Annotated in this window: 59 protein-coding genes (2 of these 59 only partly in view); 17 read left to right on the top strand and 42 right to left on the bottom strand. The window is 45.3% G+C overall.

Going from position 1 to position 57,671, the window contains the following annotated elements; all coding sequences use genetic code 11:
• On the top strand, window positions 1-153 hold the final stretch of the coding sequence (locus CSH93_RS12725; protein ID WP_100643641.1) for a hypothetical protein. The gene continues 1,074 nt to the left of window position 1, outside the view; the window shows 153 of its 1,227 coding nt (coding positions 1,075-1,227); its start codon lies beyond the left edge, outside the window; the stop codon is at window positions 151-153.
• A 125-nt stretch (window positions 154-278) separates the two neighbouring features.
• Here CSH93_RS12725 and CSH93_RS12720 read toward each other — a convergent pair whose 3' ends face one another.
• From CSH93_RS12720 to CSH93_RS12675, 10 genes are all read right to left on the bottom strand, one after another.
• Entirely contained in the window at window positions 279-1,751 is a 1,473-nt protein-coding gene (locus CSH93_RS12720; protein ID WP_164078364.1) for a serine hydrolase domain-containing protein, read from the bottom strand.
• A 34-nt stretch (window positions 1,752-1,785) separates the two neighbouring features.
• Window positions 1,786-2,256 carry a GNAT family N-acetyltransferase gene (locus tag CSH93_RS12715; RefSeq protein ID WP_100643639.1) on the bottom strand — a complete coding sequence of 157 codons (471 nt, stop codon included), beginning with the start codon at window positions 2,254-2,256 and terminating at the stop codon, window positions 1,786-1,788.
• A gap of 51 nt (window positions 2,257-2,307) precedes the next feature.
• Window positions 2,308-2,520 carry a glycine zipper family protein gene (locus tag CSH93_RS12710; RefSeq protein WP_100643638.1) on the bottom strand — a complete coding sequence of 71 codons (213 nt, stop codon included), beginning with the start codon at window positions 2,518-2,520 and terminating at the stop codon, window positions 2,308-2,310.
• A gap of 114 nt (window positions 2,521-2,634) precedes the next feature.
• Entirely contained in the window at window positions 2,635-3,771 is a 1,137-nt protein-coding gene (locus CSH93_RS12705; RefSeq protein WP_205663328.1) for a helix-turn-helix domain-containing protein, read from the bottom strand.
• A gap of 165 nt (window positions 3,772-3,936) precedes the next feature.
• Window positions 3,937-4,536 carry a hypothetical protein gene (locus CSH93_RS12700; RefSeq protein WP_100643636.1) on the bottom strand — a complete coding sequence of 200 codons (600 nt, stop codon included), beginning with the start codon at window positions 4,534-4,536 and terminating at the stop codon, window positions 3,937-3,939.
• 95 nt (window positions 4,537-4,631) lie between these two features.
• Window positions 4,632-5,870 (bottom strand): alpha/beta hydrolase-fold protein, encoded by a 1,239-nt coding sequence (locus tag CSH93_RS12695; protein ID WP_100643635.1) that lies wholly within the window; start codon window positions 5,868-5,870, stop codon window positions 4,632-4,634.
• 49 nt (window positions 5,871-5,919) lie between these two features.
• On the bottom strand, window positions 5,920-6,369 hold the full coding sequence (locus CSH93_RS12690; RefSeq protein WP_100643634.1) for a hypothetical protein: 450 nt from the start codon (window positions 6,367-6,369) through the stop codon (window positions 5,920-5,922).
• Between the two features lie 226 nt (window positions 6,370-6,595).
• Window positions 6,596-7,825: a sensor histidine kinase gene (locus tag CSH93_RS12685; protein WP_100643633.1), complete on the bottom strand. Its 1,230-nt coding sequence runs from the start codon at window positions 7,823-7,825 to the stop codon at window positions 6,596-6,598.
• Window positions 7,815-8,516, bottom strand: coding sequence for a response regulator transcription factor (locus CSH93_RS12680; protein ID WP_100643632.1), 702 nt, complete (start codon window positions 8,514-8,516; stop codon window positions 7,815-7,817). Before CSH93_RS12680 ends, CSH93_RS12685 begins: the two co-directional genes overlap by 11 nt.
• Before the next feature lie 9 nt (window positions 8,517-8,525).
• Window positions 8,526-9,755, bottom strand: a complete 1,230-nt coding sequence (locus CSH93_RS12675) for a serine hydrolase domain-containing protein (protein WP_100643631.1) — start codon at window positions 9,753-9,755, stop codon at window positions 8,526-8,528.
• A 237-nt stretch (window positions 9,756-9,992) separates the two neighbouring features.
• Here CSH93_RS12675 and CSH93_RS12670 point away from each other — a divergent pair, with 237 nt between their 5' ends.
• Window positions 9,993-10,460 (top strand): nuclear transport factor 2 family protein, encoded by a 468-nt coding sequence (locus CSH93_RS12670; protein ID WP_100643630.1) that lies wholly within the window; start codon window positions 9,993-9,995, stop codon window positions 10,458-10,460.
• Window positions 10,461-10,510: 50 nt separating this feature from the next.
• Here CSH93_RS12670 and CSH93_RS12665 read toward each other — a convergent pair whose 3' ends face one another.
• The 5 genes from CSH93_RS12665 to CSH93_RS12645 all read right to left on the bottom strand — a co-directional run bounded on the left by CSH93_RS12665 (window position 10,511) and on the right by CSH93_RS12645 (window position 14,537).
• The gene (locus CSH93_RS12665) at window positions 10,511-11,641 is read right to left on the bottom strand and encodes a serine hydrolase domain-containing protein (RefSeq protein WP_100643629.1); all 1,131 of its coding nucleotides are present in this window, start codon (window positions 11,639-11,641) and stop codon (window positions 10,511-10,513) included.
• Window positions 11,641-12,402, bottom strand: coding sequence for an ABC transporter permease (locus CSH93_RS12660; RefSeq protein WP_100643628.1), 762 nt, complete (start codon window positions 12,400-12,402; stop codon window positions 11,641-11,643). The genes CSH93_RS12665 and CSH93_RS12660 overlap by 1 nt, the downstream gene beginning before the upstream one ends.
• The gene (locus CSH93_RS12655) at window positions 12,399-13,319 is read right to left on the bottom strand and encodes an ABC transporter ATP-binding protein (protein WP_100643627.1); all 921 of its coding nucleotides are present in this window, start codon (window positions 13,317-13,319) and stop codon (window positions 12,399-12,401) included. Before CSH93_RS12655 ends, CSH93_RS12660 begins: the two co-directional genes overlap by 4 nt.
• 160 nt (window positions 13,320-13,479) lie before the next feature.
• Window positions 13,480-13,755: a hypothetical protein gene (locus CSH93_RS12650; RefSeq protein WP_100643626.1), complete on the bottom strand. Its 276-nt coding sequence runs from the start codon at window positions 13,753-13,755 to the stop codon at window positions 13,480-13,482.
• Window positions 13,756-14,048: 293 nt separating this feature from the next.
• Window positions 14,049-14,537, bottom strand: coding sequence for a GNAT family N-acetyltransferase (locus CSH93_RS12645; RefSeq protein ID WP_100643625.1), 489 nt, complete (start codon window positions 14,535-14,537; stop codon window positions 14,049-14,051).
• A gap of 112 nt (window positions 14,538-14,649) precedes the next feature.
• Here CSH93_RS12645 and CSH93_RS12640 point away from each other — a divergent pair, with 112 nt between their 5' ends.
• Both CSH93_RS12640 and CSH93_RS12635 read left to right on the top strand, forming a co-directional pair.
• Window positions 14,650-15,687 (top strand): ligase-associated DNA damage response exonuclease, encoded by a 1,038-nt coding sequence (locus tag CSH93_RS12640; protein WP_100643624.1) that lies wholly within the window; start codon window positions 14,650-14,652, stop codon window positions 15,685-15,687.
• Window positions 15,684-17,276: a cisplatin damage response ATP-dependent DNA ligase gene (locus CSH93_RS12635; RefSeq protein WP_100643623.1), complete on the top strand. Its 1,593-nt coding sequence runs from the start codon at window positions 15,684-15,686 to the stop codon at window positions 17,274-17,276. The genes CSH93_RS12640 and CSH93_RS12635 overlap by 4 nt, the downstream gene beginning before the upstream one ends.
• Before the next feature lie 7 nt (window positions 17,277-17,283).
• Here CSH93_RS12635 and CSH93_RS12630 read toward each other — a convergent pair whose 3' ends face one another.
• Entirely contained in the window at window positions 17,284-17,892 is a 609-nt protein-coding gene (locus CSH93_RS12630) for a glutathione S-transferase family protein (RefSeq protein ID WP_100643622.1), read from the bottom strand.
• A gap of 197 nt (window positions 17,893-18,089) precedes the next feature.
• Between CSH93_RS12630 and CSH93_RS12625 the strand changes: the two genes are divergently transcribed.
• Complete coding sequence (locus CSH93_RS12625) at window positions 18,090-18,869, top strand: thioredoxin family protein (RefSeq protein ID WP_100643621.1); 780 nt, start codon at window positions 18,090-18,092, stop codon at window positions 18,867-18,869.
• A 57-nt stretch (window positions 18,870-18,926) separates the two neighbouring features.
• Here the strand turns inward: CSH93_RS12625 and CSH93_RS12620 are convergent, their stop codons facing one another.
• Window positions 18,927-20,750, bottom strand: coding sequence for a S8 family serine peptidase (locus tag CSH93_RS12620; RefSeq protein WP_100643997.1), 1,824 nt, complete (start codon window positions 20,748-20,750; stop codon window positions 18,927-18,929).
• 402 nt (window positions 20,751-21,152) lie between these two features.
• Window positions 21,153-22,088: a LytR/AlgR family response regulator transcription factor gene (locus CSH93_RS12615; RefSeq protein WP_100643620.1), complete on the bottom strand. Its 936-nt coding sequence runs from the start codon at window positions 22,086-22,088 to the stop codon at window positions 21,153-21,155.
• A 51-nt stretch (window positions 22,089-22,139) separates the two neighbouring features.
• Here CSH93_RS12615 and CSH93_RS12610 point away from each other — a divergent pair, with 51 nt between their 5' ends.
• Entirely contained in the window at window positions 22,140-23,285 is a 1,146-nt protein-coding gene (locus CSH93_RS12610; protein ID WP_100643619.1) for an acyltransferase family protein, read from the top strand.
• Between the two features lie 11 nt (window positions 23,286-23,296).
• On the opposite strand, the gene ubiG is transcribed toward CSH93_RS12610, so the two are convergent.
• Window positions 23,297-24,064 carry a bifunctional 2-polyprenyl-6-hydroxyphenol methylase/3-demethylubiquinol 3-O-methyltransferase UbiG gene (gene ubiG, locus CSH93_RS12605; protein WP_100643996.1) on the bottom strand — a complete coding sequence of 256 codons (768 nt, stop codon included), beginning with the start codon at window positions 24,062-24,064 and terminating at the stop codon, window positions 23,297-23,299.
• A gap of 67 nt (window positions 24,065-24,131) precedes the next feature.
• Here ubiG and CSH93_RS12600 point away from each other — a divergent pair, with 67 nt between their 5' ends.
• From CSH93_RS12600 to CSH93_RS12590, 3 genes are all read left to right on the top strand, one after another.
• Complete coding sequence (locus CSH93_RS12600; RefSeq protein ID WP_100643618.1) at window positions 24,132-24,488, top strand: DUF2237 family protein; 357 nt, start codon at window positions 24,132-24,134, stop codon at window positions 24,486-24,488.
• Window positions 24,489-24,641: 153 nt separating this feature from the next.
• Window positions 24,642-25,022 carry a VOC family protein gene (locus CSH93_RS12595; RefSeq protein ID WP_100643617.1) on the top strand — a complete coding sequence of 127 codons (381 nt, stop codon included), beginning with the start codon at window positions 24,642-24,644 and terminating at the stop codon, window positions 25,020-25,022.
• A 28-nt stretch (window positions 25,023-25,050) separates the two neighbouring features.
• Window positions 25,051-25,512 carry a YqaA family protein gene (locus CSH93_RS12590; protein ID WP_100643616.1) on the top strand — a complete coding sequence of 154 codons (462 nt, stop codon included), beginning with the start codon at window positions 25,051-25,053 and terminating at the stop codon, window positions 25,510-25,512.
• A gap of 39 nt (window positions 25,513-25,551) precedes the next feature.
• On the opposite strand, the gene CSH93_RS12585 is transcribed toward CSH93_RS12590, so the two are convergent.
• On the bottom strand, window positions 25,552-26,991 hold the full coding sequence (locus tag CSH93_RS12585) for an aldehyde dehydrogenase family protein (protein ID WP_100643615.1): 1,440 nt from the start codon (window positions 26,989-26,991) through the stop codon (window positions 25,552-25,554).
• A gap of 9 nt (window positions 26,992-27,000) precedes the next feature.
• Complete coding sequence (locus tag CSH93_RS12580; protein WP_100643614.1) at window positions 27,001-28,641, bottom strand: acetolactate synthase large subunit; 1,641 nt, start codon at window positions 28,639-28,641, stop codon at window positions 27,001-27,003.
• Window positions 28,642-28,894: 253 nt separating this feature from the next.
• Between CSH93_RS12580 and CSH93_RS12575 the strand changes: the two genes are divergently transcribed.
• Together CSH93_RS12575 and CSH93_RS12570 are read left to right on the top strand one after the other, a co-directional pair.
• On the top strand, window positions 28,895-30,289 hold the full coding sequence (locus tag CSH93_RS12575) for a hypothetical protein (protein WP_100643613.1): 1,395 nt from the start codon (window positions 28,895-28,897) through the stop codon (window positions 30,287-30,289).
• A gap of 85 nt (window positions 30,290-30,374) precedes the next feature.
• Entirely contained in the window at window positions 30,375-30,743 is a 369-nt protein-coding gene (locus tag CSH93_RS12570; protein ID WP_100643612.1) for a hypothetical protein, read from the top strand.
• Here the strand turns inward: CSH93_RS12570 and CSH93_RS12565 are convergent.
• From CSH93_RS12565 to CSH93_RS12495, 15 genes are all read right to left on the bottom strand, one after another.
• Window positions 30,740-31,768 carry a hypothetical protein gene (locus tag CSH93_RS12565; protein WP_100643611.1) on the bottom strand — a complete coding sequence of 343 codons (1,029 nt, stop codon included), beginning with the start codon at window positions 31,766-31,768 and terminating at the stop codon, window positions 30,740-30,742. The genes CSH93_RS12570 and CSH93_RS12565 overlap by 4 nt on opposite strands.
• Window positions 31,769-31,886: 118 nt before the next feature.
• Window positions 31,887-33,809: a hypothetical protein gene (locus CSH93_RS12560; RefSeq protein WP_100643610.1), complete on the bottom strand. Its 1,923-nt coding sequence runs from the start codon at window positions 33,807-33,809 to the stop codon at window positions 31,887-31,889.
• A gap of 297 nt (window positions 33,810-34,106) precedes the next feature.
• A complete protein-coding gene (gene glsB / locus CSH93_RS12555) occupies window positions 34,107-35,027 on the bottom strand; it encodes a glutaminase B (protein WP_100643609.1) in 921 nt (306 codons plus the stop codon).
• 12 nt (window positions 35,028-35,039) lie between these two features.
• Entirely contained in the window at window positions 35,040-35,498 is a 459-nt protein-coding gene (locus CSH93_RS12550; RefSeq protein ID WP_240615597.1) for a DUF4112 domain-containing protein, read from the bottom strand.
• Between the two features lie 2 nt (window positions 35,499-35,500).
• On the bottom strand, window positions 35,501-36,580 hold the full coding sequence (gene hemH / locus CSH93_RS12545) for a ferrochelatase (protein ID WP_100643608.1): 1,080 nt from the start codon (window positions 36,578-36,580) through the stop codon (window positions 35,501-35,503).
• A gap of 88 nt (window positions 36,581-36,668) precedes the next feature.
• Entirely contained in the window at window positions 36,669-38,261 is a 1,593-nt protein-coding gene (locus CSH93_RS12540; protein ID WP_100643607.1) for an AbgT family transporter, read from the bottom strand.
• 278 nt (window positions 38,262-38,539) lie between these two features.
• Complete coding sequence (gene hflC / locus CSH93_RS12535; protein ID WP_100643606.1) at window positions 38,540-39,430, bottom strand: protease modulator HflC; 891 nt, start codon at window positions 39,428-39,430, stop codon at window positions 38,540-38,542.
• 2 nt (window positions 39,431-39,432) lie between these two features.
• Window positions 39,433-40,593: an FtsH protease activity modulator HflK gene (gene hflK, locus CSH93_RS12530; RefSeq protein ID WP_100643605.1), complete on the bottom strand. Its 1,161-nt coding sequence runs from the start codon at window positions 40,591-40,593 to the stop codon at window positions 39,433-39,435.
• Between the two features lie 81 nt (window positions 40,594-40,674).
• Window positions 40,675-41,964, bottom strand: coding sequence for a ribosome rescue GTPase HflX (gene hflX / locus CSH93_RS12525; protein ID WP_100643604.1), 1,290 nt, complete (start codon window positions 41,962-41,964; stop codon window positions 40,675-40,677).
• 17 nt (window positions 41,965-41,981) lie between these two features.
• On the bottom strand, window positions 41,982-42,224 hold the full coding sequence (gene hfq, locus CSH93_RS12520; protein WP_100643603.1) for an RNA chaperone Hfq: 243 nt from the start codon (window positions 42,222-42,224) through the stop codon (window positions 41,982-41,984).
• A 98-nt stretch (window positions 42,225-42,322) separates the two neighbouring features.
• Complete coding sequence (gene miaA, locus CSH93_RS12515; RefSeq protein WP_100643602.1) at window positions 42,323-43,255, bottom strand: tRNA (adenosine(37)-N6)-dimethylallyltransferase MiaA; 933 nt, start codon at window positions 43,253-43,255, stop codon at window positions 42,323-42,325.
• Window positions 43,248-44,978 (bottom strand): DNA mismatch repair endonuclease MutL, encoded by a 1,731-nt coding sequence (gene mutL / locus CSH93_RS12510; RefSeq protein WP_100643601.1) that lies wholly within the window; start codon window positions 44,976-44,978, stop codon window positions 43,248-43,250. The genes miaA and mutL overlap by 8 nt, the downstream gene beginning before the upstream one ends.
• Window positions 44,979-44,989: 11 nt before the next feature.
• On the bottom strand, window positions 44,990-46,357 hold the full coding sequence (locus CSH93_RS12505) for an N-acetylmuramoyl-L-alanine amidase (protein ID WP_164078363.1): 1,368 nt from the start codon (window positions 46,355-46,357) through the stop codon (window positions 44,990-44,992).
• A gap of 52 nt (window positions 46,358-46,409) precedes the next feature.
• Complete coding sequence (gene tsaE / locus CSH93_RS12500; RefSeq protein ID WP_100643600.1) at window positions 46,410-46,898, bottom strand: tRNA (adenosine(37)-N6)-threonylcarbamoyltransferase complex ATPase subunit type 1 TsaE; 489 nt, start codon at window positions 46,896-46,898, stop codon at window positions 46,410-46,412.
• Window positions 46,899-46,912: 14 nt separating this feature from the next.
• The gene (locus tag CSH93_RS12495) at window positions 46,913-48,421 is read right to left on the bottom strand and encodes an NAD(P)H-hydrate dehydratase (RefSeq protein WP_100643599.1); all 1,509 of its coding nucleotides are present in this window, start codon (window positions 48,419-48,421) and stop codon (window positions 46,913-46,915) included.
• A 6-nt stretch (window positions 48,422-48,427) separates the two neighbouring features.
• Between CSH93_RS12495 and queG the strand changes: the two genes are divergently transcribed.
• Complete coding sequence (queG, locus tag CSH93_RS12490; protein ID WP_100643598.1) at window positions 48,428-49,573, top strand: tRNA epoxyqueuosine(34) reductase QueG; 1,146 nt, start codon at window positions 48,428-48,430, stop codon at window positions 49,571-49,573.
• On the opposite strand, the gene hemE is transcribed toward queG, so the two are convergent.
• The gene (hemE, locus tag CSH93_RS12485; protein ID WP_100643597.1) at window positions 49,570-50,634 is read right to left on the bottom strand and encodes a uroporphyrinogen decarboxylase; all 1,065 of its coding nucleotides are present in this window, start codon (window positions 50,632-50,634) and stop codon (window positions 49,570-49,572) included. The genes queG and hemE overlap by 4 nt on opposite strands.
• Window positions 50,635-50,848: 214 nt before the next feature.
• Window positions 50,849-51,667 carry an NAD(+) diphosphatase gene (gene nudC, locus CSH93_RS12480; protein ID WP_100643596.1) on the bottom strand — a complete coding sequence of 273 codons (819 nt, stop codon included), beginning with the start codon at window positions 51,665-51,667 and terminating at the stop codon, window positions 50,849-50,851.
• Window positions 51,668-51,765: 98 nt separating this feature from the next.
• On the opposite strand from nudC, the gene rsd reads away from it, so the two are divergent.
• The 5 genes from rsd (at window position 51,766) to CSH93_RS12455 (ending at window position 55,133) form a co-directional block, all read left to right on the top strand.
• Window positions 51,766-52,248 carry a sigma D regulator gene (gene rsd, locus CSH93_RS12475; RefSeq protein ID WP_100643595.1) on the top strand — a complete coding sequence of 161 codons (483 nt, stop codon included), beginning with the start codon at window positions 51,766-51,768 and terminating at the stop codon, window positions 52,246-52,248.
• Window positions 52,249-52,353: 105 nt separating this feature from the next.
• Complete coding sequence (locus CSH93_RS12470) at window positions 52,354-52,794, top strand: transcriptional repressor (RefSeq protein WP_100643594.1); 441 nt, start codon at window positions 52,354-52,356, stop codon at window positions 52,792-52,794.
• An 8-nt stretch (window positions 52,795-52,802) separates the two neighbouring features.
• Complete coding sequence (locus CSH93_RS12465; RefSeq protein ID WP_100643593.1) at window positions 52,803-53,231, top strand: secondary thiamine-phosphate synthase enzyme YjbQ; 429 nt, start codon at window positions 52,803-52,805, stop codon at window positions 53,229-53,231.
• Window positions 53,232-53,301: 70 nt separating this feature from the next.
• Entirely contained in the window at window positions 53,302-54,501 is a 1,200-nt protein-coding gene (locus tag CSH93_RS12460; RefSeq protein WP_240615596.1) for an OmpA family protein, read from the top strand.
• 179 nt (window positions 54,502-54,680) lie between these two features.
• Window positions 54,681-55,133: an RrF2 family transcriptional regulator gene (locus CSH93_RS12455; protein WP_100643592.1), complete on the top strand. Its 453-nt coding sequence runs from the start codon at window positions 54,681-54,683 to the stop codon at window positions 55,131-55,133.
• 49 nt (window positions 55,134-55,182) lie between these two features.
• Here the strand turns inward: CSH93_RS12455 and CSH93_RS12450 are convergent, their stop codons facing one another.
• The 4 genes from CSH93_RS12450 to CSH93_RS12435 form a co-directional block, all read right to left on the bottom strand.
• Window positions 55,183-55,578 (bottom strand): rhodanese-like domain-containing protein, encoded by a 396-nt coding sequence (locus CSH93_RS12450; RefSeq protein ID WP_100643591.1) that lies wholly within the window; start codon window positions 55,576-55,578, stop codon window positions 55,183-55,185.
• An 8-nt stretch (window positions 55,579-55,586) separates the two neighbouring features.
• The gene (locus tag CSH93_RS12445; protein ID WP_100643590.1) at window positions 55,587-56,456 is read right to left on the bottom strand and encodes an MBL fold metallo-hydrolase; all 870 of its coding nucleotides are present in this window, start codon (window positions 56,454-56,456) and stop codon (window positions 55,587-55,589) included.
• A gap of 72 nt (window positions 56,457-56,528) precedes the next feature.
• Window positions 56,529-57,179 carry a peroxiredoxin gene (locus CSH93_RS12440; protein ID WP_100643589.1) on the bottom strand — a complete coding sequence of 217 codons (651 nt, stop codon included), beginning with the start codon at window positions 57,177-57,179 and terminating at the stop codon, window positions 56,529-56,531.
• 243 nt (window positions 57,180-57,422) lie between these two features.
• Window positions 57,423-57,671: the final stretch of a sulfite exporter TauE/SafE family protein gene (locus tag CSH93_RS12435; protein WP_100643588.1), read on the bottom strand. Its footprint extends 558 nt past the window's final position; only the last 249 of its 807 coding nucleotides appear in the window; its start codon lies beyond the right edge, outside the window; it ends in the stop codon at window positions 57,423-57,425.

Raw genomic sequence — 57,671 nt, 5'->3', positions numbered from 1 at the left:
ACTTCCAAAATTGTCGCTGAGAACGGAGCGCCAGGCGATCAATTCGGTTGGAGTGTTGCACTATCAAATGGTGTTGCGGTTATTTCCACGCCAAATCGCGATTCAAATGGTCCAAAGTCAGGGGCGGTATATATTCAACAATTCGTTAAATGAGCAGGCACTGTATTTGAGCCTACAGAACTGCTTTTACAACAATACGAAATATTTAGCAGATGTAATCTTTCACAGGGATTTCACGTTGCTACATCTAACATTCTATTTTCTGAACAACGCCCAGCTTAACTAGCGGGCGTTTTCGAGTGCGTTGGCTTAGTTACTTCTTCCAACTGGCGCAGTGTGTGCTTTATGCGCTCATTATCTTTGTCTATTTTAAGCGCCTCTGCATAGTAGTATTTTGCTTTATTTTTATCCCCGCTGTTTAAGTAAGCCTCGGCCAAGCTATCCAATGCGTTTGAAGAGTCAGGATACTCTTGCACATTTAAGCTAAAGACAGGCAATGCCTGTTCTGCCCCTAAATATTCCATGACCATGTAGCCCAAGGTATTCAGCATCAATTCTGTGCCGGCTAATTGCTCAGCATAATTCGCTTTGAAGTGGGCGTAATGTGCTTTTGCCGTTTCCCACTCTCCAGATTCCAACGCCACTAGCATATTTTCCTTTAGTGCTCTGAGCGGCGTTTGCATTTCTTCTACAATTTCACTTGCCAAAGTATATGAAAAGTCCACAAGGCTAAAACGTCGGAGTATTCCATTGGTTAAGTGAATCACAGTAACCGCCCCCTCCTTTATATCGTCCTTAAAGAAGTGCCTCACGTTTACAGTGTTTGCACCGTGATGTCCAACAACGGAATAGCCATTCATCTCACTTACCTCCCATCCATGTGAGTGGCGTGCCTTTCTTCCGTTTTTAAGGCTTAAAGGAGCCCAGGCTTTCTCGAGTGTTGCTTGGCGTAAAAAGCCGCCGTTCAGTAACGCTGAAAACCACCTAGCCAAGTCACTAGCGCTGCTATTCATGCCATTCGCACCTAAATAATACGCAGGAGGATCATTCCGCATAACACGCTTAATACCCGAAGCAGCTCCTTCATATCGCGTTGCACGTCCATTTATCACATCGAACTCACCACCGAAGTGAGTACTAACAAGCTTGTAAGGCAAAATTGCATTTTCAGTTATAGAGTCTTCAAGGCTCCTTTGGTCAAATTTTTCTACCAACTTTTGTATGTAGTAGAAATTGGTTTGATTGTAACGACTCTGAGTACCGCTGATGAAAGCCATGGGCTCATCAGCAACATGCGCAATTGCTTCTTCACCTGAAAGGTGAGTCATCATATCTTGAGAGTACTCGGGAATGCCGGACATGTGAGAAAGTGCCTGCAATACTGAAACACTCCGCCATTGCTTTGGCATATCAGGGAAATGCTTACCAAGAGTATCACTAAGATCCAGCGCCCCCGTTTCCGCAAGTTGCAAAAGACGGGTCGACACAAACAGTTTTGTTACGGAGTAAATCGAAAAAATGGTGTCGGGTGTAACAGGCACATTAAATTCAATGCTTGCATTGCCAGCGGCATGCAAATACACAAGCTCTCCATGCTTTAAAATGGCAACTGATTGTCCAATAATGCCGTACCGCTTTTGAGCTCGCTGTATATGCTCATTTAGCTTAGTTTCGGTCTGCTTTGATATCCCTTTGCTCAAAGCGAATGGCGAAAACAGCCAGAATAAAAATCCAATATAAACAAACCGCATGAGTTTTCCGTTAGGCCTTGGTTCTCTACTCATCTCAATCAATAACTTTGACCATATTCAGCATCTCAGGCTGAAAACCTAAATTGTCATAGAAGCATCTAGCGTTGGTGTTATTGGCAAAAACCTCCAGATGTATCAAACGACAATCTAACGACTTGGCCCAATCTTCAATCGCTACCATCAACAATTTACCTAATCCTAGGCCTTGTGATTTAGGCGCAATGGCTAACAAAGGTACCGTGATACACACTTCGTCTGACACGCCATCTTTGTGTGTTCGCGCATGGACAAACCCCAACGGGATCTGCTCAACCTCTGCAATCAATGTAATGTTTGGCGTTGACGTTTCAGCGAGCATGTCTCGTATGTAATTATCTTGCATTTGCTGCACTGTCTCTGCGCTGTGCCACTTGAGTTCTGCGACTTCAGCAAGATAGGGGGAAAGCGCAAAGATAAATTCATGATCTCGTGCTTCTGCTTCTCTTATGTTTACTGCTTTTTTCATCTTTTTCTCCAAGTCTCTCTACTGTCTTGCTCGTAAATAAAAAGACCGTAACTATTCAGATTTTACCGCTTCGCTCTTTTTCACAAGCTTCTGCCTGTGATCAAATGCGGCCCCGAGCGCAAGCCCTATTGCGATTCCCAAACCTAAACTGGTGCCCATTTCACCGGATGAAACGCCTACACCAGCGCCTATCGCGCCTCCCAGCACTGCACCAACGCCAATACCAATCTCTTGTCGCTTCGCGCTTTCATTTTTATTTTCCATCTATGTCCACCTAGCGATCGTGTAAAAAGAATTGAGTTGCGCTCAAGCATGCCAGGATGTAATTGCAGTGTCGTTCAAATGGGCCCATTTGAACCCATTTTTCGTGGTCAATGCCTAATGACTTTTAGACAGCGAGTTTCGGTAGGCCGTTGGGCTATGCCCAACCAGTTTTTTGAATGCTGTATTGAATGTCGATTTTGAATTAAAGCCAACATCATAAGCAATAGTTGCTACAAGCTTGTCACTGTCCTGTAGTGCTTTCTTGGCCTCTTCAATGCGAAAGCGATTTACATATTGAAAAAAGTTGGTGTTTAAAAACTGGGACAGCGTTTCTGAAATGTGGTTTTCTGTTTCAGCAATCGATTCTGAAAGCTTATTTAATGACAAGTTGTCGTTCAAAAACAACTGATCATGTGTCATAGCATGCTCTAACTTAGACGCGATCTGTTGCATTCTCTCCTTGCTCAGCAGAACTGTTCTAGTCGCACTGACACGCGGCAATCCTTTTTCAGACGGTTTGAGTATTTTCTGACTCAATGCTTTCTGTATAAAGATTGCCAACGCAATCGACTCTAAAAACGGCAGTAACTTTCCAGATCCGCCCCATACCAACCCCAGCGCGTTGAGGGAAAATTCTATGGCATACATCAACCATACAGCACCCCAGATCACCAAAATCATTCTGAACCAGCCGAACGAACGTTGCTCAATTTCAGAAAAACGTTCCTGGAGCTGTTCCACGTGTGCTCTATGTAACTTGAATGCTAAGAACAAATACACGGTAGTAAATACAATAAAAATGGTTGTGGCAGAGAAACACGTAAACAGGGCTATTTTCCATAACGCAGGATCTTTGGTGGCAGGATCAGCTAGCGCGAGCTTCTCTTCGGGGCTGACCATGAACATAAACGGAATCATTGCCAATACCACCAAAACAGGACCGGATAACGCTAACATCCACAAACGTTTATCAATCCCCTTATCAGGTGACATTGTTGCATGCGCATAAAAATAGAGCGCTGGCCCCAATAACACTCTGAATGGAAACTGAGCACCCGCTAATGCTGGCGCATAAACATATGCCCCCGAGAAGATAAAGAGTTCGCCAAGCAAGTGAACGAGTAGCAGCAGCAAGAGTCCTTGCAGATACACGTTAGGTCTTTCTTTTGGCCTTTTACTCACGTCCAACAAGGCAATTATGGTCATCCCCACCATGCAGGAATATAAAATTGTGGGAATAGGAAAAGCCATAGAATCGCCAAAAGCCTGTTTTCTGTAATAGCCCTCGATCATAGGTTTAAATGACACTGGAGTCCAACCGCCGGCCAGCAGGCCGTATTAGAGTGAAGAACAAGCAACTGGTATCGAGATTCTCCTCTTCAATACCAGCGGCTTCATAGAACGCACTATGCTGGATTAAGCACTTTCAATATGGCTTGTTTTAAGGGTAAAGCCCAAGGCTAAAAAAGACGCTGCTATGACAGCATTGGTGTAGTAGTCCAGCCCAAGGCCTATTTCCATACCTTGTAAAATACCCACCAACAACATAATCCCCCACATTGCCACGGGCACGGTTAATAGTAGCCCTACTTTGCGCTGCGATTGATGCTTTAAAAAAGCAATTGCATTGCTCAAGAAGGATAAGATCATAGACACCATAAACGTTGCTATCAGTAGTAGGAAGCCAACCGGTTGCTGTTCTGGCATGCCTCCACCAACAACAGACATATACAGTATCCATACTACGGCTAACCCCAGTGACAAGCAGGATAGCAAGGCAAAACCAGCTCCCCCCATTGCGAATAGCGGCACATGAGAAGATATGCGCGAGTAAAGCTTAAGTAACCCTAATACACTGAATGTAAACGCTGTTATCGCCGGTATCGCTGGCCATAAGATGGACATTTGCTGTTCTGAATACAAACGTATCCACAGCAACGCCGTATTCAACAGCATAAAAAAACCAGCAATGATAAACAGCCTTGAACCCCAACGACTTGCTTCAAAATTATTCATATTCACAATTCCTACGTCACTTAATCTTACGTAGAGAAAAGTGCCCGAATATGACTTTATTGTCGTCTCAATGGGCCCATTTGAGCGGATTTCTGCTAATTTTCAAATTCAGACATCGCTTTTTCTAGCCTTGCTAAACCCGGGTCCGAACTTTCCTTTGCAATCGCTATCGCTTTCAGCAACTGCTCTTTTGCCTCTTCATATTCCCCCATAGCTAGCAACACTTCACTCATTCCTTCGTGTAAAATAACTTGTTGCGGGTACTTGGCGATTGCCTTTTCAAAGTAAGTTTTAGCGACGTTGAAGTCACCATGCTTGAGGTAGAAACGTCCAAATCGATTTTGCCAATACGCAGAATCATACCGCGCAGTGGTCAATACATCGCTGAAGCTATGCATAAACCGTTTAAAGTACTCGAAGTTATCGCGATTCCACGCCAGCCAAATGAGGTTATTCTTAGTGGAGTCGGATATCCCTGTTGGCATACCAAATCGCTCACCTCGCGCTTTAAAGTATCGTTGTAGGTAGGGCATTCCACCTAATGACACATATTCATCGATACTTCTGAAAGCAAGATATTTGTAGTTGTGGTAGTAGAACTTCAGCCCCTCGTATAACGCCAAATAAGGTAATGATTCATGTGTTTCCTGATTAAACTTTTCGTAACGCCAGGTTAAATTTTTTGGTGTTGATGCGGTCAAAACTTGGGCAAATTGATCACTGTATTTAACGGTAAAAATATCTCGGTCTGAATTTACTAAATAAAGGTATTTTGCTGCCGACAAGGCCTCTGGGACTGCGTCGTGGTATAGCTCACCTCCATTCGACGCAATAACACCAGAAAAAGGTGTATCAGCCTCGAATAGTGAAAATGTGGCGAAAAACGCCCCCGTTTCCCAGCCAAAAAGAACCCGCTCATCGTTAGTCCGGTAGCTAGACTCGATAAACGGGATCAGTTCCTGCTTTAGGGCCTGTTGAAGTAATTCACTCTGAGGTCCAAACCAGGTTCTCCTGATAGGCTCTGGTGATTCAATACCCACGACAATCATTTCAGGCAGTATATCCGGAACTCTGAGAGACTTTTGAATACCGACTGCAGCAGTGAAATGCCATTGACCATCTAATACATACAATACCGGATAGCGAGTTTCCTGCTCTGCATAATCAGCCGGTAAATAAACCTTGAGTTTTAAATCGTGTTGCAACAAATCGGATGTAAGTGTTTGCTCACTACCAATATGAATTGCAATTTCTTTACGCGTACTCTCTGCAGCCTGAAGATGAAAGGCGAATAACAGTAATATCGATAAAAGCCAGTATTTGCTTGAGTTCATTATGGGTTCCTTGTAATCACTTATTCTCTATCGGCCGCCATGCCTGCATTTATCTCTCATGAACTAAAGAAATACCTATAGACTCCTTCCGTTGCAGCCAAACATAAAGTCCCGTCAAAATGGCACATAACAATAAATAGGCGACTTTGGGGTTTATGGTTTGGAAATTAACAAACAGTAAAGCGTACAAGAAAAGAAAAACATATAACGCCTTAGGGCCAAATGCACGTCTACGGAAGCAGCCTATTGCACCGATGACCAGCAAGATCCCCATAGTCCCAAGATAGCTCAGATACATATTAGTAGATAAAGCAAAGATAGCCCTACTTTCTGTTTTACTCATGAAATTGGCGACTTCACCTAACCCTTCTTGCAGATCTGCAAAATTGACAATAGAGAAGCTCTGCATCAATAACAAACCACTTACACCTATCCTTACTGCGCCGTACACTAGAAAGAATGCACTAATCAATACAATACCGCTTTTAATTAAATTCATTTGTCTTCCGTTTAATCAATTATTCAATAACATCAATACAGATTGAGCCTACTGCGCGCTAATTTCACCCTGCAAGCGAGGACCGAAAATATGTGTAAGCTCGCTTAGATATCATAAGATCACTCGTTGAACTAAGTTATAAACGGTCAGTACTTGCAGGGCGAAACTCACGACAGCTGCGTAAGATAGCTTAAGTAGTTCAATGTAAATTGAATGTGAAATAGCACTAATGAATAGTCAGCGTTACAGAGAAAGTGTCTTCGCTAAGAGCCACTCGAAACGCTAAACCGAAACGCTTGGCGAGCTTTTCCATCAGAGTTAACCCTATACCAAACCCCTGCTGATGAGGATCTGGCGCAGAGCTTCTGTCTACACCATTCGAAAACGTCAGGTGTTGATCATATATATCGATAGCCCACTGTAGACTGCCGTTATGAGCTGCTCCGTGGTGGATCACGTTCTGCAATAGATTAAACACCATGAGTTCTAGTACTTCTGTTGGCATTGGCAATGACAAAGGAGCATGCGATGTGATAGTCGTATTCACTTTGTGAGTACGCTGCAATTCATCAAGACTTTGCAGAGTGCTTTCAATAACAGTATGGGCGTCAATGTGCCCGTCAAAGGTGTGGTCTGAAGTTATCCATAATAATCCACTACTGATACGCTTCATACGCGCAACTGAGTTTCGTAAGCGAGCATAGGCTGGTGCTTCTATTACCTTAGGATTAGACACTTCAAGTAGCTCTAACGAGTGCGTCATTACCTGCAATGGTGTGCGTAGCTCGTGTGCCATGCTTTGACTAAACGCTGCCTGTTGCTCCATCACATAGGCTTTTTGCTCCAAAGTAACCAACAATTCCTCTGCGATCTGTTTCACGTCACGCTCCGCAATATCTGAAATAACCGATTGATTGCTATGCGTACCCGATTGGTAATCGGTGAATAATTTGCTGAGCTGTTGAAACGGTTTTAAAGCATGTCTAGAGGTAATGGATGCCACCCAAACCGAAAGCAACAAAGCCGGAATCAAAACCAGAAACAAGAGCCTTGTGATATCGCCTATCGCGCGTGAAACTCGTGGTGTGTCTGTTATATCAAGCACTAGAAAACCACTCTCAATTGCCATGTAGTGATAATGCCGATTAGAAGCACTGAACTCGCCATGCGTCTCGCTTTCACTGACTTCATAATTGAGGTTTGGAATGCTTTTATTCATGTTGTATTGGGACAAATCAGGCGTAAACACGACATTCTCTGGTAAGCTTTTATTTTGCCGATATTCATTCAATGCTACGGTTAGCCGCTCCTTATATACCGCGTCTTCAAATGAATAGACGACAAACATCGTCGTCGCAGAAAACAGCAAGAAAAGTGCTATGGTTAACAAGGCAATACTTTTCTTTAGCCGGCCCGATAATGTTGCTGCACTAAGCGAAAACAAGCTATTTCTCATGTTCCACCTCATCGGCAACAATAAACTTGTACCCAACGCCTTTGACTGTGTGGATAAACGATTGATTGAACATTGCTAGCATTTGCTTGCGCAGCTTGTAGATGTGCGCCCGCAATGGGTCGCTTTCCGGTGTATCTTCCCCCCATAGCGCGCGGTGAATAGACTCAACTTTTACCACTGATGGAGCATGTTGCATTAGTAGCTTTAGGATATCGAAACCCACTTGATGTAGCTGAAGTTCAATGCTGCCGGCTTGAAGCGTCATGCTGTCGTGTAGCAGCGTTACTCCGTTAACCGTAGTATGTTTGGTTGCACTACCTTGCCCTTTGCTTTTGGCTAAATTAGTCTTCACACGTGCAGACAATTCAGCAAACGAATACGGCTTAACCAAATAATCCCATGCTCCTGAATCAAAGCCCGCCAAAATATCTTTTTCTTCTGCACGAGCCGACATTATGATCACCGGCACATGCGTCAGATTCTCAGTCAGTAAAGATCGACAAACATCTAAACCGTCAACAAATGGCAAGTTGAGATCGAGCAGAACGAGGTCGTATTGATTACAATCCAGCAGCGCTAATGCTTGCTTTCCATTATACGCAAAGTCTAATTCATGACTCTGCGCTTCCAGAAATTCAGCAAGTCCTTGTGCAATATCCACATCATCTTCGACGACTAAGATTGTAGCCATAATTGCCGCTTACCCTCTTTCTTTCGATTGATCTTCGAGCATTTTATAGACGTGTGGGATCATCCATTTCTCCATACCAACCCAACCATCTTCTACTTGAAACATAACAACTACTTGCAAGCTTGATTCAGGGTCTGCCCAAAAAATGGTTCCGCCCATACCTCCCCAAAAGAAAGAACCTTGCTTACGCGTGTCGCCGGCTATTTCTTTAACACCCACACCATAGCCAAATCCGACGCCTTTATACACGCGGGGCATGAAGTGCGTATCAAGCCCTTGTGTGTGTGAGCTTATCATTGTCTCAACTAAAGTTTTCGACAATATACGTTTGCCATTAAACTCACCTTTGTTGAGCAACATGCTTACGAAGTTAGCATAATCTTGCGCGGTCGAAACCAAACCACCACCACCAGACAACAATGTCGGTTGTTCCAAGAAGTCTGATTCTTCCGCTGATTCCACGAATAAAATCAGTTCTTTGTCGAACTCATATGCTTTTTCAAACGTGCCTGCATCATACTCATACATATCGACGAAGCGCTGCACTTGGTCACTCGGTACTGCAAAATGCGTATCTTGCATGTTCAGCGGCTTAAACAAGTTTTCTTGAAAGTATTGTTCCAGACTTTGCTGACTCACAGCCTCAACAATCGCGCCTTGAATATCACTGGCAATGCTGTATTCAAAACGTTCGCCCGGCGCAAATTTAAGATCAATACCGGAAAGGTCATCAACCATGTCCTCCAATGTATTGCTGCGTGATAACGGATTGGCTAATAGATAGCGAATGTCGACCCAATTCTTTAGGCCGCCACCATATCCGAACCCCGCGGTATGTGTGAGTAGCTGGTGAACCGTCACAACTTGTTGCTCGCCGTCAAATTCAAACACGTCGAACTCCGGCAAGTAGGTACGAATATCTTCATCCAACTGCACTAAACCTTTATCTACCAGTTGCAGTAACGCAACTGCAGTTAGTGGTTTCGTCATCGAGTAAATTCGAAAAATGCTGTCGGTATTAACGGGCTGACGATCCTCTAAGTTCACTACGCCAAAGGCCTCGTGCATAAGCAGTTCGTCATTATGGCGAATATGAACAACAGCACCGGGCAATTGGTTTTCTGCGAGCAATTGCGATAGGTTGTCGCGGAATGTTTGTAGCGACTCAGATGCTGCAGCAGAGGATGAAACAAATGCCAGTGCTAGGGCGATTGGGCGTATACAATTCAATAAGTTCATGTAGGCTTTCCTTGTTGGCCAAGAATGAATGACACAAGGCTACGCAAAGACAGGTAAATCGAATGTAAATTGGTGCTTTGATACGCGAATGACTTCGCTGCACAATTAGGCCGAAAACTTATCGCGCAAAAGGGCTATGCCTGTAAGTTACATAAATGAAAAAATTCATAAAACTTCAACAAATTGGTTTTAATATGGCCAACTGATAACTCATAATAATTCAAAATGGAATTTACAATGAAAGTACTATTTAGCCTTAGCTGGTTACTAATTGCCTCTTTTTCAGCGTCAGCCAACGATGACGTCGTTGACTTACACACGCTTGCACAAAGTTATTTCGACAAAATGGTTGCTACGCAGGCGCCCAACGCCTCAAAAGAAGATTTGGAGCAATTTTTGTCACTCATGACAGATGACGTTGGCTCAACCCACTTACCTTATGTAACCGATGATGCGCGTTTACCTAGCGGCAAAAATGATATGCGTGAAGGTATGATGTTCTACTTGGGTGCGCACACTGAATACACTGCCGAGGTACTGAACATTTTCACGTTTAATCAAACTGCAATTGCGATTCGTTACAAGAATCACGCGAAGGGAATACACCCGCAAAGCAAACAACCAATCGAGTACACAAGAACTCTGCTTGATGTGCTTGAAGTTGAGAACGGCAAAATAGCGGTTATTCGCAAGTATCACGAATAACCAAAAAGCTTGCCTGATGTTAAATACACAGCATCAGGCAATTCAAATGCTCATTGACTCTGATCATGCTGTACTACCAATTCATACAAACGCTGTATCAACGCTTCAGGGTAATTATCGATGTCGTTAGTCGATACAAATATGAACACATCCAGTGAAGGGTAATAACTGAACTCCGCAAAGGAATAGCCGTTGGAGCCGTTGTGTGTGATCCGCTTCTGCCCATTTTCAGACGTGATTGCCCAACCATACCCATAGTGCCAAGTACCAGAGTCATTCTCGGCGACATGCGGCGTAAACATGCTCTCCCAGCTCTTTTCAGACAAAATAGATTTACGCCGTAAAGCTAGATACCACTTGAACATGTCTTCTTGTGTAGATACAAAGCCACCTGCCCCCTCGAACCATCGCTCACCCTCATTTTCATTTAGATGGGCTAAGGAGTGACCAACCGGCTTACTCTTCGCTTGAATACCAAACATGCGTTGAAACGCATTGGGATCAGCTCCGTAATTAACGGCCAAATGAGACTCGTCGTATTGGGGTATCCGATACCCTGTTTGCCTCAAATCTGCCGGGAGTAAAATCTCTTCACGAATAAATTGCTCCCAATTCTCGCCGGACACTTTTTCAATCACTCTAGCCAACAAACTATAACCAATGTTGGAATACTGATATTGAGTTCCTGGCTCAAACGAGAGTTTCACCTTGAATGCTTCTCTTGCTAGAACATCATGGGGCAAGACTTCATAAAGTTGTTTACCTTTGAAATTGGTTGGAAAACCTGAACTTTGCGAGAGTAGTTGATGCAAGGTTATCGATCGCTTGTCTTCCGGTACATCGTCGAAAAACGCAGGTAAAGTATCTGATAGGGATAGCTTATCTTGCTCCGCAAGTTTTAAAATCGCAGTGGCCACAAACTGCTTGGTAACTGAGCCGATACCGAAAACCGTGCGCTCTGTGTAAGCGGCATTCGTTTCTCGATTTGCAATTCCATACTGCCGCTGAAGCAATATTGTTTCCCCGTCAGCAATGAGCAAATTACCAGAGAAATTTTGCTCAACAAGTTCATTGTGAATGCACGTTAGGTTTATGGACTGTTCTGCATACCCGGCTGGGATCAGTCCTACTATTAAAAAGCATGAGAATATCGGTTTTATTATCAACCTTAGCATTTGCATCAATACTGACCTATTAAGTTACGCTTGCGCGCTAATTGTTCGAAACGAGAAAACGTTAACCACCCGATAGCGAGATAAATACCAGAATTCGCGATCACAATAGCCAGTTGTTCAAGCAGCAACGGCTTGCCGTTTAAAATCACTTCGCGCGCCAGTGATGCGCCTGGCACAAAAGGTAAAAACGTCATCGGATTCACTGGAAACGCATCCATTGCGACGATCCCCATCAAACCTAACGCCAAAAACGCACCTATCGTTTCTACCTTTTTAAAGACTAAGGCAAAAGCGCTAATGAACAGACCTAAACCAATCAACGCGGGCGCACCTATTAGTAAAATTGCATAGAGTGCAAAGAAATTGATACTTAACCAGTTACCGGTTAACCACATCACCACATACGCGAGGACGATCAATACCACAAACCCACTGACCATCTCGGCAAGAGCTCTACTCAGCAACAAGCGAACAATTCCTTGAGGGCATAAAAACAATTGTTCAATATAACCCCGCTGGGTATCTTCAATCAGGCTTTTGGTAATCGCTCCGTACGCATTAGAAGCGAACATCCACAACAAAAAGCCAAACACTAAACCATCCAGCGATTGTGCGTCCTGTGATTCAACAGCGAAACTTTTTACACCATAAAATACACCAATGAACATGGCTGTGATAAAGAGAAGACCTGACACTGTTTCAAACCAATACTGGCGCATTTCCATTAGCTGAAGTCGAAACTCGTTGGCGATTAAATGTAATTTCATACTGCATCCTCTGCCACAAGTGACTGATAAGCTTGTTCCATTGTCATTGGCTGAACACTTAACTCTGAAGGATTAACTTGATGGCTATGCAGGTAGTGCATCGTTGCCAAACACTGCTGAGGCTCGTCGAATTGTACGTTGAGTACATCTTCTTTCAATGCAAACGTGTGTCGTCCTAGCCATAATGGGATCAAGTCGTTTACATCAACAGACGGCGGTAAGCTGACGGCCAGCCTATAGCGAAACAAACGAGACTTTAACGCTTCGATGTTGCCATCAAACAAGCAACGGCCCTGTTCCAATACCACGACACGTGTGCACAAATCATCAATGAAACCCATATCATGGCTCGTGATCAAAAAACCTTGCTCATCATGCTGCGCTTGATAGCGAATGATGTTGCGTAGTTCTTCTACAGTAGTGAAATCAAGTCCGAGGGTGGGTTCATCGAGCAACAAAAGGTCTGGAGAGTAAGACAGAGCGCTCAGCATAGCCGCCTTTTGCTTATTCCCCGTTGAGAGCTTCATCACCTCTTTCTTGCGATGAACATCTAAGCCTAATCGCTTTTCAAGATCGTCAATTTTAGTCCGGACAGCTTTACCTGAGAAACCTCGCAAACGGGCAAAATACTCTGCGTTTTGTGCCGCAGTCAGTCGATAATTCGTATTGCGGCTGCCCCCTAAAACGGCACCAACACTTCTAAGATATTCAGACATGCCGCGCACCGACTCACCATCAAAATGAATATCGCCCGCATCCCAATCTAGCAGGCGGCAAATTGCGTTTATCGTGGTCGTTTTCCCAGAACCATTCGCGCCAAGAAGAGCAACGACTTCACCTCGGGAAACAGAAAAAGAGACATCGATTAAGGCAGGCGAACCCGCGTAGGATTTGGCCAGTCCCTGAACTTCAAGCATTCCGTATTTCCTTATGTACTAAAAGATAATGTGTTCGCTGAAATGAACGAATACCTAATAGTCATGAACTTTGAGTTTTCATTACAAATTACTTGCGATTTTTCGTTTGATTGCTGTTGTGTTGTTATCAATGGAAAAAGAAACCGTGCCGCAAGCGCACTCAATCCGCGTTGCTGCTCTCGTAGTCCACGCCATCACAATAGCGCTGAGTACTGTTTGCATTCGCAAATCCGTTATATTTTTTGTTGTTTCCCGCCATTATAAGGGCAGTGAGAAAGCCGATGAGCGGCAGCAATAGACTGACATATATCAAGGTAGTTTTACGTTTGGCAGACAGTTTGAATGAATCTTTGACTACCAAGCACGCATACAGTGCTAACAGAAAGTGCCCTACTGCGCCTCCGATACCTAACCAAAACATATTCATTTCTAACATTGCCTGCACCTCGTAGATGATGACGCCGTATATGTGGTAGCTGTACAATTCATTCCATGCTCTATCAAAGAGCTGGCTTAGCAAACACTATCAGGCTTTATGTTTACCAGTGCAAGCCCTTAGCAAAAATAACTTGCAGGAAAGAGACCCCAACCTAGTTCGTCCATTCAATTTTAGGGTGACTAAAAGCCAAAAGAGCATGGGAACTACCTGAAAATCTAACGCCAACCGTTAAAAAGCCGGCACAGATACTGACCGGCATTTACCTAATGTCAGGTTGGACTTAAAACACGTTATAACGAATATTCCCAAAATACCGCTGAACCCGACTTCTCATCCAGCGCGTAACCTTTGAAGCCGTACTTTTGGTAAGCAGCTTTGGCGCGCTCATTTCCTTCTAGCACTTCTAGGGTAATTTTACAGCTACCACGCTTTATCGCCTCATCGCGCACAGCGTCAAGTAACTGCTGTCCGACATATTGTCCACGGCACTGCGGCGCGACATAGCAGTCGTGAATGTTCACCAGTGGCTTAGCTTTAAAAGTCGAAAATCCAGTGAAGCAATTCGCTAGTGCTATGGGCTCATCGCTGCCTTCTTCGTAACCTAATATCGAGAATGCTGTAGGCTGCTGCTGAAGTTTCTCTATCAATGTATTTTTAACTTCATCTGCCAGAGGTTCGCCACCTCCCATAGGATCGGTTGCATATGCATTTAGCAACTCAATTACATATTTGGCATCAGTCGGGTTGTGGTAATCAGCAAGCTTAAAGTGAAATGACATAAAAAATTCAGGCCTAAGTTAACGTGCGCCAAGACTATCTTAGATTGGGCTAAACATCCATTTCGCTTCATCTTTCGTAAACAGCAACTTAACGTTTTAAAGGGCTTAGTGAGTGCAAGATAGGTTACATCCTAAACATTGGATTGAGATCCGCGATGAGGGTTTATATTGTAAACCCGCGCATTGCTTTATCGACCCTCATCATCCCGTTGAACGCGCCATCATTACTCATGGTCATGCAGACCACGCTCGGGCTGGCAATCATTGGGTGGTCGCTACCCAAGCCACATTAGATATCATGCACTTACGCTATGCGCCCAATGCATGGTCTGAAGCCATAGCCCTAAACTACGAACACCCCATTTCCATTGGCACTGACCCAAATGATCCTGTAACACTAACATTCAAACCGGCAGGGCATATTTTAGGTTCGGCACAGGCGGTGATCGACTACCGTGGCTATCGCCTAGTGATCTCGGGTGATTATAAACGAAGGGAAGATCCGACATGCCCCCCCTTTGCGGTCACGCCCTGTGATGTATTTATTACTGAAGCCACATTTGGCTTGCCCGTATTCACCCATCCACCCATTGAACACGAAATACAGAAGCTCTTAACATCATTAGCGCAATTTCCAGAACGTTGTCATCTTGTCGGTTCATACGCGCTGGGCAAATGCCAGCGCGTCATTCTGGCACTGCGTTCATTGGGTTATAGCAAGTCGATATATTTGCATGGCGCATTGGTGCGCATGTGTGAGCTCTACCAAAATCATGGTATTGAGTTGGGGCACATCGTTGCGGTAAATGATGTAGAAGACATTCGCTCGCTCGCAGGCGAAATCGTATTAGCACCGCCATCGGCATTGAATGATCGCTGGTCGAGAAAGTTGCCCAATGTTTTAACCGCTATGGCATCGGGCTGGATGCAGATAAGAGCTCGCAGTAAACAACGTAATGCCGAGCTTGCGTTGATTATTTCAGATCACTGCGATTGGCCTGAATTATTGCAAACCATTCAGGAAGTATCCCCTTCCGAAGTTTGGGTTACCCATGGACGTGAGGAAGCTTTGGTTTATCAGGCGCAGCAAATGGGTTATGCCGCAAAGGCGCTGTCATTAGTCGGTTTTGAAGAGGATGATGACGAATGAAGGCATTCTCAGAATTGTTGGAGAAGTTGTATTTTACCAACAGCCAAACCACTAAAGCGTCTCTCATCAAGCAGTACCTTGCAGATACACCGGACCCCGACCGCGGCTGGGCGATCGCCGCTATAGCTGGAACCTTGCGCTTTGACTTATTTAAGCGTGCCCTCACTAAACGCTTGATGCTTGAAAGAGTCGATGAAACATTATTTTCACTCTGTTATGACTATGTGGGTGAGTTGAGTGAAACGGTTGCGCACTTGTGGCCATCGAACGAAACAAATGTGACACAGCTTCCTACGCTTCATGAGGTCGTCAGTCATTTCAAGCAAGCGACAAAAGCCGAAGTTGAACGCTACCTTATTCAGTTATTAGATCAGATGACACCGGCTCAACGCTGGGCCTTGCTGAAACTGGGCACCCGAGGCATGCGAGTGGGCGTTTCTGCACGCTCGATCAAACGCATATTGGCAGACTATGGTGGTAAATCGCTAGCGGATATAGAAGCCCTGTGGCATGGCGTTGAGCCACCCTATACCGATCTTCTGTTATGGCTAGACGGCAAAGCTGATGTGCCGGATATTTCGAATAAAGTAACCTACCAACCCGTCATGTTGTCTCATCCGTTAGATGAAACCAAATTTGAACAACTCGGTAAGGCATACCTGAACCCCGAAGAGTGGCAGGTCGAATGGAAATATGACGGTATTCGTGTGCAATTAGTCAGCACCCCACACGGAAAGGCACTGTTTTCTCGCACCGGGGATGACATCAGTCATAGTTTTCCTGACCTACTCGACAGCGTCGATTTTCACGCCGTCTTTGATGGTGAGCTGCTGATTGTTGAAAACGGCCAAGTAGGGAGTTTCAACCAACTGCAACAACGTTTAAACAAGAAGAAACCGAGCAAGAAACTGTGCAGTGCGATGCCCGCTGGCATCATGCTATACGACGCACTGAGTATAGGATCTTTGTCTTTGATGGATTTGCCACTACAGCAAAGGCGTCTACAACTGGCAGATTGGTATCAACAAATGCAAAGCCCTCGGTTTTTACTCTCTGAGACCCTCCCTGCTAGTTCTATTCAGCAGCTTTGTGCGCTCCGAAAACAGGCCACTGATAATGCCCTCAATGCTATCGAAGGGATCATGCTCAAGCGCCATGACAGCCCCTATATTTCTGGTAGGCCAGCAAACCAATGGCTAAAATGGAAGCGCGATCCCTTTGTTGTGGATGCGATAATGATGTACGCCCAACGCGGTAGCGGTAAACGCTCTTCATATTATTCCGATTTTACTTTTGGCGTGTGGCAAGACGACACGATTGTCCCTATCGGAAAGGCCTATTCAGGATTTACCAACGATGAACTTAAACAACTCGATCGTTGGGTGCGTCAGCACACAGTAGGGCGCTTTGGCCCGGTAAAGGAAGTCGAAAAATCACTGGTACTGGAAGTTGCCTTCGATTCTGCGCATGACAGTAAGCGGCATAAATCTGGCGTTGCGTTGCGCTTTCCCCGGATCAGCCGCATACGCTGGGATAAGCCGGCGCACGAGGCTGATTCAGTTGAAAGCGTTAAACAGTTAATACGATAACGCAATGTTAAGCGGATGCGCTTTCACGCGTACTCACCTCTTCATACCAACGCAACAGAGAGGTGTACTCAGGATCAATGCGCACATTAACAACGCGGGCAAAATCTATCGCACACAGCGCCGTGATGTCGGCGATAGAGAACTCCTCACCGGCAATAAAGCGCGAATCAGCCAAACGTCGGTTGAGTAATTTCAAAAACTTGGAGGCATTGATTCCGGCCTCTTTGCCAAACTCTGGGACGGGCGTCATCCGATCTTTAAAGTAGCCGGTAGAATGTTGGAAGCACATCCCAACTTGCATAAACAATCCGAACTCTACTTGGCGCTGCCACTGCATAATGGTCGCCTTTTCAAGTGCTGTGCGGCCCATTAAGGATGGCTCAGGATGTAAGGTTTCAAAGTACGTACAAATCGCATCTGATTCACTGATACAAGTGCCATCATCCAGTTCCAAAACAGGGATTTTCCCCAACGGGTTTTTGGCCCGCATCTCGGGCGACAAATTTTCGCCTTTTTGCAAATCAACTTGTTTAGTTGGCACTTGAATGCCTTTCTCGGCTAAGAAAATACGCACTCTTCTGGGCGTTGGAGCAGTTTTAGTATCGTACAATAACATGGCAAGTCCTTATTCTTTTCTTACAGCCTAGCGCTGACTCAGCACAAATAGCAAATAGACCAAATCGTTGCATAACTATAGCGAATAATTATCCAACCTCCGCATTATCATTTCTTGAGCGAGCTAAATTAGCTAAAGCGATTGCCCCAGCCATTCAAGGGCGTATGATAACCGCTTCAAAAACAAGGATATTCGTCATGATAAGAGCATTATGTGTTGCCGTTGCACTGAGCACATCACTGGTTTATACCACCACGTCTAAAGCCGAAGAGCAAACCGTAGTGGTTAAACCACAATACAGTTACCAATATTCAGATTACTTAGCCGATCGCGTCACCGCAGCGACCGCGCAAGCCATAGCAGAAGATAAGCTGTTGCTTTTAGTACTCGGAGCCCAGTGGTGTCATGACAGCAGAAGTTTTTCACAACAATTATCCACGGAAAAGCTACACGCTATTGTTGAACAACATTACGTGCCGGTATTTGTAGATGTTGGCTATTATCGCGATGTGCGCTGGTTAACCAAGCAATACGATTACCCGTCATATTTCGCTACACCATCGGTCATGATCATAGATCCAGAATCCAATACCTTGTTGAACATGGAAAGTATGGCAATGTGGAACAGTGCTCACGATGTCAGCAATGAAACCTATCTAAACTATTTCTCACAGCCGGAGGCTTTTGAGAGTGCAAGCCCGATTAATCAAGGGCCAGCGTTTGATGCCATTAGAGAATTTTCACAAACACAATCAGATCGCCTGTTTGCAGGCTTTGCGTTAGTCGGTCCTCTATTGAAATTAGCCAAAGAAGATAAGTTGGATAATTTTGATGAGTTAGAGGCTGTTTCACTTGAAGTGTATGACTTCCGTATGCAGCTACAGCAAGATATCCATCAACTTTATCTGAGTGCTCAAAACGGTAGCAGCGCTGACGAACTCATCTTTCCTAGCTACGGCCCCTTTAGTTGGGAGTAATAAAAAAGCCCGGTATACAAACATGTATGCCGGGCTTTAGCATTTTAAGCCGTTAGCTTAGAAAACAACCTGCGCTGTTGCTGAACAGTTGCTTGATGCCTCTTCACAAACTTGATAGCTGTATACACCGCCACCTTTAACGTTTAAGTTGTCTGTGAAAGCACCGTCGTTTGCTGTTGTCGCAATCAACTGACCGTCACGGTATACATCAACGTTTGTTGTTGCTGCACCTGACCATGAAAGATCAACTACTTGACTACCTTTCACTTTGTAGCCAGACGCGCTTAAAGTGAAATCACCGCCTGGAGGTGGTGGTGGCGGAGGTGGCTCTGAGCCGCCACATGGGTTAGCCGTTAAGTAAGCATCAGCGTCAGCCGCTTGGACGATACCATAACCGAAGTAATCATCTTTACCCGCTGCACCAGAGTCCATTGCGGTCTGCTTAAGTACGTCACGAATCTCTTCGCCAGAACAATCTGGGTGATTAGACCAAACCAATGCTGCAATACCTGCAACAGTTGGTGTTGCCATCGATGTACCGCTTAAGTAACCGTAGTCACTCGCATTAATAGAAATGTCCATGCTTGACGCCGCAAGCAATGAAGCACGATCTTCTAACGCAGCTCCTACCGCAGGGATAGACGTATCATTCGTGTCACCCAACGTACCGTATAACATACCAGCTTCGTTATTGATGACTACCGCACCGATACCGCCAGACTGTTCACAGTTGTTCACTTTGTCATAGAAAGAAATCACACCACGGTCGATTACGCACACTTTGCCGTTTGCGTTTGCGTCTACCGATTCTGCTGTTCCCATGAAATAGGTCGCACCTGCAGCATTACCTGAGTTTTCCATTGCCGAAGAAGCATATGCCGCGCCGTCAGCTGTCAATGCTGAAGACGTTGCTAGACCCGCAGGGAAAGTAGATAGTGTATCGACACCACCCGCCGTAACTTCTACACAGATGGTTTCATCCGTTGAAGCGCGCTTGCCACGGCCTGAAGTACAGCTTGGGAATTGTGAGAATGTTGCGATGTCATTGTTTGCATCGTTTGCACCAATCATCATGACCGCTGGGTAACCCGCTGGGTAAGAACGTACTGAGTTACCATCGTTACCAGCAGCCGCTACAACCAAGCCACCCGCAGCGCGGAACGCTTCAAAAGCATTCTCTTCAGTGCTGTTAGCACCGCCGCCACCTAAGCTCATATTGATAATATTCGCGCCAGCTGCAGAACATAGCTGAGCAGCTTTCGCTAGGTCAGATGAATAGCCCCAACCTTCAGCGTTGAATACTTTAATGATGTGCATATCAACACCCGGCGCCATACCAATTACACCGTAGGTGTTGTCAGCTGCACCGATAGTACCCGCTACGTGAGTACCATGTTCGCCACCAGCTTCAAACCAGTTACCTGTACCTGAATCGTTATCGCCTGTAACGCGATCCCAAAGGAAATCTGGGTTAGACGAATCAAGACCTGAATCGATAACACACACTTTCATACCAGCATTTGCATCAAAGTTTACTTGGTCCGCTTGGGCTTGATAGTAACCATAAGGCGTGATTTGCTGCGCCATTGGGTCGCCCAAATCATCGCTAAACGCCATTGGGCTACGTTTTTGGTCTACTTCAACCAACTTAACGTGAGGGTTGTTTAAGACACCTTTAATTTCGTCTAAAGACTTGTTGGCGAATTCAACTGCGATAAAACCGTTACCTTCGACTTTCAACTCACCGCCAGCCTGACGTGCGAGATTTTTAACAATGCCTTTTCCTGGATTATCCACTTGGATGACAACTCGCTCACTGGCCTGAGCCGCTGTTGCCGATAACGCCAGCAAAGTTGCTGACACGAGTGGCTTTAACTTCATGTTTTTCATAGGGGGGATCCTAACTTCACTTCTTGTTGTTTACGAACAGACTACAGAATCGTCCTTATTCTTCCGTCCTACATCTATTTTTATTATTGTTTTTAATTCACTTTGTTTATAAAGCGACCACTGGACTCTACGCCTGCTGCGATGAAATGACAATATCTAAAGACGAACGACATGATAAATCGTTGAATAAAAACTCGGCATATTCATTTTTTTAACCATTTATTCATACACTTACGATATTGGATAATTTTTTCGAATATAATTCCGAATAAATCGCATTTTTACGAATAAAGAGTTTTTGTATCAGCGCTCAACAATATGTAAAGCAAGCGCCACAAAAAGCCGTATCGAATGAACGGCAGAAATAATTCAGATTACATAATTTCGCGTGTATCAAACCGAAACGGATAATTTCTGTTTAAATTGTTCTTTATAGCGGCGAGACAGCGGCAGTTGCTCTCCGCTGGTCATGGTGATAGTGCCATCACCGCTCGACTGATAGCTAATATGCGCCACGGCATTATGGCTAACCGCAATTGAGCGATGCACCCGCGTGAATTCACTGTCAAAACGCGACGCTATTTCTTTCATCGTGGTACGCAGTGGGTAGATCCGCCCTTTCACATGCAAATTAACGTAATTACCAGAAGACTCTAACCATTCAACATCTGATACTTTTACCAAGAATTCTTTGTCCAATTTCCTCACCAGTAAATGGCTGGGTAAACGGGAGCCACTGTCATCATTTGGCTCATCAATAAAATCAGCTTCTCCCTGAATGCGTTTATACAGCGCCATAAACATGTGATACATCAGGATCAGCACTAAATAGCCCCATACATCTTTGCGGTACTCATAAAAGAATTCGCGCACCCAATCACCAAAATCGTAATTCCCACCGGCTAACCAGTATGCGCCTTCTCTCATCAACACCATACCAACCACATGAAGCAGGGCGTAACACAAACTAATGCACACGTGGATCGCCACTTGTCGACCGGGGTTTGCAAAACGCAACGGGAATCGTTCCCATAAAATAAGAAGCAACGGGATCAGCATTATATTCGTCAACATGCTGCTGTATTCCCACACAAAGGGCTCCCACAGCGAGAGACTTGTGACGCCATCACGGGTCGCTTCCATCCACACCGAGCTGGCAGTGATCGAATTGTTGATGAAGATGTAAATGAAAAACAGCAGGACAAAAAAGCGCTTAGGTCTTTGCTTCGACACGCGTAGCAACCATCCGGTCCAGCCAGAATGGCCATCACGCTGAGCCACCGCTTGTCCCTCAGCACTCACCTCTTGGCTATTTTCGTGTTTATCCATGTCGTTATATACGCAATCTTGATTCCCTGATTACGTTAATTGAGATCATGCATGAAGACAACTACACAACGGCGAAATGACATTGATTGGCTGCGCACCTTGGCGTTTTTTATACTGATTGGCTATCACATTGGCATGTACTACGTACTGGATTGGGGCTGGCACATCAAAAGCCCACACCAATTTCAAGGCTTGCAAGATGTCATGATATTGACCAACCAGTGGCGTATGTCGTTACTGTTTTTCATATCGGCGATGGCCTTTGCGTTGTACGAGCAGCGCTATGGCAATAAAAATATATTGAAAATTAGAAGTAAGCGCTTACTAACACCATTACTCCTCGGCATGCTCATCATTGTGCCACCTCAGCAATATATTGAGCTTCAGCACACGCACGGCCTTACGGCGGGCTATTGGGATTATCTGCTTACCTACTATGGTTTTAGTACTGATATACCCGCAGATATTGCTAAGGACATCTCTCTGACTTGGAATCACCTCTGGTTTCTCCCCTATCTATTTTGCTACACGCTTATCCTTTTAGTCATAGGGCGCGGACTGCGTTGGTGTGCACAACTCGATGCCAAAGCCATTCCCGCATTTGCATTTACGTTGCTTCTGGTACTGGTCATGTCGGTCATCTGGCTTAGCATGCGCCGACACTTTCCGACCACACATGATCTCCTGAATGATTGGTACAGTCACGGCAAGTATTTTTGGGTCTTCGTCGTCGGTTATTTACTCGCCTACATGCCTAAGCTGTGGGATAGAGTCATTCAGCAGCGTTGGTGGTTTTTAGCGTTTGCTGTCGCAGGCTATTCGTTTTTAATCGCGGATAGACATGACGCATTTCCCACATTGGCATCACAATTTGAAGATTCCTTATGGGTACAGTCCATATACAGCTTTATCGTGACCCTAAACCATTGGTGCTGGATCTTAGCGGTGGTTGGGCTTGCTGGCGCCTACCTAAGGTTCAGCAATGTATTTCTACGCTATGCTAGCCAAGCCGTTTTACCTTGGTACATCATGCATCAAACACTGATTGTTGTTGCGGCTGCATTATTACAACCATTTAACTTACCTGTGATGCTGGATTTCATCTTGATCCTGAGTATCACGATTGGCGGATGCTATATCAGCTACGAGCTGGCTAAACGCACAGCGCTGACTCGAACTTTATTTGGCCTTAAATAAACAAGAAGCCACTATGGCTTCTTGTAAATCTGCGCATAATTAACCGATTGATTATGCGTTAGTTCCCAGTGCTTGGTGATGATATTCAGCTTCATGCCGGTACCAGACTCAAGCACCAACCCTTGTTGATTAACCATCGCCTCCAATTCACGTGGCTTAACAAAATAACGCCAGTCATGTGTACCAATAGGTAAGTAACGCATGACATATTCGGCCCCTACAATCGCAATGATGAAGCTTTTGAAAGTTCTGTTTAACGTAGCCAAAATAAGCATGCCACCAGGTTTAACTAGCTGGCAGCATTCTTGGATTAAACGCGCCTGATCAGGCACATGTTCAATCACTTCAGCATTAACCACCACATCAAACTGGCGACCCTCTTCAACCAAAGATGAACTCAATTGATGAGAGTACTCAATTGGCAGGCCACTGTGCTTGGCGTGCCTGCGCGCAACTTCAATGCTGACTGCACTGGCATCGATTCCAGTCACGTTTGCACCTAGACGGGCGAGCCCTTCAGATACTAATCCGCCGCCACAGCCAACATCCAGAACGCTGAGGTCCATTAAGCAATTTGCTGCTTTACTATCGCGTCCAAAATGTTCTGCAATACGCGGAATAAACCACGCTAAACGAGCTTGGTTAAATGCCAATGCAGTTTTGAACTTGCCTTGCGGATCCCACCATTCCTGCGCCATTTGATCAAACTTTGCGATCTCCTGCGGCGACAATGTCGTATTGGTATCAACTGGTTGAGTTAATTGACTCTTATCAAGCATGAAACTATTAACAATCAAATCGGTTTGTTTCATGATTATACGGTCAAATTGAAAGGAAGATTACTTAATGGCAAATGCGCGTAATGTTTTAGGTGGTCCATTGCATCTATGCTGCGGAAACACTGGCTACACTCGCGAAGGTTTCTGCTATGTGCCGGCAAGCGATGTTGGCAATCACAGTGTATGCGCCATCATGAACGATGATTTTCTCGCGTTTTCCAAAGCGCGCGGAAATGATTTGATAACCCCTCAACCACAATATGGTTTTCCTGGCCTAAAAGCAGGCGACCGCTGGTGTTTATGTGCCGCGCGCTGGTTAGAGGCTGAGAAAGCCGGCGTCGCACCCAAAGTACTGTTGGCTGCAGTTAATGAAGCTGCCCTTACGGTAATTCCCTTAACCTTACTTGAAAAGTACGCTGCATAGTCGCATGTAAGCTGTGTGCAACACAGCTTACAATTGATACGCGAAAATAAAGGCGCTATAGCCAATAAAAATAGTTAACTATCAGCATATGTCAGTTCACTGCCGTTATATTCGGCGTTAGCGTTATGCTTCCATTCACACAGGAGAAACACCATGTTTAGTCATATTATGTTAGGTGCAAACGATATAGAGGCATCTAAAGCGTTTTATGATGCGATTTTGGGTGAGCTAGGTATTAAACCTGGCGTCATTGATGAAAAAGGTCGCTGTTTTTACATGACCGAGAAGGGCGTATTAGCGCTTACCAAACCACTTAACGGTGAGCCTGCATGTCATGGCAACGGCATGACCATCGGGTTTGCGGCCACCACTCCAGAAGCGGTTGATGCTTGGCATGCAGCCGGTCTTAAAAACGGTGGAACAGACTGTGAAGATCCACCAGGAATGCGTGAAGGAGCGACGATGAAACTATACCTTGCGTACTTACGCGACCCCTCTGGCAATAAGGTCTGTGCATTGCATCGTCCAAAATAACGCGCTCTCTTGAGGTCTTTGCCTCAGTATGCCTGTATTTATTGAATTAGCCGAGCAACTTTCCCAAATGGGATTGCTCGGCTTATTTTTAACCGCATTACTAGCCGCCACGCTGCTACCGTTTGGTAGCGAAGCTGTGTTTGTGAGTTTATTGGTCAATGGGTTTGGCTATGCCAACGTTATAATTGTTGCGTCGATTGGCAATGTACTAGGCTCTGTGATCAATTACGGTATTGGCCTTTGGGCCAGTGATGCCGTTGCGCACAAGTGGTTACGGATGACAGATGCCGACCTTCAAAAGGCGCGCCATCGTTTCGATAAATACGGTTTGGTGGCGCTTTGCTTTGCATGGGTGCCGATTATCGGCGACCCCATCACCGTTGTAGCGGGCATGTTACGCATACGCTTTGGCTGGTTTGTTGTGTTAGTGGCCTTGGGGAAAACCACCCGCTATGCGGTTCTGGCTTATCTTACTTACGTTGCGGCATAACTGCGCGCAGCCTGATTCGCCACGCGCAAGGTACACGTATCAAGGATTGGGGTTTCTGATCACCATCAAGCGTATTTCAGTCATATCAGCAATGGCGTAGCGGATCCCTTCCCTACCCAATCCAGACTCTTTAACGCCACCATAGGGCATGTTATCCACACGCCAGCTCGGTACATCGCCAATCACGACACCACCAACATGCAATTCATCCCAAGCTTTTTGTGCTTTGTAAATATCACGAGTGAATACACCGGCTTGTAAACCAAACTGACTATCATTTACGCGCTCAAGCGCTTCATCGTAATCACTGAATGAACTGATGATAGACACTGGGCCAAAGGCTTCTTCCGCATTGACCTTAGACGCATGAGGCGCATTCTCCAAAACCGTGGCTTGCAGCATTGCTCCCTCACGCTTTCCGCCACACAACAAGGTAGCTCCACCGTCAACCGCTTCAGAGATCCAATCTTCCAAACGCTTGGCTTCAGATTCTGCAATCATGGGGCCGATAAAGGTGGTTTCATCCAAGGGGTCGCCGTGTACCAAGTTGGCAACTTTTTCGACATAGCGCTGTTTAAACGACTCGTAAATACTGTCATGTACTAATATACGTTGCACACTGATACAGCTTTGCCCTGATTGGTAATAGGCACCAAACACTATGCGCTCAATGGCATCGGTAAGGTCTGCATCTTCATCCACAATACATGCTGCATTGCCGCCCAACTCTAAAATAACCGGCTTTTTACCCGCTCTAGCTTTCAGATCCCAACCCACATCAGGAGAGCCCGTGAAACTGAGTAATTTGAAACGGTCATCCGTCGTGAATAAATCAGCACCGTCACGGGAACAAGGCAGAATTGAAAATGCGCCTTCAGGCAAGCTGGTTTCAGCCAGTACTTCTCCCATTATGATGGCGCCCAGTGGCGTACGAGACGCAGGCTTTAATACAAAAGTACAGCCCGCTGCTATCGCCGGAGCGACTTTGTGAGCCGCCAAATTGAGCGGAAAGTTAAACGGTGAAATAAAAGAACACGGGCCAATCGGCACGTGTTTATACATACCGGTGTAACCCTTTGCGCGTTCTGTAATTTCAAGGTTCATAACCTCCCCATTGATGCGCACAGATTCTTCCGCGGCAATACGAAACGTATCGATTAAGCGCGTGACTTCGCCACGCGCATCTTTGATCGGTTTGCCAGCTTCGATGCACAGCGCATAGGCAAGCTCTTCAAATCGTTCAGTGAAGCGTTTGATGCAATGCTCCAATACTTTTTGACGCTCATACGGACGCATAGCGGTCATGGCGGGCTGGGCTTGCTCAGCTGCCGCTATCGCTTGATCAATCACAGAAGCATCAGCCATTGCGACCGTTGTGGCGACCTCTCCGGTATATTTATTGGTGACTTTCAAGTCTTCATTAGCAAACACGGGTTTGCTGGCTAAGTAATAGGGATAGGCCGATTGTAGACTGGACATAATGACTCCTTATAATTCCCGGCTCAGTTCTTTAATTGTTTTATTCAAGGTTTGATCGTTTAGGCTGTAATCGACAGGTACATCAATTAAATGCACCGCAGGCTCACTCAAGCAGCGAGTCAGTAATGGGCCTAATTCATCAGAAGAAGATATACGCCAGCCTTTTCCACCATAGGCTTCAACGTATTTAACGAAGTCTGGATTGCCATAATCCAACCCGTAATTATCAAAGTTCATGTGGGCTTGTTTCCACTTGATCATGCCATAGGCATCGTCGCGTAATATCAGCACCACAATATGCAAATTCAGGCGCACAGCCGTTTCTAATTCCTGACTGTTCATCATAAAACCGCCATCGCCACATACGGTGATGACAGGTTTGTCTGGATGAACCATTTTAGCGGCCATAGCTGATGGCAGCCCTGCCCCCATCGTTGCCAGTGCGTTATCTAGCAATAGCGTATTCGGGAAATAGGCAGGGTAATTACGTGCAAACCATATTTTGTATACGCCATTGTCGAGCGTCACAATGCCATCTTTGGGCATGGCTTCACGGACAATTTTGACAAAGCGCTCAGGTAAAATAGGGAAGCGTTCATCTTTTTCACTGTCTTGTCGATGGCTCACATACGCGTCATGAACATCTCGGTAAAAGTCCAACTTCCAACTGCTCTGCGGCGCAATTCTCTCGTTGATTTGCCAAATGCTGTTGGCTATGTCACCCACCACCTCTAACTGTGGGAAATACACAGGGTCGACGGCGGCAGAGTCGAAGTTGATATGGATCACTTGCTTGCCATCTTCGTGCATAAAAAACGGAGGCTTTTCTACCACGTCATGGCCTACGTTAATGATGAGATCAGCACGGTTGATCACGCGGTGCACAAAGTCGCCATCGGACAAAGCGGTATTGCCCATGAAAAGAGGATCGGTTTCATCAATAACCCCTTTACCCATTTGCGTAGTAATGAACGGGATACCGGTCTTACTGACAAATTCACGCAACATTTTTGAGGTTAATTTACGGTTTGCGCCAGCGCCAATCATCAATACTGGTGAGGTCGCGGCTTCAATCATTTCTACCGCTCGATTGATCGCTTTATATTCAGCAATAGGACGTCTGGAAACGCTGGGCTTAATCAACGCCGCTTTGGTCGGCTCCGCTGCAATATCTTCTGGTAGCTCAATATGTACCGCACCAGGCCGTTCTTCATGCGCCAAACGGAATGCTTCGCGCACCACTGATGGAATGCGGTCACCACTGACAACTTGTGTAGTGTACTTGGTGATTGGGCGCATCATGTCGACCACATCGATCACTTGGAATCGCCCCTGCTTACTGGTTTTGATGGGCTTCTGACCGGTGATCATCAGCATCGGCATCGCACCGAGTTGAGCATAGGCCGCTGGCGTCACTAAATTGGTGGCACCCGGCCCAAGCGTAGATAAACACACTCCTACTTTGCCGGTAAGTCGACCATATGTGGCGGCCATAAAACCAGCGCCCTGTTCATGACGGGTTAAAATCAGTTTTATCGATGAGTGGCGCAAAGACTCAAGTAAATCGAGATTTTCTTCTCCCGGTATGCCAAATACATACTCTACGCCTTCGGCTTCAAGTGCTTTCACAAATAAATCGGATGCTTTCATCTGCCTACCCTGACTGAAAAGCCTGCCAATTTCATGTGACAGGCTTCATATGCTAAGTGCTATAAAACTAGCAGTTATTTGATCAAAACGAGCGTTTTTTATTGCTATTGCGCAATATAAATCGCGCTTATCCGCGTGATGATGTGGGATGAAAGCGCATCTAAAGAGTTCTTTAAGTGACAAGTGGCATAGACGTATAGTTCTTTCTATACTGATTACTTATCTATTCAGCAAACCAAAAGGGAATTTCGGAATGTTAAGGGCCATCGTTTTAATCTCGTTCGTTACTTTTCACTTCACCGCTACTGCTCAAGAAAAAACGATTGAATATTACTCTGCGCTACTCAATGATACGGCTGATAAGTGCAGCAATTCGAATTGCCAGACGGTATGCAGCAACGCTGCCAGTAGGGTTGCTAATCTTGATGACGTGTTTGGGAATGTGGACAAAATCATTGACGCACAAAAGAACTGTTACCTGGCAATGATGAGCAGCCCGAAAGATATGATGAACCCTCAAGCCGTGAAACTTATGTCAGAATCAACCGAACTACAGTTTCGACCTCCAACAGCTCCATCATCTCAATCTGCAAAACAGAAAAATAAGACATTCACCGAGGTAGATCTCAATTTTCTAGACGCAGATGGTGGCGTAAATATACGCAAGGTAAATGAGTTGTTCACTGTACTGCCAGAATATTGCGACATGTTGCATGCTAGTTCGAGAGAACTGTGTCAAAGAACCTGTGTTGAGGAGGCGAAAAAATTTTCCGATGATGTAGCTAGTTTCAGCGATGAAAATTCAGATGCTAGAATAGTTCGCAAATTAAAACATGGTTATTACTACAACGGCTGTAGTACTTATTTCGCAAATGATGGATTGACGCAGGGTCAAGAATTTGAAGTCTATGAATCATTGAAATCCGCATTGAACCATTTAAAGGATAGCTCTTGGCCGTCAAAGCCTAATTCTGAAGTCGTCGAACCACCACAAAGCGACATTGCTAAAGAGCCTGTCAGCCCACCTTCCGGAAGCTCTAAGACAGTTCCATTTTCTGGACAGGTCAATATAGATTTCGCACAAATGAAACGTGGGCGACAGCTTGACGCCCTTTTTAATGGTAACAGACAACAAAAAGGGGTTCTAAAAGGCGAGCTATATGCACATCTTGCAGGTTACATTCAAAGCGTATCAAGAAACTGTCCAGCATCCTTGCCTGAAAACAAAATTGAAATAAATACCCGTGCCGGGTGTGCAATTGAAACGACGACAAGCAATATGTACGGGTCATATACTCGATGCACCAGCTATCACAATGTGGGTACAGGTATATACGCCGATCCCCTGATTTACTGGGGATATGACATCGCTCTTGAACAAAAAGCCCGGCAGATGATGCTATCTGCTGCCAGTGGTACAGTCGACCTTGCTCTGAAAAGCACAGACATCAATGATGCCTATGAGGCCGACTATAAAAAACTAATAACTACATACGGCTGTGATTCAATGGTAATTGCCAAAGAAAAGCTAATGTCTTACATGAAACAAGCGCTGCCAAACTATGCGAATATTGTTTATTTAGATTCGATAAAAGACCCTCTGCAAAAACAGCAGGCTCTGCTAGATATTTTACGTGGCGGAGGTTAACTTAGGTTAAATGAGCAATATCAGTGGATAAATGTATCGGGAAGAAAAAAGCTTTCTTATTGCGTTGTAAGCTTTCTGGAATAACATGATTACAGTGATTGATGTGGCGTCTAATCTATTGATCGGAATGGCAAAGCTCACTAAAGATATTGGTGAACAAAATGAAGCTATCATGCCACAGATGGCTGAAAATATGTTGATATATGCAAGGCTCGCTCGTACCCTTAGTAAGGATCCTGAGAGTGATTTTGAAGGCGTTCCGGCAATTTCCGCTGCAATCTCATTGTTAAACGTAGCGGCTGACTTTTTGGATAATTTTGCAACGCAACAAACGCACTTACTCTCTACCCTAAATGAAAATGCAGATGTCTATCGCTCGGCAGCAAAGGCTCTAGAAGAAGATCCATACAAAATACTTTCTGAATCCGATGAAGAGCCATTCAAATCGGTTTAGTGCTTGACCATTTTTTTAGCTTTCTCAAACGGTGGCGTTGGTGAAAAGCCAAACAAGCCCGCAATCTTCTCTAAAAAAGTTGGGGGTTTTCTCCATATTAAACCGCTATTAATATCTTGAATTGACCATTCATCCAACTCACCGCTATCTTTACTGTTTATTTCTGATAAGGCTGGGCGAACATCTAATTCGAAATCTGTAATAACCACAAATACACGGCCTTTGCGTATGACTTCACTATTAGACACAAGATCAGGACGTTTAGATAAAGTCTCCAGTACTGATTGTGTGTAACGGCCAAACGGTTTAGACAAGTCCGCCTTTTTCACTGAACGAACATGCTGAGCCAGACTAAATATCTCTGTTATGTCTTTTTTACCTTCACATACGCCACAAATACCGACTTTACCATTCCTGCATTTATTACATTGAACGACCCCCTTGCCTCTGCATTCGCTACAACTGGAATTCATATGCGTGGTCCTTCCTGAATGTCCTGATGTGATGCTGTGACCAACACCTGAACATGCTGGGCAACTTCTATAGGTTCCACTTCCCTCAGCAGCATATACGTACTCGTATCCAGAACCATTACAGACACTACATGTTACCTTCTTGTTTTCGGATGCACCTACCGTATATGAAGCTTTATATTCAGCGGTCCCGTCGCAGGTCGGGCATGCTTTTTTGCCAGTACCACCACAACTATCACATCGACCTTTGCCCGCGCCATTGCAACTTGGACAGCGTTTATGCCGCACTTTAAGCTTCCTAAGCTTAGACATTACTCGTTTATAATCGCTGAGATAGAGGTGATCACTGAAGTAACGCGATGAAGCCAACTTATCATCTGCCCCTGAAACCGCTTCACGCTTCAAGAAATAACTAAACTCACCTTTGCCAATTTCTTCACCTTGGCGGCCAGGCAGCGTTTCAATTGTTTCATCTGTCTCAATTGAAACTGTCGACGTTATTCTTAAGATAATTCTGTAGGTTTGCATTTCGTTCACGTCATTGTCAGGCAATATTTAACGCCTTAGTCTATATGTGTATTTTTCCCGCACTTTCTGAATCCACATATACATACCTTAAATGCTTCGTCTTTATTAACATTACACCGCATCTAATGCGCCTATAAGATACTCATAGCTCAAAAGCAGACTGGCTACTAAAGTTTGCGGATTGCGTTCTGATTTCATTTTCATCAATAAGAATGGAAACATAATCTTCCGATGAATATTTAATTCTGAAATTAAATATTCCCTCCGAAATCGTTCCATTATTGCAGCGATCAAGCTGAGAAGCATCTTGCGACACGCACATCTCCTCAAGCATTGGGCCAATAACATTCGGCCATTTAAGACCAGGTTTCCGGAAATTTGGCGTACTCCACTGACCATTTCTTTGCAGTTCCAAACGCATCATTGCCCAATCGCCCGTGGAGGTTTTATTTACAACTTCACAATTACCTGATTTTATAGATTTATTCCTGATGTATTTTAATCTATTGGGTATGTTAGACAGCAAAGAAACGCGTATTTCCTCGTTACTTTCATTACAAACTGTTATAGCGCCAATTTCGTGATTTATCGAATTACTCCCCTTGTTTGGATCCTCTGCCTCAAGCTTATATAGACCTTCTTCAAAATCAGTAATAACTTTTCTGCTAATTAATCCACAACGATCAAAGTTGTCTTGTAAACGTATACAACCCAGTCCTTCGCTATTGAGCATCAACATCGCACTATTTTCAGCGGTCCCTTGGCTGATACCGACTTGATTAAAGGAACTGCTGGTTTTGAAGTCAGCTGTTACTCTATATACGTTTCCATCATTTCCTGTTGATGCGTTAAGGTTGTTGATACTGCCTTTGACATACCGATTAAACAGCCAACCAATTGAATGATCACTTATCACATCATCCATTAATGTCTTTATGTCCAATTCATGCGGTTTATAAGTAACTTGCTCAAAAGCGCGAGCCTCTGAAAGAGTTTTAAGTTTGTGATGTTGTTTAAGTTTATTCCCTACAACATATGCGTACAGGTTGTCTTCAAACAATTGTAAACTCGGAGCGTCGCAGGCCAGTCCAGAAAACAGTACGTTCATATCTTGTTCCATATTGGCAAAACTAACTAGAGACTCTGTTAAGGCCACATGCATTGGAGTGTTACCAATTTTTGCTCTACCCGATATACTTCTAAATACATCTTCAACTGAATTTGATTTAGGTGCCATCGCAGAGTTTCTTTTAACGGTGTTAAATGCCTCTAGCATTCTTGGCGTTGTAAAAATGCCTGTCCCACCAGATTCAGTGCGATTACAGTATGTGGGGCCTACTTGCACGCCATTGATTTTATATTCTCGATTTTCAACGCACATTTGGCTCTCTATCTGGATAGCGTTATCGGGTAGGTGGTCGTAACAGGTGTTTGAGTACTTCTTGATATAAGTTTCGACCATGCTTGTTAAAATTGGGCTTGCTTCTCCGCGCAAATCTACGCTTTCCTCATCTCCAAGGTATAGAGCTGCAAATTCGGACTTATGAAAAAGACCTTCTGTTGGGAAGCTTTCTATCGCAAGTGACGCAGTACTTGTTTTAGCGAGACCGCTTGAGCTCGATTTTTTATTTCCCTTTTCTTGAGTTGGCGCAATAGCTTCTCCCTGCTTTATGGCTTCTTGAAGTTGAATTAATGCTAGAAAGGACTCAGGTTGAACTTGTGCATTTTGAAAGAGACCAGTACAGTACATAGTGTCATCTGCAAGCTGCTCTCGAGTAAGTGGCCTTGGGTTAGCTAGCATTTCGTCGAACCGATTCGAAAATGCCCCAATTGCGTGCTTACACGTTCTAAGACAAACCGCTTCATTCACCGAATCCGAACATTGACTAACGAGATCTCTCATCAGATCTACAGCTTTATCCTTTGAAATAACATCTCCTTGCATATAGCGCTCAGAGAGGTCGTTAGAAAAAGCGGAAAAAGAAAGGAGCGAGTTAAATAGAAACAATGCAGAAACTAATAAAGTAGTTGAAGCCAACCCTGACTTGCCTGTGCTATGGAGCATAAGTATTCCCTTAAACAAATGACTTCCTAGTTACTTTAGAACATTCAGAAACTGATGTAAAAATTGTAAGGCGTTGTGACCCATAGAGCAGCAACCCATCGGCCGAGAATCCAAGAAAACTCCTTTCAGTTAAGAAAAGGGCCCGCTTCTTTAGAGTTAAGCGTCAAAATCTCCGATGTGTGCCTCAAGGCTATAATTATTTAGCCGCTTTCTAAGTTTCGTGCTTATTCTTAGTCTCGGTATTCGGTATACGAATATTTCGGCAAGACACTCTTCCCTAAGGGCAACGCTCCAGCACTAAAACAACTGCAAAGCCATGCGATCTGCAAACATTTCCAGTGCATGCAAACCTGCAGAGGAATTACCATACTTATTCAGTTTCGGTGACCACACCGCAATACTGAACTGATGAGGCACAAACGCAACAATAGCGCCTCCAACTCCCGACTTACCCGGCATACCGACACGATAGGCAAAATCGCCTGTTGCATCGTATAAGCCGCTAGTGAATAGCAACGAGTTAAGTTGGGAGTTTTGCTTGGCCGAAATGATGATCCCTTGGTCGTGGACTGAACGCCCTTTATTCGCCAGAAAACTGAACGCTTGCGCCAGTTCTTGTGTGTTCATTTCGATGGCGCATATGGAAAAATACGTCTTTAACACATCATCCACAGCGTTCTCGAAATTACCAAATGACTTCATTAGGTAAGCCATTGCTGCATTGCGATAACGGTGCTCATACTCACTGCGAGCCACTTCGTTATTGATAATCAATCGGGGATTGCCCGATAGCTCGCGTAGGGTCTCAAGCATATGATGCGTTGGCGCGGATAAACGTGAGTAAAGCGCATCGCAGGTAACAATTGCGCCCGCATTAATAAACGGATTGCGCGGCACACCTTGCTCAAATTCCAACTGCGTTAGCGAATTAAACGCAGTGCCGGACGGCTCTTTGCCGACTCGCTGCCACAAATCATCACCGTATCGCTGTAGCGCCAGTGTTAACGTCATGATTTTGGAGATCGACTGAATGGTAAAACGATGGCCGATATCACCCACGGCATAATGATTGCCGGCCATGTCACATACGGCCATGGCGAATCCATCACTTGGCGCCGTAGACAATGCCGGAATGTAATTGGCTACAGCACCTTCATAGGCAGCGATGTTGGCTTTAATATCGTCGTGTATTGAGATTAAGACATCTTGTATTGACATGAATGTAAGTACTTACTTCTCAAGCTCTGCCATTTTCTTTTCCCACTCAGCTAACTTCTTAGCAGTGTGGCTGTCTACATCCTTTTTATGAGTCTCTATCCACCAACGTTCTAATAGCTGTACGTTTTTGCGGTTAGCTTTGTAGAAAATGTCAGCAATGTCACCCACGATAGGAATGAAGCCTAGGCCAAAATCAACCAGCACATTGCGCATCATTTTGGATTGAATATGCTCCGGTACGCCAAGCTTTCGGCCTAAATGAACAATGCGCAACGCAGCTAACACCATAGTCGCGTCACCGATACCGGGAATAAGACCAATCAAAAAGTCTAAACCGACAGGCACGCCAATGACCGGAATTTTAACCGCCGTATCAAGCAGATTAGCAATATCCTGCGCTTTTCTGAGCTCTTTGGGTGCGAGTAAGTCCTCTGGCTGTCCGTCGCGTTGGACCATATCTTTTTGCTCCATGACTATTGCTCTGCTCCTAATTGCTTTGCCAATGTTTCGCGCTGCGCATAATCATCACCTACAGACCAGTTGGCTAAATTTCGTTGAATAATCGAAAACAATACGTCGATATGTGCAGGATCACTGTTGAGGGCGGCGATATATTCATAACGCTCCCCGCCAGCTTCGATGAAATAGTCTCTATTCTCGATGCCAATTTCTTCAATTGTTTCCAGACAATCAGCTGAAAAACCGGGGCACACTACTTGAACCGACTTAACTCCTTCGGACGGTAGTGCTTGAAGAGTATGGTCGGTATACGGTTTTAACCACTCTTCTCGACCAAATCGCGATTGGAACGTTGTCATGTAGTCGTCTTTGTTCAGGCCTAACTTCTCTGCTATCAGTCGCGACGTTTTATAACACTCACAATGGTACGGATCGCCGTTTAGCAAATAACGCTTGGGAATGCCGTGATAGGAGAATATAAGCTTGTCTGCGCGCGGGTGCGTTTGCCAATGCGTTTTAATTTTTTCAGCCAATGCATCGATGTAACGTTCATCATCATGATAATGACTCACAAAGCGGAAATCTGGCATCCAGCGAGTACGCTGGAAATACTGACTGATGGCATCAAACGTAGAGCCCGTTGTGGATGCACAGTACTGTGGATACAAAGGCAATACCAACAATTTACGAACACCTTGCTGCTGCATGCGTTCGATAGTGCCAGCAATCGACGGTTGTCCATAGCGCATGGCAAAATCAACAATGACATCTTCACCAAAGGCTGCTTTACATTTTTCGCTTAGCGCCTGAGCTTGATCTTCAGTGTGCATCATTAACGGTGAACCACGTTCGGTCCATACCGTACTGTAGGCATGGGCAGACCGTTTAGGACGAATATTCAAAATGATACCGTTTAGCACAAACCACCAAATCAAACGTGGCACTTCTACGACGCGGGGATCAGACAGAAATTCCTTTAAGTAAGGTTTAAGTGCTTGCTTAGTAGGTGCCTCGGGCGTACCTAAATTCGTTAGCAAGACACCAATTTTATCTGATTGGCGGTGTGTAAATCCGGTATTTGATTGATACTTCATAATGTCTTATCTAGTAAAAAGGGTTAACCACAATACGCAGCTAACCCTCATTTAGACCTAAATTGCCTAGCAACTCAATGTGAAATTGTTAGGGATTGTAATAGGTAGCCGCTCCCGGCCCTACAGGCATACCAAACAGGAATACCCAAATATAGAATAACAAGGTCCAACCCACGATAAATACCATGGAGTAAGGCAGCATCGTAGCTATCAGCGTCCCCATGCCTAAATCTTTCTTGTAACGCGCAGCTATCGCCAAGATCAGACCAAAATAACTCATCATCGGAGAAATCACGTTAGTAACAGAATCGCCGATACGGTAGGCCGCTTGAATAACCTCTGGGGCAAAACCTATCAACATAAGCATGGGTACGAAAATTGGTGCCGTAACCGCCCATTGCGCCGACGCACTGCCAAGTGACAAGTTCACGATGCCACACATAATGATGAACAATATAAATACTTCAGGCCCATCAAGACCTAGCGTTTGCAGTAAGGTTGCGCCCTTAACCGCCAATACAGTACCCAAGTTAGTCCACTTGAAGAATGCAACGAATTGCGCGGCAAAAAAGACTAGCGTGATATACAAACCCATTGAACCCATGCTCTTGGACATCGCATTGATCACATCTCGGTCATTTTTCATGGTGCCCGCCACGCGACCATAGACAAAACCCGGTACGGCAAACGTAATGAATATAAATGCCACTATGCCTTTAAGGAACGGAGAACCGGCTACAGCGCCCGTTTCTGGATGACGCAAAATGCCGTTCTCAGGCACGATGGTAAATGCTAATAGGGCACACAGCGCAACGAAAGAAACACCCGCCCAACGCAGAGCTTTGCGTTCCTGCGCGGTTGGCGCGTCCATTTTCTGTTCACCCAGATCAATCGACGCTTCTGAAGGATCATACTTGCCCAACCTTGGTTCAACGATCTTTTCGGTAACAAACGCGCCCATAAATGCCACAGCAAATGTGCTGATAAACATAAAGTACCAGTTCACTTCAGGACCAACGACGTACTGGGGATCTAGCATGTGCGATGCAGCTTCGGTAATACCTGACAGCAACGGATCAACTGTACCCAATAGCAAGTTGGCACTATAACCACCCGATACACCCGCAAATGCAGCTGCCAACCCAGCTAATGGATGTCGTCCAAGCGAATGGAATATCATCGCCGCCAGAGGGATAAGGACAACGTAACCCAACTCTGATGCAGTATTAGAAATAATACCGGCAAATACCACAGTGACCGTTACCGCGCGCTTTGAGGCATTCATGACCAATGCACGCATTGCAGTAGACAGCAAGCCAGAATGCTCAGCTACCGATACGCCCAGCAACGCAACCAATACCGTGCCTAAAGGCGCAAAACCTGTAAAATTAGTCACTAAGTTAGTAACAATACGCTGTAAACCTTCAGCGTTTAGTAGTGAGATGACTTCAATGATGCCATCTGGATCCCGTCCCACAGCGTCCAAGGGACGTGGGTCGGCAACGCCGTAATCAAAAAAGCCTAAAAGTCCGCTCAACAACACTATCGAAAATGCGAGTATTGCAAATAACGTGATGGGGTGCGGAAGTAAGTTTCCTAACCACTCAACAGTGGCCAAAAAGCGATTAAACCAACCACCCGATTTCGCAGGTGTTGATTGAGAAAGATCTTGAGAAGTCAAACGCTATCCTCTATCTGTCGACTTGAACCGATGTAGGTGTCGGTTGCAGATTTATAATAATTATTCGATTTTGGCCACAGTTTACCTAATTTACGCGAAGATGTGCAGAGTTAAAGCATATTCCAACGCGTTGCACCGGTAAGTCATGGTATCGCTGCCCATGTAAGCAGGGTGAAGAGCTCTCTGGCGAATATTGCGTCGCCTACTTTGACCTTTGTTCTGCCTAACAAACATATAAAAAAAGCGCCCTGAGGCGCTTTTTTAACATTAACTAATATTTAGTCTTTGTTCTGACCTGATTGTTGATTCAAATAACGGAAGAAATCGTTATTCGGCTCTACCACCAAAATGTCTTGTTTGCTATTAAAGCTCGAACGATAAGCGTCCATACTGCGTAAGAAGCTGTAAAACTCAGGGTTCTTCGAGTATGTTGAGGCATAAATTTGTGCAGCTAAGGCATCACCTTCACCGCGCAATTGACGCGCATTACGTTCTGCATCTGCCAACATAACTTCCACTTTTGCATCAATGTCGGCGCGCAACACCTCAGCCTGCTCTTGACCTTCCGAACGGTGTTCACGAGCCACACCGGCGCGCTCAGCACGCATGCGTTGGAAGATTGAAGCACTGACTTCCGTCGGTAGGTTGATCTGCTTCACACGCACATCAACAATAGCAATGCCCAGCTCATCAGAGCTGCTTGATGCTTGCTCCATGGCTTGGTCCATCAACGCTGAACGTTCACCTGATACGATCTGAGAAATCGTGCGGGCACCAAACTCTGAGCGCAAACCGTTATTCACTTTTTGCTTCAATAGCGCTTCGGCTTGAAGCTTATTACCGCCAGTCGACAAGTAATAACGCTCAAAATCATTAATGCGCCATTTCACGTATGAATCAACGATTAAGTCTTTCTTTTCTGAGGTTACAAAACGATCCGGCGCATCATCCAGGGTTTGTACACGCGCGTCCAACGAGCGCACGGTATCAATAAATGGGATTTTAAAATGCAGGCCAGGAGCGAACACTTTCGCAAGTCCTGTTTCACTGTCCTTTTGGACTTTACCAAACTGAATAACAATCGCTTTGTTGCCTTCTTTAACCACGAAAAGAGAGCTAAAACCTAAGACAACAAACAGGGCTAGAATTATACCGCCAAGATTTTTCATAATTAATCTCTCCCTCTGTTAAAACGATCAGGGCGCGTAGATTGACGCGGTGATGTATTGACCGTCTGGTCAGGCGTTGCCGCATTGCGTAGCGAATCTAACGCACTGCGCGATACATCGTTTGAATAAGTCGTCGTATTTTGACGCTCCATGATCTTATCCAATGGCAAATACATCATGTTGTTACCACCACCTTCGCTGTCGATCATAATTTTGGTCGTACTGCTGAAGACTTGCTCCATCGTTTCAAGGTAGATACGCTGACGAGTAACTTCTGGCGCGGCTTCATACTGAGGCAAAAGTTCCTCGAAGCGTGCAACTTCACCCTGCGCTTGCAGAGTCACACGCTCTTTATACGCTTGCGCTTCTTCGTTCATTCGGTTTACTTGACCACGTGCACGCGGTTCAATTTCACGCGCGTAGGCTTCGGCTTCGCGAATAAAACGCTGTTCGTCTTCCTGTGCAGCAATTGCATCGTCAAATGCATCTTTCACTTCTTCTGGTGGACGGGCATCACGGAAGTTCATATCAACAATTTGAACTCCCATATTGTAGGGTTCAATAATCGCTTGCAGCTCTTCCCATACACGTTGGCGCGTTACTTCACGACCATCGGTTAACACGTCATCCATTTTTGAATGACCAACAACATAGCGAATGGCACTGTCGAGTGCTTGACTGAGGCTCACTTCAGGATCAACAACCGCGAATGTCCAACGGTAAGGATCAACAACGCGGAATTGCATTTCCATTTGCACGCTGACCAAGTTTTCGTCTTCAGTCAGCATAGAGCCTGATGAAGATTGGTCACGAATAGACTGAATGTCTACTGGGATTACGCTATCAATAAAAGTTGGTTTCCATTGTAAGCCTGGTTCAACTTGGGTGTGATACTCCCCGAATCGCAGTACTACTCCACGCTCAGCTTCACGAATAGTGTAAAACCCGCTGATAACCCATACCACAATCAACAAGGCCGCAATGATACCGGCACCGATACCACCGACGTTTTTGCCTGTTCCATTGCCTGAACCACCTGTACTTTTGGAGAACTTGCCAAACAGGTTTTTAAATACATCGTCTAAATCAGGGGGCCCCTGATCACGTCCGCCCTTGTTCTTCCAAGGGTCATTGTTATTTCCACCCGGCTCATTCCAGGCCATAAGCATACTCCGTAAACTTCAAATTAAAATCTGATACGACAACGCACGCGTTTCAGATTGCATGCGCCAACTTTAAACTGATTATGACTTTATTACGAGGTCGTCTAGCGCACCTTTTTCACGCTTTAACAACCGCTGCCAATCGGCGCTAGGCATTCTCACATCTACTACCCAGTCACCTTGTTCGTTGTATTCTTGTGCAGCAATACAATTCAATTCATATAAAACCCCACGCAAATGACTGGCATTCGGCGGGATCTGCAATCGACGCTTAACGATCGACTTCGATAATCTCTCTATAAGGGCTTGATGCAATAATTCAATCCCTAAACCTTGCTGCGCAGACACCCAAACACGAACAGGCTGGTCCATTTCATCACGATCAATACGAGGTTGCATCCCTTCCATGCGGTCTATTTTGTTACAAACCATCAACTGCGGGACTTCATCGGCCTCTATTTCGGTTAGTACCGCCTGCACTTGATCAGTATTTTCCTGATACTTTTCATCGGCATAATCGACGACATGCAACAATAAATCGGCTTCTTGGGTTTCTTGCAATGTTGCTTTAAACGCCGCTACCAAATCATGCGGTAAATGCCTGATAAAGCCTACTGTGTCAGCCAGAATGACCGGGCCAACGTCTTGCAGTTCGAGCTTGCGCAACGTAGGGTCAAGCGTAGCAAACAATTGATCAGCCGCATAGACAGCAGACTCGGTTAAGGTATTGAACAATGTAGACTTGCCGGCATTGGTATAACCAACCAACGACACCGTCGGAATTTCAGCCCGCTTTCTTGAACGACGCCCCTGCTCACGCTGCTTTGCAACCTTTTCTAAGCGTCGTAAGATAGCTTTGATCCGCCCTCGCAGTAGACGCCTATCGGTTTCTAGCTGAGTTTCACCTGGCCCACGTAAGCCTATCCCACCTTTTTGTCTTTCTAAGTGGGTCCAGCCACGAATAAGACGCGTAGAAATATGCTTCAACTGAGCAAGCTCTACCTGAAGTTTACCTTCGTGAGTACGGGCACGCTGAGCAAAAATATCTAGGATCAAACCGGTTCGATCGATCACACGACATTTAACTACTTTTTCTAGATTGCGTTCTTGTGAGGGAGACAAGGCATGATTAAAAATCACGACATCGGCATCAAGGGTTTGCACAATATCAGCGACTTCGTCTGCTTTTCCTGAACCGATAAAAAGTTTGGCATTGGGCGCACTGCGAGACGTTGTTACTACCTCTAACGCAGTAACCCCCGCAGATGACACTAACATTTCTAGCTCTGAAAGTGCCTCTTTACTCGCTTCGTCTGTGAAGTCAACATGCACCAGAACCGCTCGCTCACCTGATGCATAGCGGTCAAACAAGTGGCGCTCCTGTTACATTAGTCTGAGGAATTTCCATCATCTCCAGAAGGCATTTGAATTGCTCTTGAAGGAACAACTGTTGAAATAGCATGCTTATATACCATTTGGCTAACCGTGTTTTTAAGTAAAATCACGAATTGGTCAAAAGACTCAACTTGTCCTTGTAGCTTGATGCCGTTGACCAAGTAAATAGATACTGGGATCCGCTCTTTTCTTAGCGCGTTCAAGAATGGGTCTTGTAGAGATTGCCCTTTAGCCATCTTACTTCCTTAATTGTTATAATTGTTCTAATTGTTCTAATTGTTCTAAGTGAGAGGATACACCACCCACCCTTGTAATGTATAGCACAGACAGGTGGTTAATTAATAACCATTTTTCTAATCTGGTCAGAATTATCATGAGCAAAGGTGTCTAACCAGTGTAATTTATCCCAACCTCGTAGCCAGGTAAATTGTCTTTTAGCCAATTGTCGCGTTGCAGCTACACCTTTTTCAAGCATTTCATCAGCGTCAAAATCACCTTGAAGATATTGCCAAACTTGACGATATCCAACGCACCGCATGGATGGCATATCTAAATGCAAATCGCCTCTGGCGCGCAGTTGCTCTACTTCTTCAATGAAGCCTTCCGCCAACATCTGCTCGAATCGCTGCTGTATACGTTGATGCAACACTTTTCGATCGTTAGGCGCAATAGCAAATTGGAAAACGCTGACACTAGGGTCATCGGCAAGGCCGGGGGTTTTCTGTAGTTGCCAATGACTAAGCGGCTTACCTGTAGCATGGTAAACTTCTAATGCGCGCCCAATTCGCTGCGGATCATTCGGATGTACTCGACTTGCGACAACGGGGTCGACTGCTTCAAGCTCAGCATGCATCGCTGGCCAGCCACGCTCTAATGCTTCTGCTTGTATGGCATCTCTGATCTCGGGCTTTGCCTCTGGCACCTGTGAAATCCCATTCATCAATGCATTGAAATACATCATGGTGCCCCCCACCAGCAGAGGCGTTTTGCCACGCTGATGAATATCTGCAATATGCTGTCGAGCATCGCGGCAAAAGTCTGCTACCGAGTAACTCTCAGCAGGATCAATGATGTCCAATAACCAATGAGGCGCTTGCTGCTGCTCTTCACGCGTAGGTTTTGCCGTTCCAATGTCCATTTCGCGGTAAATTAACGCGGAGTCAACGCTCACGATTTCACAATTTAAATCGCGCGCTAATGTTAAAGACAATCCAGTTTTACCTGACGCAGTGGGCCCCATAAACGTGATGATTGACGGCTTAGCCATGTGCTAGGTTTCCTTCTGCTAGTAGACGCAGTAAGTCTTTCTCGTCGAAATCTTCACCCTGTTGTTCAAGCAATGCTTGTTGGTGTTCTTCAGGCAACCCATCAAACCATGCGATAACATTATTAAAGGGATACTCTTGCTTTGCCAACGTATTAGATAACAACTCAGTCAAAGACGCTTGAGCATCGTTTATATCGATACTCCCAAAGTGAGTAAAAAGTGACGACCACGGCATTGCACGCCAGCCCGCAGGCACTTGTTTCAGCACTCTTTTTTGCGCGACTTTATCAATGTGAAAATGCATTCCTTCAAAGGCGACACGACGCGCTTCAGACCATTCTTCGCTGTCAGAGACCGCCACCGGCATTAATAAGGGTTGAGCGACACTGATTGTGGACAGCTGTTGACGTAAAAAAGCGGTTAATAAACGCTGCTTGTTAACCATGTAAACGCGGTCTGCGCCATTGAGCGCAACTAATATCGTCTCTCGCAACGTAATACATTGCACGCGAGACAGCGGCATGGACCGTTCAGCGATAGTCATTAAAGAAGAGTAAGCCTTCCCCGCAGACTGGCTGAACCCGCTACTCGCGCCCTGCCCGCCACCATAATGTGATTGCGCTAGTGTTGAGCGATTCGGCGCTTGTTTTTCGCTCTGCAATTGATTCGGCGCTTGATAGCCGTGGCTAGGTTCTGCATGAAGATGCACATTATCTTCCGCAAGGGCTTCACTAAAACCAGACTGCAGTGCCTGCTTTACATGACTCACAATAAAATCGTGCACTAAACGAGACTGATGAAAGCGAACTTCGTGCTTCGCAGGGTGAACATTGACATCAATTTCACTCGGTTCAACGTCAACAAACAAAATATATTGCGGCGCATCTCGTCCAATCCCCAATAACTCATACGCTTGTTTAATCGCATGATTAATCAGCTTATCCTTCATCGGCCGACCGTTCACGTAGCTATATTGCCAATCAGTGAGCTCGACCGGCCCGTTACAATCAACGATAAAACCTTTCAGTGACACGGCCTCATCAACCGCATTGATGTCAATAAGCGTCAAACCCGATGGTTTGCCGAGCACGTCATGTATTCGCTTGTGTAAATCTGATGTTGGCTTGCATTGCAGATGGCGGCGACCGTTATGTTTGAGCACAAACTCTATGCTCGGATGTGCCAATGCAATACGCTTAACAACCGTTTCTATATGGGTAAATTCTGTTTTAGGTGTGCGCAAAAAACGGCGTCTAGCCGGTGTATTGAAAAACAGGTCCAGCACATCAATGCTAGTACCAGTTGGGTGTGCAGCGGGTTGCACATTAACCTGCATGTCCCGGCCTTGGGTCTGCGCCTGCCAAGCTTCGGTTTGTTCTGCTGTGCGAGAAGTCAGAGTTAAACGGCTAACAGAGCTAATACTGGCGAGAGCTTCCCCTCTAAAACCCATGCTTTGAATCGCTTCGAGATCATCCAAGCTGTGGATTTTACTGGTGGCATGGCGACTCAACGCAAGTGCCAGCTCATTCTTCGGGATACCGCTGCCATTATCGCGAATTAAAATTTGTTTGTGACCACCTTGTTGGATCTCGATTTCAATTTTGCTGGCACCGGCATCGAGGCTATTTTCGACTAGTTCTTTAACAACTGAGGCTGGTCGCTCAACCACTTCCCCGGCAGCGATTTGGTTTGCCAGCTCGGCAGGTAGCAGTTGGATCGTCACACAAGACCTTTTTAAGTGGTTGGGATGGTGAGTACTTGACCGATATGAACGATGTCGTTGGTCAAATTATTCGCTCGCTTGATGCTGCTGATTTTAACATTGTAGCGCTGGGCTAACAACGACAACGACTCCCCGCTACGTACTTTGTGCGTCCGCACGGAGTCTTTCAACGTAGCCCATAAAGTGCCATCGGGTGGAACCGTTTTGAAATATCGTTTTGTTGCGGTGAATATTGAATCAGCCAGACGCTCTCGGTGCTTGGCCCAATTTAGGTTTTTCTCTTCTTGCGGGTTAGAAATAAATCCAACTTCGACCAAAATAGACGGTATGTCGGGCGACGTTAACACAGCCAAACTAGCCGCTTGTGGCCGGTTTTTGTGCATTTTGGTAATTTTGCGCATTTCATGGATAACCTTTTCGCTCAAGTCATGACTTGTAGCGCGAGAATGATCCATTGAGAGCCCTAAAATAGTCTCTGCTAAGTAACGCTCACTGGCTGCATCATTGATAACTTCAGCTGCACCGCCGAGCAACTCTGAATGGCGTTCCGTACGTTCCATCCAACGACCTAGTTCGGTATCCGCCCGCCCCGTACTCAGCACCCACACCGATCCCCCTTTAGGCTGCGGGGTGGTAAATGCGTCTGCGTGAATTGAAATCAATAAATCAGCTTTGCTACGGCGTGCTATTTCTGGGCGCTGATTCGGCGAAATATAATAATCTCCGGTACGCGTCATCACCGCTCGCATACCCCGCTCGCGGTTTATTAAACTCTCTAGCTTTTTCGCGATACTGAGCACCACGTTTTTTTCATAGGTGCCACTTGGCCCTATAGAACCAGGATCTTCACCACCATGCCCTGCATCAATAACGATAATGATATCTCTATCACGGTCACTTTGGTCGCTGCTTTTGACGACTGTCGCCTGTGGGGTAGAAATAACATAGGGCAAATCGACTACCAGCCTGTGCCCATAGGGCTCTGTTGGCGGCATCGCAAATAAACTCGGGTTCACTTTCGCTGTTAAATCCAGCACAACGCGCGTTGAGCGAGCGTTTTTAGGTTGGCTCGTGCGGATTTTTTTCAGTAACTCGTTGCTGTTCTCACTACCCCCCAACGCAGTCTGCAACTGTGTGTCTGCAAAATCGATAACCAGTCGATCAGGATTTTCGAGACGAAAGTAGGTGAATGACGGCTCTGCGTTAAGGTCAAATACAATGCGTGTATTATTGGGTGATGGCCATACTCGAACACCTTCGATGGCATTCTCTGACGCATAAAGCGCGGCAGGTTGCATCAACAAAAGGGCTATGCACATGGCCGAGCGTATCACTAAGCCTTGCCATTTTGTCAGTTGTTGATTGTGTAAAAATACCATCACGTGCTCTTTGCAGTGCTCTCTCAAGATAAAGTAGGCGCTAACTCAGACATCAAATTGACGAATTAGTTTCGCCTAGCAATGCGGTAAGTTGCTTGCCTTTGTCAGAGTCGGCTTGAATGTCAAAATGCCGTTCCTGATCACCTTCAATCGTTATACTAATGCTAATATCAGGCGCTGCCAAGTGATCCGCCCCTTTGTCAGGCCATTCAAAGATACACACAGCATTACTTTCCAGATAGTCTCGAATACCCATGAATTCCAACTCTTCAGGGTCGGCTAATCGATATAAATCAAAATGAAATACACTCAGCGACTCTAATTCATAAGGCTCTACCAACGTATACGTTGGGCTTTTTACCCGTCCTACATGCCCTAGTCCTTGGATAAAACTGCGACTAAACGTGGTTTTCCCAGCCCCTAAGTCACCCCGTAAATAAATCACAAAAGGCAATGTAAGCTGAGTAATGGAATGTGCCAACAACGTGGCTAGCGCATCTGTCTCTTGCTCATTGTGAACAGTGTATTGCTTACCCGACATTCAATCAGTATCCATTAACGCATTCGGTTGTTGATCAAGGCTCTGATAGCGTCAAACAAGTCGCTCGCGAGTAACCCGCGCTCACCATACTGTTCTGCCAACACATCACCCGCTCGCGCATGCAAACTAACACCAAATTTACTCGCCACATCGGCCTTTAATGCTTGTGCCAGCAACGCACCTAACACACCGCTTAGCACGTCTCCCATCCCAGCAGTTGCCATTCCGGGGTTACCGTGGCGACACACCCAAGTATGCTGCTCATTGTCGACAATGGTTCCCGCGCCTTTCAAAATACAGGTCGCGTGGTAACGCTCAGCAAGCTGTCTGGCGGCTATAAAACGGTCACCTTCCACTTCGTCCACTGTCATACTAAGTAATCTAGCTGCCTCGCCTGAGTGCGGAGTAAGTACACACTCTTTCATGTTAAACGTGCCAGAATAACGCGATAGCAAGTTCAAAGCATCGGCATCAATAACAATAGGTTTGTTGTGTGAGTGGCAGTACTGCAAGGTTTTATCAAATGCATTCTGACTCCAATCATCTTGTCCAAGGCCTGGGCCAATGACCACACAGGTCGCCCACTCCAAGGCTTGCTCAAAATTGTCAGTCACCACCATTAGTTCGGGCCTACCAGCATTGATTTGGATTTTGGAATCTTCGTGCGCATACACTTTGACCAACCCCGCCCCCGTTCGTAATGCTGCTTCTCCAGCCAAACGAATAGCCCCTGCTGTACCCTTATTACCGCCTACACATAGCAAGCGACCATATGTACCTTTGTGGCTATGCACCTGGCGCGGTGCCATTTGAGAAAAATTGTCTAATTCAATAACAGTGGCAGAAGACTTGGCTAGGCCTAAAAACGCTTTGCCAATGCCGAGATCATCAAAAATTAATTTCCCACAGGATTGTTTTCCGGCGCCGGTAGTCAATCCAGGCTTAATACCAACAAACGTGACGGTATAGTCAGCTTGGATACAACGGCCCATCGATTGCCCAGTGTTAGGTTCAAGCCCAGATGGGATATCAATACTCACCACCGGTGTATCACTTGCGTTAACACGATCAATGATGTCCGCGTATTCTGCTCGAATAAGGCTGTTGGTACCTGTGCCTAGCAACGCATCTACAATTACATCACTATTTTCTATGAGGTTTGCGTCAAAGGCGGTGACATTGCCTCCCAATGCTATCCATTGCTCCTGTGCCTGTTTGGCGTCACCACTCAGTTCACGTTCGGGCTCTACGGCACAGACCAAAACCTGCTTTCCAGCCTTTTTTGCTTCACTGGCAACAACATACCCATCACCGGCATTATTACCATGCCCAACAAGGATCAGGTACTGCTCACTGTTGGGTAGATGTAGCTGGCAACTCTCGAATACACATTTGCCCGCTCGCTGCATAAGCGTATACATATCGCTACCGGATTGTTCAGCTGCTGCTCTTTCATTATTACGCACTTGGTCGGCGCGATAGAGTTTGTGTGCTAAGCTTTGCGCCAATTCTGTATCTAACATTGTGCTATGACCACCATTGATTCTATCGATTTAAATCAGTTAGCAGACAATATCAAGGCTTGGGGCAAGGCGCTAGGCTTTCAGCATGTTGGTATCAGTGATCTTGATCTGTCGCAACATGAGAAATACTTGCAACAATGGTTAGACGCTGGTTATCACGGCAATATGGAATATATGCAACGACACGGACTGTTGCGGGCTCGGCCAGAAGAATTAGTACCCGGTTCGTTGCGTGCGATCAGCGTTCGTTTGGATTATTTGCCCGCTGATGCGGCATTTGCTCAGCACCTCAAAGATAACAACATCGCCTATATTAGTCGCTACGCACTTGGCAGGGATTACCATAAGGTAGTGCGCAACAAATTAAAAAAGCTCGGTGAAAAAATAGCTTCAACGTTTGCCGATACCGCATTTAGACCCTTTGTGGACTCGGCACCTATTCTTGAGCATGCCATCGCAGAAAAAGCGGGTATTGGTTGGACGGGTAAACATAGCCTCACGTTAAACGAACAGGCGGGTTCATGGTTTTTCTTGGGGGAACTGCTGGTTAATCTGCCACTCCCGGTTGATGCACCAGTCGAAGAAAAGTGTGGCAGCTGCACAGCATGCCTAACCATGTGCCCTACTCAAGCGATTGTTGCGCCCTATCAAGTGGATGCTCGGCGTTGCATATCCTATTTAACCATCGAATACGATGGCATTATTGATGAAGCACTGCGGCCACTGATGGGGAATCGCATATACGGCTGCGATGATTGCCAAATGGTCTGCCCCTATAATCGTGAAGCACCATTATCGGAAGAGAGCGATTTCACCCCGCGAGACCATCTATTTGGCCGCTCACTACTGGAATTAATCTCGTGGAGTGAAGCTGACTTCCTGACACATACAGAAGGTTCCCCCATTCGCCGTATAGGATTTCAAAAATGGCTTAGAAATATTGCCGTGGCGATTGGTAATGCTCCTTTTGCTGAAGAAAATATTGAAGCTCTTACACTAGCCCGAACTAGCGCTGAAGATATTGCGCTAGTACACATTGATTGGGCGATTGAACAACAGAAACAAAAATCAAAAGGCGCTGATACCGGTGCAAACCGACAAGTTCAACGCCTTATTCGTTCAGTCGAAAAGGGGTTACCCAGAGACGCTTAGCCTTGATGGTAAGGCTTACTGTATTTGTGTACGGCATCCACAAACACTTTGGCATTTTCAGGTGGAACGTCTAGGTGTATGCCATGACCCAAATTAAACACATGCCCCGTTCCCTCTCCGAATCCAGACAAGATTGTTTGAACCTCTTGTTCAATACGCTCGGGGGCGGCATATAAGATAGATGGATCCATATTGCCCTGAAGTGCAACTTTGTCACCGACTCTTTCACGCGCATTCTGAATGTCGATAGTCCAGTCTAAACCAACGCCATCACAGCCAGTTGCCGCAATTGACTCTAACCACATACCACCATTCTTGGTAAACAACGTCACCGGCACTTTACGCCCTTCGTTTTCACGAATAAGCCCATCAACAATTTTGTGCATATATTGCAAGGAGAAATCTTTGTAATCGCGCGGAGTTAAAACACCACCCCAAGTATCAAATACCATCACTGACTGAGCACCAGCTTTGATTTGTGCGTTCAAATACAGGATGACTGAATCCGCTAATTTATCCAGCAAAGCGTGCAATGTTGCAGGATCGGCATACATCATTTTCTTTATTTTAGTGAATGCTTTGCTCGAACCGCCTTCAACCATGTAAGTTGCCAAAGTCCATGGGCTGCCAGAAAAACCGATTAACGGAACGTCACCATTCAGCGCAGTGCGAATGGTTCTAACCGCATTCATGACATAACCCAATTCATCTTCAGGATCTGGCACCGGCAATTGCTTCACCATCGCAGCACTATCAACAACGTTGGAAAATTTTGGCCCCTCTCCGGCCTCAAAATAAAGTCCCAATCCCATTGCATCTGGAATGGTTAAGATATCCGAGAATAAAATCGCGGCATCTAATTCATAGCGACGCAAAGGTTGCAGCGTTACTTCACAGGCCAGTTCTGCATTTTTACACAGTGACATAAAATCACCGGCCTGTGCGCGAGTTGCTTTATATTCTGGTAGATAGCGCCCTGCCTGACGCATCATCCACACAGGCGTCATATCGACAGGTTGCTTTAACAGTGCGCGCAAGTAACGGTCATTTTTTAATTGCATTGGTTTTGATTCTCTTGGTAATACTGCAAAATATTGTGCGCGCGCAATATACCAATAAATGGTTTCCGTTTCAGCGTTTCTCGGCCAAATAACTTTACGCAGTAAAATTATTTTTGCCTAAAACTTGCGCAAATAGTGAGCGTTTGCTATACGTATAACTCAAACAACAAAGAAGCCCGTCAACGGGACCGCGCAACTAATTCAGCCCGAACCTTTAGGTCGGGCTTTTTTGTTTGTCTTTAAGACGCCTAACCGTCTCTTCGATTAGCTGCCCAGCAATTGATAGTGTAGGGGGAACTTTGGGTAATTGGTCAAAACGAAACCAATCGGCTGCACATATTTCTTCATCATCAATAACGATATCGCCACCCGCATATTCGGCGATGTAGCCTACCATTAATGAATGTGGGAAAGGCCAAGGTTGACTGCCAAAGTACTCAATATTTTTCACATCAACACCCACTTCTTCTTTTACTTCTCGATGCAATGCTTCCTCAAGGCTTTCTCCACTTTCCACGAACCCCGCTAAGGTCGAATACATTCCGGTATCTTTGTGTCGTGTTCCCAGCGCTAACAACAACGAATCCTCATTGTGAATAGCAACAATAATACAGGGAGATACCCGTGGATATGTGCGGTGGTGACATTGATAGCAATGCATCGCCATCTCCCAATTCACTCGTTGCATTGTGCTTCCGCATTGACCACAGTACCGATGAGTTCGCAAAAACACTGCGTATTGCCATGCTTTGGCAATCAAACCAAACTGATCATCATTGGCGTACATAAGAGCGCTTCGCAAACTACTGGTTGGTATTGCCTCAGGAGCCTCTTCCCGTTGCATATCAATTAAAATCACCGGATGGCCATCATACTCACCAATAGGTACCGCTTTGTCTTGATATTGTTCTAGGTAAGTGAGCGCAGACCAACTCGCAAACATCAATATTTGTTCACTTTCATCTCGCAAGAAACGGTCGTTACTGACAACTAGCCAGTATGCCTCCGTAGCGGGCATTACATCGACGATCATGGTAAGGAGTCCTAATTGGGTTGAATTAAGTTGTTCACAATTTGTACAGTGCTATACTCAATTTTCTGTTTAAGTAAACCTATTAGGTAGGTTATACCATGCTGAGTCAAGCGGAGTACGAGACCAACCGCTTTTACGATGTAAATAGCGTTCTCAATAACTGGTTAAATGAGCGGCAACAACTCTGGGTTGAATATTGCCAACTTGCTGGCCTAACGGCGAATAAATCGCAAAACGGCAATAAGCAACTCCCCACACATCAGCAGTTGGAACAGTTTTGCGAGTTGTTAATGGACTATGTCTCCGCGGGTCATTTTGAAGTATTTGACATAATCGCCAGTGAAGACCCTTCGGGAGAATCGTTACGCGAATCCCTATATCCCGAACTCATGGATACAACTGATGCAGCTCTGGAGTTTAATGACAGCTATAGCTCCGTTGAAGAAATCGTGAATCCCAAAATGTTCGAGCAATCGGTAGCAAATTTAGGCGAAACCTTGGCTGTTCGCTTTGAGCTAGAAGATCGCCTGATCCAGCATTTATCTGACCATTTCCTTAGTGGAGAAAATGCGCCTGCGTAAAAGAAAAGTGTGTTATGCTCAACGCATATTTGAATACTCAGAATACGCTATCAAGATCATGACGTTAGCGGCACATTATGAGTACAGACACTGTATTAATTTGCAATGAAAAATATCACAACATTAGTTTCCCAAGCGCGTGAATTTTGTGAAAAAAAAGGCGCTCGTTTTACTCCTCTGCGAGAAAAGGTGTATCAAATTCTGCTCACTAAAAGCCGTCCGATGGGAGCCTACGAGTTATTAGACACGTTGCGTGAAACTGAAGAAAGCGCTAAGCCCGCTACCGTTTATCGTGCACTCGATTTTTTACTCGATTTTGATTTAATCCATAAGCTGGAATCCACTAACAGTTTCGTTGCTTGTCATCACTTTGGTTGCAGCCACCCGGTTCAATTTTTAATTTGTGATAGTTGTGGACACGTTGCCGAAATCCAATCTGAAGGCATAGAAGACAAACTTAACGACCAAGCCAAAGCCCGCGGTTTCCTGATTTCAAAGCAAACCATTGAAGCACATGGTTTGTGTCAAGAGTGCCAAGAGGAATAGAGACCCCAATGGAGTGGCATAGTAAAAAAATAGTGCTCCCCGAATATGCCAGAGGCTTCCATCTGATCACGCATACGATCACCGATGAACTCCCAGAGATACGGTATTTTTCACACGCTATAGTGCATTTAAGCCTGCTGCACACCAGTGCCAGCTTAACCATAAACGAAAATGCCGATCCTTCGGTGCGTCAGGATATGAACGCTTTTTTCAATAATATCGTATCAGAGGATACGCCATATTTTACTCATACCTATGAAGGGCCTGATGATATGCCGGCACATGTTAAGTCTTCATTATTGGGTACTCAATTGAGCATCGCCGTTGAAAATGGTCAGTTAGTCTTAGGTACGTGGCAAGGAATTTATTTGGGTGAACACCGCGACCATGGTGGAAGACGTTCGATCCATATAACCGTGATGGGAAAACCAAAATAACAACAGATTAGTGGCAAAGCTGTTGCCTGCAGTGCTGCCATGACTTGAAAACGATAAAAAGGAACACGCTATGTTGAAAAGAACACTCATTAGTACCGCGATTGCTGCAGGGTTAATTACATCCGCGGCCTATGCCGATGAAGCACCTGCCTATGACGGTTGGTTCGGTGGATTCGTACAGTACTATAACGCCGACAGTGAGAAGCCAGAGCCGAACGGATATCTTGACGAAGGACATGGTCTCGGTTTTGAACTCGGTTTCCGCTTTGATAAGCATTGGGCCGCACGCGTTGAGGTTGCTCATCAAGAAATAGACTTTGACCCGAACAAGCCATTTGGTGTTGAAGAGGAAGGTAAAAGTTTAGGTGCCGATGTCATGTATTTCCTTGATGATGACAAAGCCTATTTATTTGGTGGTCTCCGTCATCAAAACCTTGACCAGAGTTATCGCATGGCTGCGGCAGGTATAGGTAAGCATTGGGCTCTGAATGATCGCTTTATGTTGATCACAGAAGCGATGGCGTTTAGAGAGTTCGGAGAAGGTTTCAATGACCACGCGGTTAAAATCGGCCTTGCGTATACGTTTGGTGACGTAACGCCACGTAAAACTGACCGCGATAGCGATGGTGATGGTGTTATGGATAGCCGTGACCAATGTCCTAATACGCCTCCAGGACAAGCGGTAGATACTACCGGCTGCAACAACGACTTAGATGGCGATGGTGTGGTTAATGCGAATGATCAATGCCCCAATACGCCCAAAGGAACACCAGTTAATGCTGTCGGCTGTTCACTCGTAAACGACAGCGACAATGATGGCGTGCCAAATGACAAAGATCAGTGCCCAGATTCGTTACCTAACGACAAAGTTGATGCCAACGGTTGTGTCATTTTCGAAGAGAAAGAGCTGTCAATCGCATTGCGTGTCTTGTTTGCGAATAACAGTGATGTCGTAACCAATCCACAAGATGCAGAAATCAAGGCATTTGCAGATTTCTTAAACCGCTATGTCAATACGTCAGCAGTTATTGAAGGGCACACGTCATCGGTTGGTTCTGATAGCTACAACATGGCATTGTCAGAACGTCGTGCAAATGCAGTGCGTGATCTCCTCATCAATGCGTATGGCATTGATGCTGGCCGATTGAGTGCAGAAGGTTTCGGTGAAACTCGACTGTTGGATGCTTCAGACAGCGCTGAGGCACATAAAATGAACCGTCGTATCGAAGCTAAGGTTTCTGCAACAGTAAAAGAACGTGTATCGCAGTAATTGCGCTTTTTGATGGATGTAGCAGCGCTTTGGTAGGCCACTACCAAGGCGCTTTTTTAATTCTGGCGACATTAAACAAGCGTAGCAATATAGCTACAGAGCACTATACTGTGACAAACGTTTTAACATCTACAAACGAAATTTGACCTCTCTTTCTTATTCACTGTCAGACTGCCTTTATGAAGATTAATGCATTTTCTAACCTCACTTTTCGGGCTCTTATCTATATGGCACTCAGGCCAGAGCAATTTGTTACGACAAGAGAAATTGCAGACGCCTATAAAGTCTCTTTTAATCACCTCAAAAAAGTCATGATAAACCTTGCTGAACATCACTACATTGTGGGTACTAAAGGACGCAACGGCGGCTATAAGTTGGCGAGAAATAGCAATATGATTAATGTCGGTGAGGTGTTTAGAATAACCATTGAAAATGTCGCTATTGCAGAATGCTTCGCTTCTCCAGACAGCCAATGTGTTATTTCTCCTGATTGCAGGCTGCGCCATATTTTGATGGACGCAGTATCACGATTCACCAGTGAATTGGACAATTATTGCCTTTACGATCTTGTTAAGGGTCGCCAAGGTGGCTTGGCTCATCACCTAGGAATAGAAATTACGGAGATAACCTAAGTAATGGCCATCGCCATTGACTCAAACAGCATTCATTTCAGGCGTATTTCTATTTTGTAGTTGCCAGCCCTTGTTTTTCCCATTCAAGCATGCCACCGGCGACAGAATACACTTCAGGGTGCCCCATCACAGTTAGTGATTGCGCAGCCAATGCCGAACGACCACCAGAACGACAAATTAAGTAAATCGGGCGTTGCGCCAAATCTGCCAACGCCACGTTGGGATCACTGTGGTGAGCGACTACCGGGTGATCTGTTAGCTTCATTTCAAGAACGCCACGAGGCAAGTTCACCGAATTAGCCACATGACCTTGCACATACTCTTCGTGCTCGCGTATATCAATTAGCACGAGCTCAGAATCTTTCAATAACTGTGTCAGCTCACCAACACTGACTTCATTGATAAGTGCTTTTACTTCATCAACATATTCTTTTGGAGATTTCATAACTCACCTTACAGTTGATTGATTGGAACCTTCAGATAACGTACTTCATTGCTTTCCGGAGGTGGTAACTCGCCGGCACGCACATTAACCTGAATAGACGGAATAATTAATCTGGGCATACTAAGTGTAGCGTCTCGAGTTTCTCTTTTTTCGACGAATTGCGCTTTAGTCACCGTAGAATTCACATGAATGTTTTTTTCTCGCTGTTCACCAACACTCACAGAACATTCATGAGAACGGTGTGCGGTTGGATAATCATGGCACACGTAAATCGTCGTAGTCTCAGGTAGCGACAGGATCCGCTGCACCGAGTCAAATAACGTCGCGGCATCCCCGCCAGGGAAATCACACCGAGCAGTCCCTACATCAGGCATAAATAGCGTATCACCAACAAACACCGAGGTTTCATTCAGTAAATAGGCAATATCCGCTGGGGTATGTCCGGGAACATGCATAATCCGAAAATGTAATCCACCGACGTCAAATTCGTCTCCCTCATCGAACAATCGATCAAATTGAGTTCCGTTGGGTAAAAACTCTTTTTCCAAATTAAATAAGGCTTTAAACGTTTTTTGCACTTGAGTAATGTGCTTGCCAATACCTATTTTCGCCCCGAACCTAGATTTAAAAAATGGCGCGGCTGATAAATGATCAGCATGTGCGTGTGTTTCTAATACCCATTCAACGTCTAGCCCCTCACGTTCAATATACTCACTGACAGCTTCCGCACTTTTAGTAGACGCCCTGCCCGAGCTGTAGTCAAAATCAAGAACCGGATCGATAACCACAGCCTTTTTACTTGCAGGATCACTGACGACATATGTAAATGTTTCACTGTCGTTATCCAAAAATGATTCTACATGGAATGTTTCTGACATTTTTTATCTCCTATAACGGCTGAAGAATGTGGCTTTCTGCCACAATCTTCAGCAATAAGACATTGGCTTATCTTAAAGTGCCCGTTTACTGAAATACCAATCGACATAATCATAACCTTGATCCTGTCGCATTGCCGCATCATCTGTTGTGTGAGGCGGTGGAACGATTACATCATCACCGGCTTTCCAGTTTTCTGGCGTCGCACAACTATTCGCATCACTGGTTTGAAGCGCTTCTAATAAGCGCACAAATTCATTGATAGATCGGCCATTACTCATCGGGTAGTAAACCATAGCACGTAAAATTCCCTCAGGATCAATGATAAAGGTAGCTCTTACTGCAGATGTATCGCTCGCTCCCGGTTGAACCATGCCGTATGACTTAGCAACTTCCATAGATAAGTCAGCGATAATTGGGAAATTAATATCTACACCAAATTTTTCTTTAATATTGCGCACCCAAGCTATGTGAGAATGAACACTATCGATCGAAAGACCCAATAAGTCACAATTCATTGCGGCAAAGCGAGCTGACGCGTTCGCAAATCCAATAAACTCCGTGGTACACACTGGAGTGAAATCTGCAGGGTGAGAAAACAGCACCAACCATTTACCTTTATAATCTTCTAGCGAACGCATGCCATGGGTAGTTTTCGCTATAAAAGACGGGGCTGGTCGGTTTAATTGCGGGAAGCTCAATACTTCGTTTGTTTCAGTAGTCATGATTTATTCTCCAAATTTTTAATCAGTATCTCGTTGGACAAATAAATAATATACATTTGACATACACTTTTAAAATCTAAAATTACGATTGTATTGATAGGCCTTTTCTATTCAGTCATGAAGTTGAAAAAGTACTCATCACTAAACGTTTTAGACTTCAGTGAAATAGGCAAAAGGACTGCAAGAAATACATAAGTGCAGCGTTGCTTCGCATCAAGCGGCACAACGCTGCTGTTGATAGGATCAGCTGAAAAACAGCTCTTTGGTGATGATGAAAATAGCGATAATCAAAGTGAAGAAGGCAAAAATCTTTTGCAAGGTGGCGCCTTCCAGCTTTCCAGCGACTTTGGCTGATGCCGCCATTCCAACAAAGGTAGCGACTAACATCAGCGGTATCAATGGAACTTCAAGTTCAATACCGGAATTTAAGTCCCCAATAAAGCCAAGCAATGATTTTAATGCAATGATAAACAATGAAGCGCCCACCGCGTT

The organism is Neoalteromonas facilis (assembly GCF_002807665.1).
Classification (GTDB): Bacteria; Pseudomonadota; Gammaproteobacteria; order Enterobacterales; family Alteromonadaceae; genus Alteromonas_E; species Alteromonas_E facilis.
This window is presented reverse-complemented; position numbering and strand designations above follow the sequence as displayed.

What these genes read in the sequence shown, in the direction of transcription:
- CSH93_RS12720 (WP_164078364.1), bottom strand. Translation starts at nt 1,751, where the DNA reads ATGCGGTTTGTTTATATTGGATTTTTATTCTGGCTGTTTTCGCCATTC.
- CSH93_RS12715 (WP_100643639.1), bottom strand. Translation starts at nt 2,256, where the DNA reads ATGAAAAAAGCAGTAAACATAAGAGAAGCAGAAGCACGAGATCATGAA.
- CSH93_RS12710 (WP_100643638.1), bottom strand. Translation starts at nt 2,520, where the DNA reads ATGGAAAATAAAAATGAAAGCGCGAAGCGACAAGAGATTGGTATTGGC.
- CSH93_RS12705 (WP_205663328.1), bottom strand. Translation starts at nt 3,771, where the DNA reads ATGGCTTTTCCTATTCCCACAATTTTATATTCCTGCATGGTGGGGATG.
- CSH93_RS12700 (WP_100643636.1), bottom strand. Translation starts at nt 4,536, where the DNA reads ATGAATAATTTTGAAGCAAGTCGTTGGGGTTCAAGGCTGTTTATCATT.
- CSH93_RS12695 (WP_100643635.1), bottom strand. Translation starts at nt 5,870, where the DNA reads ATGAACTCAAGCAAATACTGGCTTTTATCGATATTACTGTTATTCGCC.
- CSH93_RS12690 (WP_100643634.1), bottom strand. Translation starts at nt 6,369, where the DNA reads ATGAATTTAATTAAAAGCGGTATTGTATTGATTAGTGCATTCTTTCTA.
- CSH93_RS12685 (WP_100643633.1), bottom strand. Translation starts at nt 7,825, where the DNA reads ATGAGAAATAGCTTGTTTTCGCTTAGTGCAGCAACATTATCGGGCCGG.
- CSH93_RS12680 (WP_100643632.1), bottom strand. Translation starts at nt 8,516, where the DNA reads ATGGCTACAATCTTAGTCGTCGAAGATGATGTGGATATTGCACAAGGA.
- CSH93_RS12675 (WP_100643631.1), bottom strand. Translation starts at nt 9,755, where the DNA reads ATGAACTTATTGAATTGTATACGCCCAATCGCCCTAGCACTGGCATTT.
- CSH93_RS12670 (WP_100643630.1), top strand. Translation starts at nt 9,993, where the DNA reads ATGAAAGTACTATTTAGCCTTAGCTGGTTACTAATTGCCTCTTTTTCA.
- CSH93_RS12665 (WP_100643629.1), bottom strand. Translation starts at nt 11,641, where the DNA reads ATGCAAATGCTAAGGTTGATAATAAAACCGATATTCTCATGCTTTTTA.
- CSH93_RS12660 (WP_100643628.1), bottom strand. Translation starts at nt 12,402, where the DNA reads ATGAAATTACATTTAATCGCCAACGAGTTTCGACTTCAGCTAATGGAA.
- CSH93_RS12655 (WP_100643627.1), bottom strand. Translation starts at nt 13,319, where the DNA reads ATGCTTGAAGTTCAGGGACTGGCCAAATCCTACGCGGGTTCGCCTGCC.
- CSH93_RS12650 (WP_100643626.1), bottom strand. Translation starts at nt 13,755, where the DNA reads ATGTTAGAAATGAATATGTTTTGGTTAGGTATCGGAGGCGCAGTAGGG.
- CSH93_RS12645 (WP_100643625.1), bottom strand. Translation starts at nt 14,537, where the DNA reads ATGTCATTTCACTTTAAGCTTGCTGATTACCACAACCCGACTGATGCC.
- CSH93_RS12635 (WP_100643623.1), top strand. Translation starts at nt 15,684, where the DNA reads ATGAAGGCATTCTCAGAATTGTTGGAGAAGTTGTATTTTACCAACAGC.
- CSH93_RS12630 (WP_100643622.1), bottom strand. Translation starts at nt 17,892, where the DNA reads ATGTTATTGTACGATACTAAAACTGCTCCAACGCCCAGAAGAGTGCGT.
- CSH93_RS12625 (WP_100643621.1), top strand. Translation starts at nt 18,090, where the DNA reads ATGATAAGAGCATTATGTGTTGCCGTTGCACTGAGCACATCACTGGTT.
- CSH93_RS12620 (WP_100643997.1), bottom strand. Translation starts at nt 20,750, where the DNA reads ATGAAGTTAAAGCCACTCGTGTCAGCAACTTTGCTGGCGTTATCGGCA.
- CSH93_RS12615 (WP_100643620.1), bottom strand. Translation starts at nt 22,088, where the DNA reads ATGGATAAACACGAAAATAGCCAAGAGGTGAGTGCTGAGGGACAAGCG.
- CSH93_RS12610 (WP_100643619.1), top strand. Translation starts at nt 22,140, where the DNA reads ATGAAGACAACTACACAACGGCGAAATGACATTGATTGGCTGCGCACC.
- ubiG (WP_100643996.1), bottom strand. Translation starts at nt 24,064, where the DNA reads ATGCTTGATAAGAGTCAATTAACTCAACCAGTTGATACCAATACGACA.
- CSH93_RS12600 (WP_100643618.1), top strand. Translation starts at nt 24,132, where the DNA reads ATGGCAAATGCGCGTAATGTTTTAGGTGGTCCATTGCATCTATGCTGC.
- CSH93_RS12595 (WP_100643617.1), top strand. Translation starts at nt 24,642, where the DNA reads ATGTTTAGTCATATTATGTTAGGTGCAAACGATATAGAGGCATCTAAA.
- CSH93_RS12590 (WP_100643616.1), top strand. Translation starts at nt 25,051, where the DNA reads ATGCCTGTATTTATTGAATTAGCCGAGCAACTTTCCCAAATGGGATTG.
- CSH93_RS12585 (WP_100643615.1), bottom strand. Translation starts at nt 26,991, where the DNA reads ATGTCCAGTCTACAATCGGCCTATCCCTATTACTTAGCCAGCAAACCC.
- CSH93_RS12580 (WP_100643614.1), bottom strand. Translation starts at nt 28,641, where the DNA reads ATGAAAGCATCCGATTTATTTGTGAAAGCACTTGAAGCCGAAGGCGTA.
- CSH93_RS12575 (WP_100643613.1), top strand. Translation starts at nt 28,895, where the DNA reads ATGTTAAGGGCCATCGTTTTAATCTCGTTCGTTACTTTTCACTTCACC.
- CSH93_RS12570 (WP_100643612.1), top strand. Translation starts at nt 30,375, where the DNA reads ATGATTACAGTGATTGATGTGGCGTCTAATCTATTGATCGGAATGGCA.
- CSH93_RS12560 (WP_100643610.1), bottom strand. Translation starts at nt 33,809, where the DNA reads ATGCTCCATAGCACAGGCAAGTCAGGGTTGGCTTCAACTACTTTATTA.
- glsB (WP_100643609.1), bottom strand. Translation starts at nt 35,027, where the DNA reads ATGTCAATACAAGATGTCTTAATCTCAATACACGACGATATTAAAGCC.
- CSH93_RS12550 (WP_240615597.1), bottom strand. Translation starts at nt 35,498, where the DNA reads ATGGAGCAAAAAGATATGGTCCAACGCGACGGACAGCCAGAGGACTTA.
- hemH (WP_100643608.1), bottom strand. Translation starts at nt 36,580, where the DNA reads ATGAAGTATCAATCAAATACCGGATTTACACACCGCCAATCAGATAAA.
- hflC (WP_100643606.1), bottom strand. Translation starts at nt 39,430, where the DNA reads ATGAAAAATCTTGGCGGTATAATTCTAGCCCTGTTTGTTGTCTTAGGT.
- hflK (WP_100643605.1), bottom strand. Translation starts at nt 40,593, where the DNA reads ATGGCCTGGAATGAGCCGGGTGGAAATAACAATGACCCTTGGAAGAAC.
- hfq (WP_100643603.1), bottom strand. Translation starts at nt 42,224, where the DNA reads ATGGCTAAAGGGCAATCTCTACAAGACCCATTCTTGAACGCGCTAAGA.
- miaA (WP_100643602.1), bottom strand. Translation starts at nt 43,255, where the DNA reads ATGGCTAAGCCGTCAATCATCACGTTTATGGGGCCCACTGCGTCAGGT.
- CSH93_RS12505 (WP_164078363.1), bottom strand. Translation starts at nt 46,357, where the DNA reads ATGGTATTTTTACACAATCAACAACTGACAAAATGGCAAGGCTTAGTG.
- tsaE (WP_100643600.1), bottom strand. Translation starts at nt 46,898, where the DNA reads ATGTCGGGTAAGCAATACACTGTTCACAATGAGCAAGAGACAGATGCG.
- CSH93_RS12495 (WP_100643599.1), bottom strand. Translation starts at nt 48,421, where the DNA reads ATGTTAGATACAGAATTGGCGCAAAGCTTAGCACACAAACTCTATCGC.
- queG (WP_100643598.1), top strand. Translation starts at nt 48,428, where the DNA reads ATGACCACCATTGATTCTATCGATTTAAATCAGTTAGCAGACAATATC.
- hemE (WP_100643597.1), bottom strand. Translation starts at nt 50,634, where the DNA reads ATGCAATTAAAAAATGACCGTTACTTGCGCGCACTGTTAAAGCAACCT.
- nudC (WP_100643596.1), bottom strand. Translation starts at nt 51,667, where the DNA reads ATGATCGTCGATGTAATGCCCGCTACGGAGGCATACTGGCTAGTTGTC.
- rsd (WP_100643595.1), top strand. Translation starts at nt 51,766, where the DNA reads ATGCTGAGTCAAGCGGAGTACGAGACCAACCGCTTTTACGATGTAAAT.
- CSH93_RS12470 (WP_100643594.1), top strand. Translation starts at nt 52,354, where the DNA reads ATGAAAAATATCACAACATTAGTTTCCCAAGCGCGTGAATTTTGTGAA.
- CSH93_RS12465 (WP_100643593.1), top strand. Translation starts at nt 52,803, where the DNA reads ATGGAGTGGCATAGTAAAAAAATAGTGCTCCCCGAATATGCCAGAGGC.
- CSH93_RS12460 (WP_240615596.1), top strand. Translation starts at nt 53,302, where the DNA reads ATGTTGAAAAGAACACTCATTAGTACCGCGATTGCTGCAGGGTTAATT.
- CSH93_RS12455 (WP_100643592.1), top strand. Translation starts at nt 54,681, where the DNA reads ATGAAGATTAATGCATTTTCTAACCTCACTTTTCGGGCTCTTATCTAT.
- CSH93_RS12450 (WP_100643591.1), bottom strand. Translation starts at nt 55,578, where the DNA reads ATGAAATCTCCAAAAGAATATGTTGATGAAGTAAAAGCACTTATCAAT.
- CSH93_RS12445 (WP_100643590.1), bottom strand. Translation starts at nt 56,456, where the DNA reads ATGTCAGAAACATTCCATGTAGAATCATTTTTGGATAACGACAGTGAA.
- CSH93_RS12440 (WP_100643589.1), bottom strand. Translation starts at nt 57,179, where the DNA reads ATGACTACTGAAACAAACGAAGTATTGAGCTTCCCGCAATTAAACCGA.